The 43,867-nt window shown below is 70.9% G+C and carries 42 protein-coding genes and 4 pseudogenes; 23 read left to right on the top strand and 23 right to left on the bottom strand.

The window, feature by feature from the left end:
• On the top strand, positions 1–275 hold a 275-nt coding region (locus KS423_RS03885; protein ID WP_224274830.1), incomplete at its 5' end, for a hypothetical protein.
• 105 nt (positions 276–380) lie between these two features.
• A pseudogene (locus tag KS423_RS03880) lies at positions 381–502 on the top strand (IS5/IS1182 family transposase); the annotation flags it as partial.
• A 154-nt stretch (positions 503–656) separates the two neighbouring features.
• Here the strand turns inward: KS423_RS03880 and KS423_RS03875 are convergent.
• Positions 657–1,652, bottom strand: coding sequence for a helix-turn-helix transcriptional regulator (locus tag KS423_RS03875; RefSeq protein ID WP_224274829.1), 996 nt, complete (start codon positions 1,650–1,652; stop codon positions 657–659).
• Positions 1,653–1,740: 88 nt separating this feature from the next.
• On the opposite strand from KS423_RS03875, the gene KS423_RS03870 reads away from it, so the two are divergent.
• On the top strand, positions 1,741–3,012 hold the full coding sequence (locus tag KS423_RS03870; protein WP_224274827.1) for an MFS transporter: 1,272 nt from the start codon (positions 1,741–1,743) through the stop codon (positions 3,010–3,012).
• 52 nt (positions 3,013–3,064) lie between these two features.
• On the opposite strand, the gene KS423_RS03865 is transcribed toward KS423_RS03870, so the two are convergent.
• Positions 3,065–3,580: a DinB family protein gene (locus KS423_RS03865; protein WP_224274826.1), complete on the bottom strand. Its 516-nt coding sequence runs from the start codon at positions 3,578–3,580 to the stop codon at positions 3,065–3,067.
• Positions 3,581–4,661: 1,081 nt separating this feature from the next.
• Between KS423_RS03865 and KS423_RS03860 the strand changes: the two are divergent.
• Positions 4,662–5,117, top strand: a pseudogene (locus KS423_RS03860) (transposase).
• A gap of 94 nt (positions 5,118–5,211) precedes the next feature.
• On the top strand, positions 5,212–6,360 hold the full coding sequence (locus KS423_RS03855) for a hypothetical protein (RefSeq protein ID WP_224274824.1): 1,149 nt from the start codon (positions 5,212–5,214) through the stop codon (positions 6,358–6,360).
• A gap of 584 nt (positions 6,361–6,944) precedes the next feature.
• Here KS423_RS03855 and KS423_RS03850 read toward each other — a convergent pair.
• Complete coding sequence (locus KS423_RS03850; RefSeq protein ID WP_224274822.1) at positions 6,945–8,636, bottom strand: FAD-dependent monooxygenase; 1,692 nt, start codon at positions 8,634–8,636, stop codon at positions 6,945–6,947.
• 484 nt (positions 8,637–9,120) lie between these two features.
• On the opposite strand from KS423_RS03850, the gene KS423_RS03845 reads away from it, so the two are divergent.
• The 7 genes and pseudogenes from KS423_RS03845 to KS423_RS03815 all read left to right on the top strand — a co-directional run bounded on the left by KS423_RS03845 (position 9,121) and on the right by KS423_RS03815 (position 16,413).
• Complete coding sequence (locus KS423_RS03845) at positions 9,121–10,818, top strand: IS1634 family transposase (RefSeq protein ID WP_224274821.1); 1,698 nt, start codon at positions 9,121–9,123, stop codon at positions 10,816–10,818.
• Between the two features lie 203 nt (positions 10,819–11,021).
• Positions 11,022–12,257, top strand: coding sequence for an RNA-guided endonuclease TnpB family protein (locus KS423_RS03840; RefSeq protein WP_224274837.1), 1,236 nt, complete (start codon positions 11,022–11,024; stop codon positions 12,255–12,257).
• Positions 12,258–12,365: 108 nt separating this feature from the next.
• Positions 12,366–13,406: a S1 RNA-binding domain-containing protein gene (locus tag KS423_RS03835; protein ID WP_224274819.1), complete on the top strand. Its 1,041-nt coding sequence runs from the start codon at positions 12,366–12,368 to the stop codon at positions 13,404–13,406.
• 417 nt (positions 13,407–13,823) lie between these two features.
• The gene (locus KS423_RS03830) at positions 13,824–14,669 is read left to right on the top strand and encodes a hypothetical protein (protein ID WP_224274817.1); all 846 of its coding nucleotides are present in this window, start codon (positions 13,824–13,826) and stop codon (positions 14,667–14,669) included.
• A 279-nt stretch (positions 14,670–14,948) separates the two neighbouring features.
• Complete coding sequence (locus tag KS423_RS03825) at positions 14,949–15,248, top strand: hypothetical protein (RefSeq protein WP_224274816.1); 300 nt, start codon at positions 14,949–14,951, stop codon at positions 15,246–15,248.
• A gap of 394 nt (positions 15,249–15,642) precedes the next feature.
• Positions 15,643–15,936, top strand: a pseudogene (locus KS423_RS03820) (GNAT family N-acetyltransferase); the annotation flags it as partial.
• A gap of 198 nt (positions 15,937–16,134) precedes the next feature.
• Positions 16,135–16,413, top strand: a complete 279-nt coding sequence (locus tag KS423_RS03815) for a hypothetical protein (RefSeq protein WP_224274835.1) — start codon at positions 16,135–16,137, stop codon at positions 16,411–16,413.
• Between the two features lie 254 nt (positions 16,414–16,667).
• Here KS423_RS03815 and KS423_RS03810 read toward each other — a convergent pair whose 3' ends face one another.
• From KS423_RS03810 to KS423_RS03785, 6 genes and pseudogenes are all read right to left on the bottom strand, one after another.
• On the bottom strand, positions 16,668–17,672 hold the full coding sequence (locus tag KS423_RS03810; protein ID WP_224274814.1) for an alpha/beta hydrolase: 1,005 nt from the start codon (positions 17,670–17,672) through the stop codon (positions 16,668–16,670).
• 140 nt (positions 17,673–17,812) lie between these two features.
• Positions 17,813–17,950, bottom strand: a pseudogene (locus KS423_RS03805) (NAD(P)-binding protein); the annotation flags it as partial.
• 655 nt (positions 17,951–18,605) lie between these two features.
• Positions 18,606–19,649, bottom strand: coding sequence for a serine hydrolase (locus KS423_RS03800; RefSeq protein WP_224274812.1), 1,044 nt, complete (start codon positions 19,647–19,649; stop codon positions 18,606–18,608).
• Between the two features lie 2 nt (positions 19,650–19,651).
• Positions 19,652–19,792 (bottom strand): hypothetical protein, encoded by a 141-nt coding sequence (locus KS423_RS03795; RefSeq protein ID WP_224274811.1) that lies wholly within the window; start codon positions 19,790–19,792, stop codon positions 19,652–19,654.
• A gap of 37 nt (positions 19,793–19,829) precedes the next feature.
• Positions 19,830–21,344, bottom strand: a complete 1,515-nt coding sequence (locus KS423_RS03790) for a serine hydrolase (protein WP_224274809.1) — start codon at positions 21,342–21,344, stop codon at positions 19,830–19,832.
• Positions 21,345–21,445: 101 nt separating this feature from the next.
• Entirely contained in the window at positions 21,446–22,072 is a 627-nt protein-coding gene (locus KS423_RS03785) for a TetR/AcrR family transcriptional regulator (RefSeq protein ID WP_224274807.1), read from the bottom strand.
• A gap of 110 nt (positions 22,073–22,182) precedes the next feature.
• Between KS423_RS03785 and KS423_RS03780 the strand changes: the two genes are divergently transcribed.
• Positions 22,183–22,848, top strand: coding sequence for a hypothetical protein (locus KS423_RS03780; RefSeq protein WP_224274805.1), 666 nt, complete (start codon positions 22,183–22,185; stop codon positions 22,846–22,848).
• Between the two features lie 358 nt (positions 22,849–23,206).
• Here the strand turns inward: KS423_RS03780 and KS423_RS03775 are convergent, their stop codons facing one another.
• Positions 23,207–23,818, bottom strand: a complete 612-nt coding sequence (locus KS423_RS03775; RefSeq protein WP_224274804.1) for a LysE/ArgO family amino acid transporter — start codon at positions 23,816–23,818, stop codon at positions 23,207–23,209.
• A gap of 67 nt (positions 23,819–23,885) precedes the next feature.
• Between KS423_RS03775 and KS423_RS03770 the strand changes: the two genes are divergently transcribed.
• From KS423_RS03770 to KS423_RS03760, 3 genes are all read left to right on the top strand, one after another.
• Positions 23,886–24,800: a LysR family transcriptional regulator ArgP gene (locus KS423_RS03770; protein WP_224274802.1), complete on the top strand. Its 915-nt coding sequence runs from the start codon at positions 23,886–23,888 to the stop codon at positions 24,798–24,800.
• A gap of 298 nt (positions 24,801–25,098) precedes the next feature.
• Positions 25,099–25,425 (top strand): hypothetical protein, encoded by a 327-nt coding sequence (locus KS423_RS03765; protein ID WP_224274800.1) that lies wholly within the window; start codon positions 25,099–25,101, stop codon positions 25,423–25,425.
• Between the two features lie 427 nt (positions 25,426–25,852).
• A complete protein-coding gene (locus KS423_RS03760) occupies positions 25,853–26,680 on the top strand; it encodes a DUF817 domain-containing protein (RefSeq protein WP_224274799.1) in 828 nt (275 codons plus the stop codon).
• A gap of 472 nt (positions 26,681–27,152) precedes the next feature.
• Here the strand turns inward: KS423_RS03760 and KS423_RS03755 are convergent, their stop codons facing one another.
• Both KS423_RS03755 and KS423_RS03750 read right to left on the bottom strand, forming a co-directional pair.
• Positions 27,153–27,650, bottom strand: a complete 498-nt coding sequence (locus KS423_RS03755) for an RICIN domain-containing protein (protein WP_224274797.1) — start codon at positions 27,648–27,650, stop codon at positions 27,153–27,155.
• A 360-nt stretch (positions 27,651–28,010) separates the two neighbouring features.
• Positions 28,011–29,645: an MFS transporter gene (locus KS423_RS03750; protein ID WP_224274795.1), complete on the bottom strand. Its 1,635-nt coding sequence runs from the start codon at positions 29,643–29,645 to the stop codon at positions 28,011–28,013.
• A gap of 161 nt (positions 29,646–29,806) precedes the next feature.
• Between KS423_RS03750 and KS423_RS03745 the strand changes: the two genes are divergently transcribed.
• The 3 genes from KS423_RS03745 (at position 29,807) to KS423_RS03735 (ending at position 33,465) form a co-directional block, all read left to right on the top strand.
• Positions 29,807–30,826 (top strand): YafY family protein, encoded by a 1,020-nt coding sequence (locus tag KS423_RS03745; protein WP_224274794.1) that lies wholly within the window; start codon positions 29,807–29,809, stop codon positions 30,824–30,826.
• Positions 30,827–31,029: 203 nt separating this feature from the next.
• Positions 31,030–31,908 carry an MFS transporter gene (locus KS423_RS03740; RefSeq protein ID WP_374119897.1) on the top strand — a complete coding sequence of 293 codons (879 nt, stop codon included), beginning with the start codon at positions 31,030–31,032 and terminating at the stop codon, positions 31,906–31,908.
• A 384-nt stretch (positions 31,909–32,292) separates the two neighbouring features.
• Positions 32,293–33,465 (top strand): HEAT repeat domain-containing protein, encoded by a 1,173-nt coding sequence (locus KS423_RS03735; RefSeq protein WP_224274792.1) that lies wholly within the window; start codon positions 32,293–32,295, stop codon positions 33,463–33,465.
• An 852-nt stretch (positions 33,466–34,317) separates the two neighbouring features.
• Here the strand turns inward: KS423_RS03735 and KS423_RS03725 are convergent.
• Positions 34,318–34,755, bottom strand: coding sequence for a DUF6228 family protein (locus KS423_RS03725; protein ID WP_224274790.1), 438 nt, complete (start codon positions 34,753–34,755; stop codon positions 34,318–34,320).
• Positions 34,756–34,976: 221 nt separating this feature from the next.
• On the opposite strand from KS423_RS03725, the gene KS423_RS03720 reads away from it, so the two are divergent.
• Both KS423_RS03720 and KS423_RS03715 read left to right on the top strand, forming a co-directional pair.
• Positions 34,977–35,834: a MerR family transcriptional regulator gene (locus tag KS423_RS03720; RefSeq protein ID WP_224274788.1), complete on the top strand. Its 858-nt coding sequence runs from the start codon at positions 34,977–34,979 to the stop codon at positions 35,832–35,834.
• Positions 35,831–36,844, top strand: coding sequence for a BtrH N-terminal domain-containing protein (locus KS423_RS03715; protein ID WP_224274786.1), 1,014 nt, complete (start codon positions 35,831–35,833; stop codon positions 36,842–36,844). The genes KS423_RS03720 and KS423_RS03715 overlap by 4 nt, the downstream gene beginning before the upstream one ends.
• A 103-nt stretch (positions 36,845–36,947) precedes the next feature.
• Here KS423_RS03715 and KS423_RS03710 read toward each other — a convergent pair whose 3' ends face one another.
• From KS423_RS03710 to KS423_RS03700, 4 genes are all read right to left on the bottom strand, one after another.
• Positions 36,948–37,445 (bottom strand): hypothetical protein, encoded by a 498-nt coding sequence (locus tag KS423_RS03710; protein WP_224274784.1) that lies wholly within the window; start codon positions 37,443–37,445, stop codon positions 36,948–36,950.
• Positions 37,446–37,521: 76 nt separating this feature from the next.
• Entirely contained in the window at positions 37,522–37,647 is a 126-nt protein-coding gene (locus tag KS423_RS47170) for a hypothetical protein (RefSeq protein ID WP_263454446.1), read from the bottom strand.
• Between the two features lie 4 nt (positions 37,648–37,651).
• On the bottom strand, positions 37,652–38,293 hold the full coding sequence (locus KS423_RS03705) for a dihydrofolate reductase family protein (protein WP_224274783.1): 642 nt from the start codon (positions 38,291–38,293) through the stop codon (positions 37,652–37,654).
• Between the two features lie 222 nt (positions 38,294–38,515).
• The gene (locus tag KS423_RS03700; RefSeq protein ID WP_224274834.1) at positions 38,516–39,328 is read right to left on the bottom strand and encodes a class I SAM-dependent methyltransferase; all 813 of its coding nucleotides are present in this window, start codon (positions 39,326–39,328) and stop codon (positions 38,516–38,518) included.
• Between the two features lie 348 nt (positions 39,329–39,676).
• Between KS423_RS03700 and KS423_RS03695 the strand changes: the two genes are divergently transcribed.
• Both KS423_RS03695 and KS423_RS03690 read left to right on the top strand, forming a co-directional pair.
• Entirely contained in the window at positions 39,677–40,192 is a 516-nt protein-coding gene (locus tag KS423_RS03695) for a hypothetical protein (RefSeq protein ID WP_224274781.1), read from the top strand.
• Positions 40,114–40,587 carry a hypothetical protein gene (locus tag KS423_RS03690; protein WP_224274779.1) on the top strand — a complete coding sequence of 158 codons (474 nt, stop codon included), beginning with the start codon at positions 40,114–40,116 and terminating at the stop codon, positions 40,585–40,587. Before KS423_RS03695 ends, KS423_RS03690 begins: the two co-directional genes overlap by 79 nt.
• 167 nt (positions 40,588–40,754) lie before the next feature.
• Here the strand turns inward: KS423_RS03690 and KS423_RS03685 are convergent, their stop codons facing one another.
• The 6 genes from KS423_RS03685 to KS423_RS03660 form a co-directional block, all read right to left on the bottom strand.
• On the bottom strand, positions 40,755–40,973 hold the full coding sequence (locus KS423_RS03685) for a hypothetical protein (protein ID WP_224274777.1): 219 nt from the start codon (positions 40,971–40,973) through the stop codon (positions 40,755–40,757).
• On the bottom strand, positions 40,949–41,212 hold the full coding sequence (locus KS423_RS03680; protein WP_224274776.1) for a hypothetical protein: 264 nt from the start codon (positions 41,210–41,212) through the stop codon (positions 40,949–40,951). Before KS423_RS03680 ends, KS423_RS03685 begins: the two co-directional genes overlap by 25 nt.
• A 132-nt stretch (positions 41,213–41,344) precedes the next feature.
• Positions 41,345–41,668, bottom strand: coding sequence for a hypothetical protein (locus KS423_RS03675; protein WP_224274774.1), 324 nt, complete (start codon positions 41,666–41,668; stop codon positions 41,345–41,347).
• 147 nt (positions 41,669–41,815) lie between these two features.
• A complete protein-coding gene (locus tag KS423_RS03670) occupies positions 41,816–42,388 on the bottom strand; it encodes a PH domain-containing protein (protein WP_224274772.1) in 573 nt (190 codons plus the stop codon).
• 186 nt (positions 42,389–42,574) lie between these two features.
• Complete coding sequence (locus tag KS423_RS03665; RefSeq protein WP_308020130.1) at positions 42,575–43,012, bottom strand: NAD-dependent epimerase/dehydratase family protein; 438 nt, start codon at positions 43,010–43,012, stop codon at positions 42,575–42,577.
• Between the two features lie 162 nt (positions 43,013–43,174).
• The gene (locus KS423_RS03660; protein WP_224274770.1) at positions 43,175–43,801 is read right to left on the bottom strand and encodes a hypothetical protein; all 627 of its coding nucleotides are present in this window, start codon (positions 43,799–43,801) and stop codon (positions 43,175–43,177) included.
• Between the last annotated feature and the right edge of the window lie 66 nt (positions 43,802–43,867).

The following is a 43,867-nucleotide window of genomic DNA, read 5'->3' as shown; positions in this document are numbered from 1 at the left end:
CGGCGGCAGCCGCGCTCACCGCGCTGACGCTCCTGCGCGAGCACGCCTCGGGCCCACTGCCGCCGCCCGGGACACTCGACGCGCTGGCGCGGACCGCCCGCCGCAACGGCGACACCGGCCCGGCCGCCGGACTGTTCGCAACAGCGCTGACAGAGGCGTTCGGGGATCGCCTCGGCTGGCCCCAGGAGTGGCAGGCCCTGCTGCGCGAGCTGCGCCACCACCCCTCGCCGGACGTCCGCGAGCGCGCCCTCGCGGCCGTCATCCATCGGGAGTGATCCGCGGCCGGGCCGTCCGATGCACGGCGCCCGAACATCACGTGGCTGCCCGCCCTGCTCGCGCAGGGCCGTGAAGACCCGCTCCCATGTGCCGTCGATCGCCACTCCGCGATCGTGCGTGCCCACCGGAACGCGGCCGGGGCCCGTCAAAAGGGGCCCCGGCCGACGAACCCGGCCATCACGCCATCGGACGCTCTCGCGGCGGGCTGACCACCAAGATCCACCTCGCCGGGCACCTCGCCGGGCATTGCCGCGGCCGGCGCGACCCGCTCGCCCACCGCCGGCCCGGGCAGCGCCTCGGCGAACGGGCTGCCCGTGACGACACCGGCGCCGAGGTCGTACGCCGGCCCCTCGTCCGGCTGCCCCTCGCCACCCGGGACGTCACATCTCCTCCGTCGCACCCTCGACCAGCGCGTCACCGAGCGCGGTGCGGCGATACAGCACCGCGCGGCCGGAGCGCGCCCGGGCCAGCAAGCCGGACGCCCGCAGGACGGCAAGGTGGTCGCCGACCGCGCCGGGAGCCATGCCGAGGCTGCGGGCGAGCTGACTGGTGCTGGCGGGCGTCCCCAACTCCGCCAGCAGTCGCGCCCGGGAGCGCCCGAGCAGGGCGGCCAGCGCGGCCTGCGCGTCCGGGCCGGGCGCGGCCCGCTCCCAGAGCGTCGAGGTGCCGCGCGCCAGATAGACCAGCGCCTTCGGCCAGGGCTCGTCGTAGAACGCCGCCACGCCCGGCCAGACCAGCACCGAGGGGACCATCAGCAATCCCTCCCCCGAGAGGTCGACCACCGCGTTCTCGGAGTGCAACGGCACCTGGAGGCTGAGCCCGCTCCACACCAGTCCCCGGTCCAGGCCCTCGATCGCCTCCCGCCAGCCGCGCTCGCCGATCACGCCGACGCGGTGCACCACGTCGCGCTCGCAGATCGCCCGCAGCTGCGACCAGTCGGGCGCCATCAGGTCGTTCCAGGCGCGATCGAGGGCGTCGCCGATCAGGTCGACCACCTCGTCCGAATCCAGCAGCGCGCGCACCCGCGGGTCGCGGACCGGCGCCCGGCGTCCCAGCCGGTCGATCTCGTCCCGCGCGACGGAGAGCGGAGTGGCCCGGATGGCCGCCAGGTCGTCGGCCCAGGTCTGAGCGAGCCCGCGAGGCGGCGGGGCAACGAAGTTGGCGCCCGAAGAGCTGGTCTGCAGGGCCAGCACGGCGTCCAGCGCAGTCTCGCGGCGAAGGCGCGCGAAGCCGGGCGCGAGACGCGCGGCCCACCCGCCCGGCAGCGGTGCGCCCATGCCGCACAGGCGGCGTAGCAGGCCACAGAGCTCAAAGGCCGGCGAGAGCGCGAAGCGGCTGCGCAGCAGATCCTCGGCGGTGGCGGTGTAGCGGAGCACGCCTCAAAGGTAGACCGCGCCCGCAAGACCTTACGTGCTGGGGCGAATCATTCGCGGCGCACCGGCCCTTGGCACGACGCTGCTTCGCATGACGACCGCTCCCCCCTGTTCCCCGGCGCAGTCGGCCGCCGCGCGACGTACGACCTACCGCGAGGTGCTGGCCGAGCCGCGCTTCCGGCTGCTCTTCGTGACCCGCGTGGTCGGCGTGACGGCCGGCTCGTTGCGGATCACCACCTTCTCCGTGCTGGTCTTCACGGGTACCGGCTCCGCGTTGCTCAGTGCCCTCGCCTTCGGAGCGGGTTTCCTCCCGCAGCTGTTCGGCTCGCTGCTCTTCGGCTCGCTGGCCGACCGTCTGCCGCCCCGGGCGCTGATCGTCGGCGGCTTCCTGGTGGAGGGTGCGGCGGCGGCGCTGCTCGCCCTCGTCCGGTTGCCGACGGCGGCCGGCCTGGCTCTGGTCGCCCTCGTCGCGCTCGCCACGCCGGTGTTCAGCGGCGCCTCGGCCCGGCTGGTGGCCCGCTGGCTGAGTGGTGACGCATACGTGCTCGGACGCTCCCTCAACAACCTGGCCTCCAGTGGCGCGCAGCTGTTCGGCCTGGCGCTCGGCGGCGCGGTCGTCGAGGCCCTGGGCCCGCGGCAGGCGCTGGCGATCGGCGCGGCGCTGAACCTGGTGTGCGCGGCGGCCGTCCGGCTGCGGATGCCACGTGTCCCTGTCGAGCGGGAGGAAAAAGGCGATGCGAGCGGCCACACGGGTGGCGGCGCCGTGCGGAACAGTCTGCGCGGCGGCACCACCCTGCTGCGCGACCGCGCGGTACGCCGGCTGCTGCTCGCCCAGTGGCTGCCGAGCGCGTTCGTCGCGGGCGCGGAGGGACTGATCGTCGCTTACACGGGCGCACACGGCTTCCCCGCCGGCTCCTACGCCATACTGCTGGCCGGCCTGCCGGTCGGCATGCTCCTGGGCGACCTGCTGGTCGGCCGCCTGCTCCGGCCGTCGACGCGGGAGCGCTTGGTGGTGCCGCTGATCGCGCTGATGGGCGCGCCACTGATCGGCTTCGCCGCGGAACCGGGCCGCTTGCTCGCGGCAGTACTGCTGCTCTGCAGCGGCTGCGGCTTCGCCTATGGCCTGGGCCTGCAACGGGAGTTCCTGGCGGCCCTCCCCGAGCGCGGCCAAGGCCAGGCCTTCGGCCTGCTCGGCTCAGGCCACATGACACTGCAGGGCGTCGGCCCCGTCTGCTTCGGTGCGATCACCGCGGCGAGCGGCACGGGCGGCGCGATGGCCCTGGCAGGCGTCGGCTCGCTGCTCACCGCCGCCTGGGTCCTCACCTGGCGGCGCGCCAGACCCACAGCGGGCCCGACCGCATGAAGCCCGCGTTCGACGGCGGCGAGGTCCGAAGCCTCGTCGTAGCCGATGACCATCAGCCAGTGACGCCGTCGGTGAGCTCGCGAACGATGTCCAGGTGGCCTGCGTGACGGGCGTACTCCTGGAGGACATGGAACAGGATCCAACCCAGGGTGGGCCGCGGGGTGCCGTCGTCAGGGAAGCGGCCTCCGGGCTCGGCGACGGTGGACAGGGGCGTACCCGACACGATGGCTCGGGTGTGCTTGCCGCCCGCGTGCAGTGCGGCGAGAAGTTCGGCGGCTGTTTCCTGGGGTCCGACGTACCAGCGGTCCGCCGGACCACGGTCGCCCCAGGGCGCTGAGACCTGTTCGGCCCGGAAGCCCCAGCGCAGCCAGCGCTGCTCCATGTGGACAAGGTGCTTCAGCAATTCGAGCATGGTCCATCCGGAAGGGAGCCGGCTGACGCGCAGCTCCGTGTCGGACATTCCCTCGGTCTTGGCGCTGATCACGGATCGGTAGTAGTCGAGGTAGTCCAGCAACAGCGTGCTGGGGTCGGAGAGTTGCTGGTCGGGCTCGGGGAGGGAGAGAGTCATGGGCCAAGTCTGCCACTCTGAACTCGAGATGCAGGCCGCCGTCACGACAGCAGCCATGGCTGTGATCATCCCATCTCGGTGCGGGGGCGACCGCAGGTCTCTTCACCCCCACTCCGACCTGTCAGCCAGGCGGCGATACCACCAGAACTCCGTGCGCCACTGGCGCCGGTGCGCGAACGGGTCAGGGAGGGTACGGCGCAAGAACACCGTATCCAGAGGCCTCACAAGCCGACCGAGCTCGGCACGCGTCTGTTCCGGCAGTCTCTCCAGGACTTCCTCCAGCACGTCACGCGCGTGCCTGACGTCGTCGAAGGAACACCCCGAGCACGAGCAATGCGATTCCTGCGGGTACAGCGGACGCCTTCCCGGCGGGTGCAGGAATTCGCGGTATCGCCGCAATGCCCGGTCAGTGGCACCCAGGTGTAGCTAGAAGCTGACGCTCAGGTACTCGACCGGTGCACAGCCAGGCTCGTCCCGGCGGAGAGTCCGTGAATCCGGAGCGGCGGGGTCGGCCCCCAGACGCGGGAGACCGGTCGTTCGGCGCGCAGCGCGCGTGGCCGCCTACGCGGCATCGGCCTTTCGACACGTGATCACGGGAGCCATGGTGCCAGGCAGGGCTGCTCTGCCGCATCCGGTTTCCCTCCGGGACCGCCCACGCAGGGGGAGGTCTCAAACCACCGCAGGCTGCTCCGGTGAATGGGCCGGGGCGGTGGCCGCGATGTATCCGGAGCGGTGGGTACAACAGCCACTCAAGCCTGACGGCTGGACGATGGGAGCCGTGTGAGCCGAGAGGCTCCCGCACGGTTCTGTGAGCGGCGGCGGGTGCGATTCCCGCCGCCGACTCACCTCGTCGTCCTGGTCGGAGGGGCCAGGCAGGACACCGAGGCACTGCGCGAGGGGATCGCCCAGGTCCTCGCACCGATGGGGTTGCGGCTCTCGGAAACCAAGACCCAACCGGTGCACCTGAGCGAGGGGTTCGACTTCCTGGGGTTCCACATCCAGTGGCGCCGCAAGCGCGGAACGGACAAGTGGTACGTCCACACCTTCATCGGTCCGCGTCCGAGGGCGCTCCCGCCGCCGAATCCCAGTGACCGCACCGTGCTGCTACAAGCCCGGCGAGAGAAGCCGAATGATCTACCGGCCCCTTCCACCACCCGCTCAAAGGAGCCCGCAAGAGCTTCGCCTGGACCGACTACCGCGACCTCGCCGTCCGCGCGCACATCCAGCTCGGCGGCCCGATCGTCCTGGTAGGGGACAACCTCAACACTCACCTCACGGCTGGCATGAAGCAGTACACCGCCGAGCACGACTGGCTCACCGTCTTCCAACTACCCTCCTGCGCACCGGACCTCAACCCGGTCGAAGGCCTCTGGTCGCTCCTGCGACGCGGCCCGATGGCGGACACCGCCTTCACCGACTCCGACCACCTCACCTGCACCCTTTGCCGAGGCCTACGACACATCCAGCTCCGGCCCGCCCTCATCGAGGAATGCCTGGCGGCACCAGCCTGTCACTCACTCCACCGACCCCGCCCTGAATACCTCAGTAACTCACTGCTGTTGTCGGCTAGCTCACGAAATACCCGTCGCTGCCCGATCTGCGGCACCTTCTCCATGTCGAACATCCACGCCGTGATCATCCACCACGGCAACACCGACGCGAAATCCACCACCGCACCTGACCGTTTTCCTCCTCACGCAAGTTGCTTCACCTGGCACAGCGCTCCCTGCCAGGGTGAGCAGCCAGAAGTGCATTCCTTACGAAGAAGGGCGGACCCCTTGTTCAACCGACGAAAAGGATCCGTGCTCGCCGTGGCGGCGGTCACGGCGGCACTCGGTCTCGTACCGGTCGGCACCGCTCAAGCGGCGGCCTGCAATTGGCAGCAGACGGCCTGGGAGCTGCCGGCCGGCACGACCAAGGGCTCGCTGTCCGCGACCGACGGCGGCCGGTACGGGGTCGGCATCACCGCAACGCGCTCCACCACCTGGCCTTACGGTTACAAGGACAAGCGCGGGACGCTGTGGGACAACGGGAAGGTCGTGCTGCGGCTCCCCGTGGACGGGCCCAACGTGTCGGACGTCAACGCGTCCGGCCTGATCGTGGGCAACACCTTCACCAACAACAAGTCCACGGCCGTGACCATCAGCCGCACCGGGACGACGACCACGCTGCCGTCCAACCCGGCCTGGGGCGGCGCGAGGGCCAGCGTGATCAACAACGCCGGTGACATCGCCGGGACCGCCCAGGTCGGCACGAAGAACATCCTGGTGGTATGGCCCGCGAGCGCACCGGGGACGTACCGCGAACTGCCTCTCCCCGCATCCGTCTTCCTGACTCCCCGCGACATCGACGAGCAGGGCCGGATCATCGGGACCAACGACTCGGGTGGCTTCGTCACGGACCTCAACGGTGTGTGGCACACGCTGGCCACGAAAGGCCCCAACACCGACGTCACTCCGTGGGCGATCCGGGACGGGCGCATCGTCGGCGGCGTGATCAACGACACGAGCTACGCCGCAGTCGAATGGAACACCCAGGGTTCGGTGGTCCGGACCATCACCGATGGCGCCCTGGAGGGCAGGGCCATCGGCGGCAACGGAACCGTGGGCGGCATCGCGTACGTCGGGTCGACCACACACCCTGTCCTGTGGCGCGACGGCGTGGTCTCGGACTCGTTGTCCGCGGTCTCGAACCTGTTCTCGATCGTTGCGATCAGCGCCGACGAGAAGACCCTCATCGGGAGCGACCCCGACCAGCCCGTGCAGTACACCTGCTCCTGACACCGCGTGGGCTCGCCCGCCACGACCCCCGGGTCCACCCCGGCCCCTCCCCGGAGTGGAACACGCGGGTGACGCGGCCGACGGGCGCCGGTGAACCCAGCAGTACCGGAAGCAGCCCCGGGTCCTCACCCGGGGCTGCTTTCCGTCGCTCCGCGTCCAGCAATCGGCACGACAGCGCACGACCGAACGCGGCGCCGCCGAGGGCGGCCTCGATAGGAGCACGCACTCGAATCCGGAATTCCGGTCCCGTCGCCGACGCAACAACGAGCACTAACTCGCTGCTGTTGTCAGCTACCTCACGAAATACCCGCTGCTGCCCGATCTGCGACACCTTCTCCATGCCGCACATCCATGTCTTGATGATCCACAACAGCAATACCAGCCCGAACTCCGCCACCGCACCCGACCGTCTTCCTCCTCACACAAGTTGCTTCACCCTGGCACGGCGCTCCCTGCCAGGGTGAGCACCGGTGAGGGGCGCGCATCGAGGGTCTGGCCCACGCCGGTGGCCTCCATCTGGCGCAGGACACCGGCGACGGTTTCGCCGCACTCCACCGGCGGCGCTCCGCCCGCGGCAGTGGGAGTCAGGCGAAGGTTCGGCGCAGATGCGCCGTCAGGCGTTCCGGTACGGCCGGGTGGAAGCGTCCGGAGAGATAGCCGTCCGGGCGGATCAGGAGGGCCTCGCCGTCACGCGGCGCATAGGCGTCGCGGAACTCGCCCGCCGCGTCGCGCACCCGCGGCGGGCGCAGGCCGACCGGGCGGGCGTCCTGCGGTACCTCTGCGGCGGTGACCAGATAGGCGTCGAGAAGGCCGTGGGCGGCGTGCTGCGCCGCGGCGGCGCAGGCCTCGAGCCGGGCGGCGCCGCTGCCGGAGGCGTGCTCCGAGCCCGCGAACAGCAGCAGCACGTGCCGCGGGGTGCGCAGCAGGTCGAACAGCCGTCGCGGGTAGGTGGCGAGGTCGCTCAGCAGGCCGCGGCAGTCCGGTGCCCGGTCGCCGGGGGCCGGACCGGCCGCGGGTGTGCCGTCCGCCGCCTGCGGCTGGATCAACGGGCTGTCCGGGTAGGCGACGAGCAACTGGGCTTGGCGCCGCAGCAGCATCTCGGCGTCGTCCCCGTTGCTGCTGAGGCCGGAGCGGGCATGGCTGACGGTTCGGGCCTGGCTGACGGTGCGGGCATGGCGGACGGTGCGGTCGACCACCTCCTGCGCGACCGGGTGGCGTTCGGCGTGATAGCTCTCCAGCACGTCGTCCGTGGCCAGACCGCGGACGGCCAGGGCCAGCTTCCAGGCGAGGTTGTGGGCGTCCTGCACGCCGGTGTTCAGACCCTGCCCGCCGATCGGCGGGTGGATGTGCGCGGCGTCCCCGGCGACGAAGAGGCGGCCGTTCCGGTAGCGGTCCACCAGGCGGTGGTTGGTCCGGTAGGTGGAGGACCAGCGCAGCGTGGAGGCGGTCGTCGGCTCCGGGGACAGCCGGTCGAGGACGGCCTGGATGTGGCGGAGGTCCGGTCCGTGACCGTCCTCCAGGCCGAGGACGGTCCCGTCCGGCACGGTCGAGCCGTCTTCGCCCCAGGCTTGGGCGCGGGGGCGCAGCATCGACAGCCAGTACCGCCGAACGCCCGGCATCGGAATGCAGACGAGCATGTCGTCCATCGCACCGTTCGTGTCCAGGTTCACGGCCCGCATGCTGTAGCCGGCGGGCAGTTCCCAGTCGAGCTCGACGTCGCCGATCATGTACTGCTCGGGGAAGGCGTCGCCTTCGAAGGTCAGCCCGGCCGCCTTGCGGACCAGGCTGTGCGCGCCGTCGCAGCCCACGACGTAGCGGGCGTGCAGACGTTCGATCCGGCCGTCGGCGTGCGCGAGGACGGCCTCGACCTCGTCCGGGCGCATCTCCACCGAGCGGAGCTCGGTCTGCCGCTCCACCTCCGTGCCGAAGCGCGCGAGATGCTCGGCGAGTAGCCGCTCGGTCGTGCACTGGGGCAGCGTGGCGAAGGGATAGGGGATCTCGGGCGGCAGTGTCAGCTCGACCGGGGGGCCCGACTTGCCGTCGATGAAGACCAGCTGGCCCAGGTGCGGCACCGCGTCGTCCAGCACCCCGTGGACCAGGCCCATGGCGTCCCACACCTCCAGCGTGCGGGGCAGGACGCCGATGGCCTTGGCATAGGGTTGCGGGACGGCCAGCCGATCGACGATGCGGCAGTCCACGCCGTGCCGCCGCAGCTCGGCCGCCGCCGTCAGGCCCACCGGGCCCGCTCCCACCACGAGTACGTCGACATCGGCCATGATCAGGCTCCTTCGTCGTCCGGATTGGTTGCCGAGCCAGTGTGCTTCACCAGGGTGCGCCGACCCGGCAGGGTTGAGGTTGCCCCGTTGTGCGGTGGTTGCTGATTTGCTGGTCAGGGCAGGTTGACGTGGTTTCAGGTTCACTGATTCGGCCGTTGCCGGGTTGGCGTAGTGCTTTTCCTCGAACTCGATGGGGCCGGGGGTAGCCACGGCATCACACCCTCCACGTGATGGTCGGCGTGTGATCTTCAGCGGTTCGGCATTGTTGTCCACTGCGGCCAGGGTGGTCCGGCTTTCGGGGCCATGGACGGTGGCTTCCCGGGGCGTCGAATATCGGGAGCGTCGGACTGGTCGGCTGCGGCAGGATGGTGCGGTGAGCCTCTTGCGTCGATGTCAGCAGCCCGTCCCACACCGCGACGCGGGCGCGGACGTCCTGAGGTGTCACCAGGCAGCGGCGCCCTTCCCGCCCGTCGGGGGGCAGTGAATGCTGCCCTACGTCTACCGGGTCACGAAGTACGATCCCGCTGACCGCGACGAGCACGGACGCTATGTCGGGGCGGAGGAATCGGTCAGCGACCACGGACCGGTTGAGACCGCCTACCTTCAGGCAGCCGCCGCCTTTGCCGAGGACACCGGGGTCCAGCTCCTGTCCGTCCGCGAGCCTCAGATCGCGCCCGGTTTCACGCAATTCGGCCTGGAACCGGCAGTCGAGGGTCACGGTCTTGCGGGACTCTTCCCGCCCGACCTCGGCGGTTACCACGACGGGCAGGTCGGGCAGCCCAAACGGGGCCGGCGCCGGGACATGTCGGTGACCGAGCGGGTGCTGTTCTCTCTGGTTGCGAAACGGGCCCTGGCTCCGTCGTCGAAGCTGGCCGCCGCGGACTGGGTCACGTACGACGTGCATGTCGAGGGCCTGCCGGCCACCGACGACGACGCCTGCTACCGGGCGATGGACTGGCTCCACGAGGTGACCGACGACCTGGAGAAGCGGGTGTTCGACGAGGTCGCGAACCTCCTCAACCTCGAGGTCGACCTGCTGTTCTTCGACACCACCAGCACCTACTTCGAGCTGGAGGAGGCCGACGAACCCGCTGCCCGCGACGGCAGGGGCCGCCTCCTGGCGGACGACCGCCCAACCGCCGAAGAGGACGGCGAGTGCGCGGAGCAGGCCGGGTTCCGTACCTTCGGCAAGTCGAAGGACTCCCGCGACGACCTGCCGCAGATCGTGATCGGGATGGCCGTCACGAGGGACGGGATCCCGGTCCGTGTCTGGTCCTGGCCCGGTAACACCGGTGACCAGAAGCTGATCCGGCAGGTCAAGGACGACATGCGGGACTGGACCCTGAGCAAGATCGTGTGGGTCACCGGCCGGGGATTCTCCAGCGAACGCAACCGCCGCTACCTCCGCCAGGGCGACCACGCCTACATCGTCGGCGAGAAACTCCGCTCCGGCAGCCCGGAGGTGAAGGCCGCCCTGTCCCGCCAGGGCCGCTACAGCGAGATCGCCGGGAACATGCGGGTCAAGGAGGTGCGGATCTCCGACACCGAACGGTTCGTGATCTGCCACAACCCCGAAGCCGCCACCCGTGACCAGCACATACGCGAACAGCTCGTCTCCCAGCTCACGATCCTGATAGAAGGCACCGACAAGCTCAGCGACTTCAAGCGCGGCGAGCTCCGCGGCAAGCTCGCCGACAAGCCCGGCCTCAACCGCTACCTCCGCACCACCCCGGCCGGCAAGCTCCGCATCGACACCGCGAAGATCAAGACCGAGGAGAACCTCGACGGCAAGTACCTGCTGCGATGCTCCGACCCGCATCTGTCGGCCGAGGACATCGCCCTCGGTTACAAGCAACTCCTCGAAGTCGAGCGGGGCTGGCGGGACATGAAACAGATCATCGACCTGCGGCCCGTCTATCACCGGCTCGAGGAGCGCATACGCGCACACGTCGTCCTCTGCTGGCTCGCCCTGCTGCTGATCCGCATCATCGAGACCACCACGGACGAGACCTGGACGACCATCCGCCGCGAGCTCGACCGGCTCCAGCTCGGCACATTCACCGGCCCTACCGGCCTGTTCCGACAGGTCACCACCCTCACCAAGCCCCAGACCGACCTCCTGGCCAAGCTCGGCATCCCCACACCGAAGCAGATCACCGCCCTCGAACCCGCACCCCGCTGACCAGCACGAACACCAGCGCCTAGAGAAACGACTCTCAGGCGCCCTCACCCATGTCCGCCCAGGTCAGACCCCGGATTCGTGACTCTAGGCCGCTGAATTACGCGGAACGCAGGTGCAGGTTGTAGATGACGTGACGGCCGGTGCGCACGTCTGGGTTCGGATTCCAGCGTGGTGACATGAACCAGGATGCTACGGTGGCCGTCATGCAGCTTCGGTACAGCTTCCGCGTGTACCCGAGCGTCAGTCAGCGCGCCTTTCTGGCGAGGTCGTTCGGGTGTGCCCGGGTGGTCTTCAATGACGCGCTTCGCGTCCGTGACGACGCCCGTGCTGCTGGGCTGCCGTTCGTCACGTCGGCGGAGCTGTCCAGGCGGCTGACGGCTTCGAAGAAGACTCCTGAGCGTGCTTGGCTCGGTGAGGTGTCGTCGGTGATCCTGCAACAGTCGTTGCGGGACCTGGACACCGCGTACCGGAACTTCTTCGACGGCATCAAGGGCAAGCGGCCGAAGACGGGAGCGCCCCGGTTTAAGTCCCGCAGGGACAGCCGGCAGGCGATCCGCTTCACGGCCAATGCCGGGTGGAGAATCACCGGTGGCGGGAAGCTGCGTCTGCCGAAGATCGGCGATGTACGGGTGAAGTGGTCGCGGTCGCTGCCGTCGGTGCCGTCCACGGTGACTGTGGTCAAGGACGCCGCCGGGCGGTACTTCGCCTCCTTCGTGGTCGAGACCGACCCGGCCGCCGACCTTGAGCGGATGCCCGAGGCCGACGCCACCGTGGGGATCGACCTCGGGCTCACGCACTTCGCGGTCATGTCCGACGGCCGGAAGATCGACTCCCCGAAGTTCCTGCGCCGCGCGGAGAAGAAACTCAAGAAGGCGCAGCAGGCCCTCGGCCGAAAGGTGAAGGGATCGAAGAACCGGGACAAGGCCCGGGTCAAGGTCGCCCGCGCTCATGGCCGGGTGGTCGACGCGCGGCGCGAGTTCCACCACCGGCTCTCCACCGAGTTGATCCGCGAGAACCAAGCGGTCGCGGTGGAGGACCTGGCGGTGAAGGGGCTCGCCCGCACGCGCCTGGCCAAGTCCGTGCACGACGCCGGATGGTCGGCGTTCGTGACCATGTTGGAGTACAAGGCCGCCCGTTACGGGCGTGCCTTCCACCGGATAGGCCGCTTCGAGCCGACCTCACAGGTGTGCTCGAACTGCGGCGCCAAGGACGGCCCCAAACCCCTCAACGTCCGCGAGTGGATGTGCGGGGCGTGCGGGACCGTCCTGGACCGGGATGTCAACGCGGCGGTCAACGTCGCCAAGGCCGCCGGACTGGCGGTATCAGCCTGTGGAGCGCAGGTAAGACCGGTACTCGTACCGGCACAGCGCGGTGAAGCAGGAACCCACCCGGAGCCCCGCCCGACAACGGCGGGTCAGACGGGAATCGCCCTCCTTTAGGACTCCGTTGGGAGTCCTAAAGGAGGGCGAGGATGTCAAATCGGCAGCAACGTCCCCTGCGAAAGGGCCGTGGCTCGCACTTGCGCACAGGGGCTCTTCCCGGAACCTGTGGATGCCTCCCCCTACGATGCGGAGTTCGACGAGCCGGGCGAACAGCGCCCCGCCGACGACCTCTTCTGGGCGCGGCTGCGCTGGTGCGTGGCGATGCGCCACGCAGCGATCCTGGAGGAGAACCACGTCGACAACGCCTCCCGCTGGCACCGGCTCGATGAGGGCTCCCTGGACACGGTGCGTGCCCGCCTCGCTCCGCGCGCGAAGCTGACTGTCTGGCCGGACCTCTCCGCCGACGTAGCCGCGGTCCTGGCCGATCTCCCCGACGAGGGCCTGGTCGAGTTCGTGTGGGAGACCGAAGACGGGCAGATCACCAGCACGGTCGCCGACGAGACCCAGTTCGCGGAACTCGCCGCGCAGATCGCCGGCGCACGTGCCGCAGCTCTCCTGCCCGTGTACATCGACGAGCGCCACCCCTTGTTCACCGCGGTCCTGCCCGACAGCGACGGCGTCCTACGAGCCCGGTGGAGAACAGAACCGACCCCGAGCGACCGCGACTGGGCCTTCCTCAAGACTCTGCGCCGTGGCCGGACCTGCACGGGAACCGTCACCGAGATCGCCGGCTTCGGCGTGACCTTCGTGGACATCGGCGGCTTCACCGCGGTGATCAACATCCCCGAGATCTCCTGGCGCCACATCGACCATCCGGCCGACATCCTCACGGTCGGTCAGGAGATCACCGCCGAGATCCTCGACGTCGACATGGCCCGGGAACGGGTATCGCTTTCGCTCAAGGCGCTGCAGGAGGACCCGATGCTGCAGGTCGCGCGGCAGGTCGGGCAGATCGTCACCGGGCCGGTCACCAAACTCGTGCCGCTCGGCGCCTTCGTCCGTATCGAGGACCGGGAGGACGGCTTCGAGGGGCTGGTGCACAACACCGAGCTCTCCGAACCGCCTGCAGAACGGCCCGAGGACGTTGCTCAGGTCGGGGACCTGCTCACTGTGAAGATCATCGATGTCGATCCCACACGGCGCCGGATAGCGCTGTCCCACACGCAGGCTCGCGCGGTGAGCTGTGAGGAAAGCCGACATGTCTGACGGTGAACTCGACCTGCCCTAGCCAGAGTTGGAGCAGGCTCGGACCATGCGACACCGCTCGGCGTGAGTGGGCCGACGGGCACCCAAAGCGCCGTTCTCGGCTACGTGTCGGTTGGTTCGCCGTCCGTCGACGGCGCCCCTGGCAGACGTGGTCGAGCTCGGCACCGTCACCTGGTCGGCCTGATCCCGCGAGGTCTCACCATCCCCGGGCCTCGAAACTGGTGTCCGGGCGTGGATTGGCGTTCCGGCCGACGGCGACGCAGGACAGGGCACTGCGTCTCACCTTGGCTCAATCCTCCGACACCGCTGCATTCCCCGCGTAGGGGAATTGGACAAGGGGAGCCACTCATGAAAGAGAAATTACTGCACGAACCGCCTCCTGCCCCGGATGTCGATTCCCCGCAGGAGAATTCGACGGTGACCGATCCGCGGCAGCCGGTCACTGGCAGAGCCTATTCCCCGGCTCAGGGGGTCACCCTCTCGGAGGGGATCTACCTGGGCGATGCTTCGCTCTCCGGCAACGGTGCCTGGACCTGGACGCCGACGAAGGACTGGACGGGAGGCTCCCACACCGTCGCCGCCACCGCTTGGTATCGAGTCCCGCTCGATGACGGCTGGGGCTTCGTTGATTCGTCACCACGTTATGTGACCTTCGACGTGGCCCTACCACTGCGGTCGGCTCCGGTGATCTCTGCTCCGGTGGAGGGCGCGACGGTGACCGACGAGCGGCAGGCGGTCGTCGGCACGACCGATCCCGGGGTGGAGAAGGTCACCCTCGCCGACGGAAACACCCCACTGCCGGGCCAGGCCGTCGTGACCGGTACCACCTGGACCTACACTCCCACCACCGACTGGACCCCGGGCCTGCACACCATGACCGCCACCGCCCACAGAAGCGGTTTGGACTCACCAGCCTCCGCCCCCCGCCACTTCACCATGAAGACGACGGGCGACACGGGCGACAACCTGTCCTTCGACGCCGATCCCGCCGACACGCTGCACATCGAACACGCCGGTATGGCCCCGGTGACGATCCCAGGCGGCAGGTCGGGCCGCCTGGACAACATCACCACGGACTGGTCCTACGGCGTCTTCGTCACCCCGACGCAGAGCCAGGACTCCTCCGGCTGGATCGTGTTCACCCGGACAGGCGAATGCCTCGACGTCGACACCGGACGCACACTACTGCCGAAGGATCTGACCGTCACCCGTGACCCAGGTGACGCCAACACGTTCACCTTCCGATTCCGGCCTACTACCTGACCGGCCGACGGCCCGCACCGACCGCACGCCCGGGAACGACGCGAGGAACCCGGCCCACGGCCGCCGACCCCACGGTCGACGCGTGACGGCGGGACACAACACCGGCCCGTGCCGCCGACGCGACCACCGGGGCGACGGCGGTCGGCACGCCCGGGTGGACGACGCGGCCGGGCGCGCCGGTTGCGGTTGCCGCGCCCCGCACGCGTGCCTACGTTCGACCACGAGTGCCTTTCGAGGCATTCGGGAAAACAAGCCCACTTCGATCGGAGATGGTGCCGTATGAGCACGCCTCAAATCCAGACCCCGACCGTCGACGACGGCAAATTCGCCCCCGGCGACGACATCGTGCTGGCAGGCACGAACCTCGAAATGGTGACCAACGCGACCTTCTACAAGCAGGACGGGAAGACCGAGCTCTACACGGTCTCCGCCAATGCGAACGGCAAGGGCACCGAGGTCTCTACCAACCGCAGGAATCCCGACAATCTCGGACCCCAGAGGGTCAAGCTCGCCGTTTTCACGAACGACAGCCCGCCGGTATACAGCAACAAGGTCGACGTCACGTTCGTGAACGCCTGAACCAACCCGCCCCACCACCGACTGCCCCTGGCTCTTCCCCGGCGGCCAGCCCGGCCGCCCGATCAGCGCCTGGGCGACCGGTGAACGACTCCGCAAGCTCGGCTCCGGCTCGCGGCAACCCGCTCCACCGCGCTGTTCCAGCTCGCCACCGAACCGCCCGCCGCGGGGCAATTCCGCGAGTTCCAATACCCGAGTGCACGATTACTGTACGTTCGCCGGCTTGATGTCCCGGTGGACGATGCCGCGTTCGTGGGCGAAGGCCGAGGGCGGCGCAGCCCTGTCGGGCCCAGTTCACGGCGCGGGCCGGGCCTCGCGCTGCAGCCGGGCCGCCGCCTCGGCCGCGACCCCGTCCCCGTTCCGGTACCTGTTCCCGAGCCCGGGCCAAGCGGCGATGGTGGACCGGTGCGACGCGGAGCGTCCGGGTCACGTCCGTCCGGATGCCGGGGAGGCCGAGCTCAGCTACATGTTCCTACCGGAGGCGTGGGGATGCGGGTACGCCGCCGAGGCGTGCGCGGCGGCGCTCGACTGGTTCGCTGGCGCGCTTCCCGGCGAGCCGGTGGTGCTCTGCACCCAGACCGCCAACTCCGCCTCGATGCGCGTCGCGGCGAAGCTGGGGTTCACCGAGGTGGAGCGGTTCGAGGAGTACGGCGCCGAGCAGTGGTTCGGCGTGTGGTCCTCGGTCGCGCCGTCCGCAGGTCCAGACAACCCGGCACCCGACCCGAAAAGCGCCCCACAACGACAACAGGTCACGCCCTCGGGCGCTCGGATGGGTGAAGGGCGCCCGCCACGCGCCGATCGCATCAGCGCCACCGGTGGAAGAGCGATGGGATGGGGGCAGCGCTCCGACCACTCCGGCTGGAGCCCCACTCACAGATGGGAGACCACCGTGATCGTGCGCATCATGGGCGAGGGCCAGGTAAGGCTGGACGACTCGCACTTCCCCGAGCTGAATGCTCTCGACGACGAGTTGCTGGCAGAGATGGAGAGCGGTGACGAGGAAGGGTTCAGGAGGTCCCTGGGAGCCCTCCTGGACGGTGTGCGCCGCCTCGGTACCGCCCTGCCCGACGACGCCCTGGAACCCTCCGAACTGATCCTGCCCTCGCCCGACGCGTCCCTGGAGGAGGTTCGCGAGATGCTCGGCGACGAAGGCCTCATCCCCGGATAGCCCGACTGCCGGCTCACACCGGAAGCTTCCACAGCGGGCAGAGTCTTTCGTGGAGCAGGCACACCTCCCACGACACCACGGTTCGTCGAGCGCGTCGGTAACGCCGAGCGTGCCAAGGACATCGGCACGCAGCACGGTGGTCGAGCCGTTCGGGTTGGCAGCGCCGACGGTGTCGTCCCCGACCGCCGTCGTGGGTGCCGCGGACCTGCTCGTCCGCGGCTGACGGCGGCGGCGATGGAAGCCGTGGCACGCGCTCAGCGGCACAGCCCTGCGACGAGCTCCAGCTCGTGCGCCAGTAGCCCCGGGTCACGCGGGCCGGCATGCGGCGCGCTCAACGACCGCACGCGGAAGCGATTGTGCGGTGTGACGTCGTCCGCCTCACGGATCATGAGGTCCTGGAGCGGCAGCGGGATGGTGCGGTCCTGCGTGTAGCGCACGAACGTACGCGGCACCCGGCCCCACGTCGCCGGCAGCCCGCGGGCGTCCTCACTCACGCCTACTGCCGCCGACTCGTCCGGCTCCAGGACGTTCATCAGCGCCCGGACCTCGGCGTCCGACCGGTCGGCGGCGATCGCCTCCTTGACGATCGCGAAGAACGCAGGGTCGCCCGAGCGCCAGTTGACCCGGCTGACGCCCAGCTCCGGCGGCGTCTGGACTGCGGGGATCTTGTACATGGAGCTGGTGGCCGCCTCGGGAGTCATCATCAGCTGTAGCACCGAGGGGTGCTCGGTCGGGCAGAACGCGGAGGCGTACACCAGGTGCGCGACCAGCTCGGGCACCTGGTTGGCGGCCGCGTTCAGGGTCGCACCGCCGAGGCTTCCGCCGACCAGCACTACCGGGCCGTTGCGGCGCACCCGCCGCACCACGTCGATGACGTGCGCGGCGAAGTCGCCCAGCGTCACCTTGGATATCGGGGACGGCTCGGTGTGCAGCCGCTCAAGGTCCTGCGGGGACTGGTAGGACTCGGGGAGGTACGCGCCGAGCCCGTGCCCGGGCAGGTCGACCGCGATCGCACGGTGTCCGCGCAGACCCAGCTCGCGCAACAAGGGCTGCCAGTAGAAGGAGTTGCTCCCCGAGCCGTGGACGAGGACAAAGGTGGGTGCGCCGCGCCTGGGCCCGTCCGCGTGCGCGATGGGGGCGGCCGCGCCCATCGCGGTGACCGCCGCCGCCCCGGCCACGGCCGCCTTCAGCGCGCTGCGCCGCGACGTCCCACCGGCCTTCGCGTCGCCACTCTTGGTGCTGTGCTGTTCCTTGGCCATTGACGGCCTCCTCCTTGGGTGTTGAGTGAAGCTTTTCGTTCATGGGCCGCGACGGGGTCCGGCTCCGCAACCGGCATCGAACCCGGAACCGGCCGCGGCCCTGCGCCAGCTCGCCCGGCAGGTACCTACGATTCATGGCCGAGCGGCCCGTTCTGCGCGCGCGCCGACGGGGAGGGCTCGGCCTCATGGACCGTGACAGGGATTCCGTGGAGGTGCAGGACCCGGGCCAGCGTGAGACCGCCGAGCCCGGCGCCGCTGATCGTGAGGGGTGTGCGCATGTGACTCCTTCGGGATCGGACCGCCCGATTGGCTCCGGCCGGCCGCCTTGCACGGTGTCAGGCGCCGCCTTCATGCCACCGTCATCCGGCCGTCTGCCCCGCCGAACGACCGATAGGCCACCGGTAGTCGACTGTCAGACGACTGACACCGCAGGTCACCCGCGGTTCGCCGGCCGGGCGCAGATCGATGTGCGTGGACGGCCGCCACCCACCGACGGTGGGACCGCAACTCAGGGCTCGATGAGAAGCGACATGCTGTTCTTTGGTTGGGCGCCGTCGAGGCAGGCGGCCACGTCCGTGGGCGTGCGGAAGCGGGCGGTTGCGGCAGGGATGCATCGGTCGAGCTGGGCCAGGAGCGGGCGGACCTCGGCATATCGCGTTGGTGATCGCGCTGCGGTTCACTCCGAAGAGCTGGGCGAAGCGGTGGGGCGTCGGTGGCCCAGGCGAAGTGTCGGCGCTCGCCGTCGTCGTGGCGGCTGACGGCGGTGCGCAGGGTTACGGTCTCGGCCGTCGTGGAGGTTTTGGTGCCCACGGGACTCCTTGTGCCCAAGCGCCGACCAGCGTCGGGGTCGGCGACCTGCAGGACGTCGCTGGCCGGGCCGCCGAGCCGCAGGGTGGTGAGGGACCCGAGCGTGGGGCGGGGCACGGGGGCCTCCTAGGGTTCGTCGGTGAGCGCCTTGAGGGCGAGGGCCCGCAGCGGGGCGAGGCGGGTGCGGTTGTCCCGGTGGTGGTAGACGGCGTTGGTGCAGATGGCCAGGTAGCGGCCGGTGGCCGGGGCGAGGTAGAGGCTGGTCCCGGTGAAACCGTGGTGGTAGGCGACCCTGCCCTCGTCGGCGAGGATCCAGGCCAGGCCCCGGTCGAGGCCCGGCTCGATCTCGGCCTGCGGCCGCATGCTGTAGGTGAGCCAGCGGCCCAGGGGCCCGCCGGTGGCGTGCGAGGACAGCAGGTGGACGGCGAAGGCGGCGAGGTCGGCCGGGGCGGTGAACACCCCGGCGTGGCCGGCGACTCCGCCGAGCAGGGCGGCGTTGTCGTCGTGCGGCATCCCCCACAGCCGGGGCCCGCCGGTCAGCCGCTGCTCGGTCGGGGCGACCTGAGCGGAGCGGGGCACCGGTCCGTAGGTCGTGCTGGTCATGCCGAGGTCCTGCCAGAACTCGGCCGCCAGCTCGTCCAGGCGCCGGCAGCGGTAATGGGCCAGGGCCAGGCCGAGGAGAATGAAGCCGCGGTTGATGTAGCGGTGACCGGCTCCGGGGCCGGCGATCAGAGGCTCTCCGCAGATCAGCTCGGCCAGCGGCTCGGCGCGGTGCCGGTACTGGTCGAGGCGGGTGTCGGCCCGCAGGCCGGAGGTGTGGGCCAGGACCTGGCGAACCGTCACCTGGCCGCCGGGCGCCTCGGGCGGGATGCCGGTCAGCAGTTCGCGGATCGGGGTGTCCAGGGTGAAGCCATCCATGAGGGAGGTGCCGACCAGCGGCCAGGTGGCCAGGACCTTGGTGAGCGAGGCCACGTCGTACATCGTGTCCGGCCCCGGCCGGGCGTCGCCGCAATCGGGGGCGACGACGCCGGAGGCCAGGTAGCCGGGCTCGGTGTCGAAGGTGCCGTGGGCGATGATACCACCGGGGACCGTGCCGTCTGCGGTCATCAGGTCCAGGCACTCGCGCAGGTCGGCGAGCGCGTTCTGCTTCCACGGCACGGTGTTGGTCACGGCTACTCCTGGTCGATCGTCAGGTGGGCACCGAGCGCGGCCGACTTCGGCAGCAGGCTGCCGTATCCGCGCCGCAGGTGGTACATCCCTCGGATCGTAGAGGTGCCCTCGGGGGCCACGGCGGCGATCACGAGGGCGGTCATCGCCCGGATGTCCTCCCCGGCCACGCGGGTGGTGGGATCAGGCGGACTTGGCGGTGGCGCGGACGCCGAAGTGGACGTACCGGGTGCTGTCGGGGAGCGCGTAGAAGACGACGGGGATCCAGGCGTCCTTGGTGTTGCGGCGGCCCGCGAAGACGGTCCTGGTGGGGGAGTCGGAAACCGGAGTGAGGTGCCAGACGATCGGGTCGAAGGTGCCGGCCAGGCCTCCCCGGCCTTCGTAGCGCAGATCCAGCACGCCCTCGCCGTCGCCCTTGCGGGCGGTGATGGTCATGAGGAAGCCCTCGCGCTCGTAGCGGCCCGTGAACGGCTCGGTGTCGACCGCCGGGGGGTTGTCGGACGGGCCGAACGCCGGCATCGCGACCCCGGCGAACTTCGCGCTCAGTTCGCGGCACAGGGCCTCGTGGACCTTCGGTGCGGCTCCTCCGCCGTTGGTGAGCAGGGCGATGGCGAGGCCCTTGTCCGGGATGGCCCGCAGGTAGGCGAGCTGGCCGAAGGTGCTGCCGTCGTGGCCGAAGCCGCGAGCGCCGTCCCATTCGAACAGGCCCCAGCCGAGGCCCCAGTGGGCGCCGAGGAACCACTGGTCGGGCATCTCCACCTCGCGGGTCAGCATCGCCTCCACGGCCGCGGCGGAGAGCACCCGGGTGCCGTCCGGCGCGGTGCCGCCGTCGATGAACAGCCGGGCGAAGCGGACGACGTCGGCCGCGGTGGCGCTGATGCCGCCGTACGGTCCGGCAGAGCGGGGCAGCATGTTCCACAGCGGGGTGGGCGTCGGGTCCTCGCCGGGCTCGCCCATGTGCCCCATCGCTGCGCGGAAGCGCAGGACCTCCTCGGGCAGCGTCATGGTGTGCCGGAGCCCGAGCGGCTCGCAGATGAGCTCCTTGAGCGCCTCGTCCCAGGTCAGGCCGGTGATCACCTCGACGATCCGGCCGAGGACGTTGTAGCCGGTGCTGGAGTACGACATGGTGGTGCCGGGCGGGTTCGTGAGGCCGACGTCGCGCGTGCTGTCGACGTAGCGGGCCAGGCAGTCGTCGCCGCGGCCCGTGTCGTTGACGTGGTCGCCCTCGATCCCGCTGGTGTGGTTGAGGAGCTGGCGCGGCGTGACGATGCGGGCCGCGTCGGCGTCGGCGAGGGCGAAGTCCGGCAGGACCGCCGCGACCGGTGCGTCCAGGTCGAGCTTGCCGGCGTCGGCGAGACTCAGGACCAGGGCGGCGGTGTAGCCCTTGGTGACCGAGCCGATCTGGAACACCGAGTCGGTGGTGGTCTCGACACCGGTGCCGGTGTGCAGGATGCCACTGGCCAGTTCATGGATCTCACCGCCGGTGAGCACCGCCAACACGGCGCCGGGGATGCGGTGGGCGGAGAGCAACTCGTCGAGCCGACGCTGCCAGTGGGCGGTGTCGAACGCCCCCGCGGCACCCGTCCTGCCCAGTGCCCCGTCGACGGCCTGCGCGGCCTTGCGGGTGGTCCGGTCCACGAGCTTCGCGACCTCGCGGTCGACGTTGTCCGAGAACTCCTTGTACATGTCCTTCGACACGGTTTCCCTCCCCGGTGTCGGGTGGCGCGATGGCGCCCCACTCATTCGAATCATTCGAACATCGTTTGAAACGATCTCGGCGTGAACCTGGTTCCCGCCGCCTAGGAGAGCGCCGCGAAGCCGGTGCAGAGCAGGCGGATGCTCCGCGTGAACTTCTCGTCCTGGCTCAGCCGCGGGATCAACTCGCCTATGACCAGAGGGAACTGCTCGCGCAGTTCGGTGTAGAGCTCGGCGGTGACGGTCGGCGGGGCGGCCGGCTGGTTCTGTTCCTGAAGGACGAAGCCGGTGACGTGGCTGAGCAGGGTGTCGGCGGCGATGCCGCATTGGTCGGCGGGCAGGCCGGCGTCGAGGAGGGTGCGCAGCAGGCGTTCCATCAAAGAGAGGGCGCCGACGCTGAGCATGCCGGGGCTCTCGGCGAGGAGTTGGGCGCCGCCGGGGTGCTGTTTGATGCCCAGGCGCAGGGTGGTGGCCTGGGCCTCGATGCGGTCCTGCCAGGTGGCGGTGGGCGGGAGGGCGTCGAGGGCTTCGGTGCCGGCGTCGTAGGCCCGGCGGCAGATCCGGTCGGCCATCAGGGCGAGCAACTCGTCCTTGCCGCGCACGTGGTAGTAGAGGCTGCCCGCGTGGGCGTCGAGCCGGTCGGCGACCTGGCGCATGGACAGGTTCTGGTAGCCGACCTCGGCGAAGACGGCCATGCCCGCATCGACGATGCGCTCCTTGGTGAGCTTCATGCTTTCACCGTACAACGTTTTCCAACACTGTTCGAAAACTGTGCTAGCTTTGCCCCATCAGATTTTCGAACGGTGTTGGAAAACGCCGGAACCGGGGGGAGGAGTCGGACATGGGGGCGATCGTCTTCAACGTGACCACGGCCGCACTGATGGTCATGATGGTCAACTGCGGGCTCGGCGTGGTGGGCCGCGACACCCTGCGCGGACGGCCGCTCCCGTGGGCGGCGATCGCTCTGACCGCGCTCGCCGTCGGCGGCGTCCTGCTCCAGCTGGCCTGGTCCGGCGCCATGGACGCGCTGGACGCGGACCCCGCCAAGTCCGGCTGGTGGCGCGAGCTCACCTCAGTGTTCATGCAGAACGGCGGCCTGCTCGGCGGCCTGTGGAACCTGGTCACCCTCGCCGCCGTCGCCGCGCTCGCCCAGTGGTACTGGGGCGGTCCGCTCACCCTCGGCTTCTTCCTCGCCGGCATCCTGCTGCCCGGCCGGATCGACACCCTGCTCGGCCTCGGCGGCGGCCCCAGCACCGATCCGCGCAACTTCGCCGGCAGCTCCGGCGCCACCTACTTCCTCGGCGCCACCCTCGCCCTCGCCTTCCTCACCCGCACCCGCCTCCCCAAGGAGATCGCCCTGGCGGCCGGCGTCCCCGCGCTCGGCCTCGCGATGTGGATCGCGCAGGAGAACGGCCACGGGCTGGTGTCCGTCTACGGGTTCGCCCTCGCGGCGGCGGCGTGGGCCATCCGCCGCCAGGTCCGCCCGGCACCCAGCCGGACGGCCTGACCCGCGGTCGTCCGATGGCCGCTCGCGGAACGACCGCAGGCGGGGCGGCGACTGCGACCAGAGCCGAAACCACGAGACGACGAAGGCCCGGGCCGCGTGATGCGGTCCGGGCCTTCGTGAAGGCGGAGGATACGGGATTCGAACTCGTGAGGGGTTGCCCCCAACACGCTTTCCGATTCTCCTGGGCGCTGTTCGCCGGGGTTCAGGCCCGTTCTGACCCACGGCGGAGCGAATCGCTGGGCGGTGGCTGAACCCGCCCGGACGAGGGTGAACGAGACCGGAACTGAGACCAGCCGACCGGTGTGACCAGAGCCGGGCGAGTCCTGCGCGGGCATGGTGACGCGCAGCAGAGGTCCAGTCAGGCCCCCGCGGCCAGGGAGAGGCCGGTGACCAGCATCGTCGTTGCGACCAGGGCGTCCAGGACGCGCCAGGAGGAGGCGCGGCGGAAGAAGCCGGTGAGCAGGCGGGCGCCGAAGCCCAAGGCGGCGAACCAGCACAGGCTGGCCAGTGCGGCGCCGAGCGCGAACTGCCAGCGCAGCGTGCCGTGGGTGGCCGCGACGGCGCCGAGCAGGAGCACCGTGTCGAGGTAGACGTGCGGGTTGAGCCAGGTCATCGCGAGACAGCTGAGTACCGCGCGGCGGCCGGAGCGGACGGCGGGTCCGCTGCCCTCCAGGCGGGAGGCCCGGAAGGCACGCCGAGCTGCGATCACGGCGTAGCAGAGGAGGAAGGCCGCACCGACCGCACGCACCGCGGTCAGTGCCGCCGGCCACGCCGTGATCAGGGCGCCGAGCCCGCCCACGCCGCAGGCGATCAGTACCGCGTCGGAGGCCGCGCAGATCGCGACCACCGGCAGGACCGCCTCTCGGCGGACGCCTTGGCGCAGGACGAAGGCGTTCTGCGCCCCGATGGCGACGATGAGTGACAGGCCGGTTCCGAATCCGGCCACGGCGGCGGTGAGCGTGCTTCCCATGAGTGCCACCGTAGGCAGCCGACGCGACACAAGACCAGCTAAAGATTTTTACGTATCATTAGCACCCATGAAGGCTGAGCTGCCCCACGACCTCGTCCGGACTCTGCTCGCGGTGATCGACGAGGGCACCTTCGACGCGGCGGCGGCCGCCTTGCACGTGACGCCCTCGGCGGTGAGCCAGCGGATCAAGGCGCTGGAACAGCGGACCGGGCGGGTACTGCTGACACGTTCCCGGCCGGTGAGGCCGACCGAGTCGGGCCAGGTCGTGGTGCGCTTCGCCCGTCAGCTCGCCCGCTTGGAGGACGACGCGCGTGACGCGCTGGGGATGCCCGAGAGCGGGGAGGGCGCCGGGCCGTCGGGTCCCTCCTGGCTGCCGATCGCGGTCAATGCGGACTCGCTGGCGACCTGGTTCGTGCCTGCGCTGGCCTCGCTCGCGCGGGACGCGCGGATCCACGTCGACCTGCGGCGGGAGGACGAGGCGCACACGACCACGCTGCTGCGCGCGGGTGAGGTGATGGCGGCGGTCACCTCCTCGCTCCATCCGGTGGCGGGCTGCTCGGTGCACCGGCTGGGCGCGATGGTCTACCTCCCGGTGGCTACGCCGCAGTTCGCTGCCCGTTGGCTCGACGGTGACCCGGCCCGGCTGCTTCCGGAGGCGCCGGTCGTCTGCTTCGACCGCCGTGACGAGCTGCAGGACGCCTTCGTCGGTGAACTGACCGGTGGTCGGGGAGCGAGCCTGCCGCGGCGGCACTACGTCCCCTCCAGTGAAGGCTTCGCCGATGCCGTGACTGCCGGTCTCGGCTGGGGCCTCGTCCCGCGTATCCAGGCCGAGCCCCGGCTGCACAGCGGCGTGCTGGTCCAGTTCCTCCCGGGCAGCACGGTCGAGGTTCCCCTCTACTGGCAGCAGTGGCGCCTCGACTCGCCCGCACTGGCAGCCGTCGCCACGGCGGTGGCGGCGGAAGCGGAGCGGGCCCTGCGGTAGGTGTGCCGGGCGCAACCGAAACGGCAACCACGAGACGGCGAAGGCCCGGATCGCTGAGGCGGCCGGGACTTCTTCTATGACCGACCGAGCGAAATTCACCGGAGGAAATCCGCGCAACCCCGCAACGACGGAGAGCAGCAGTTCCGGCTGCCGGTGCGCCGCGGCCAGGACGGGGCGCTGGTGGGGCGGTTGCCCGGGCCCGCAGCCCGGGTACCCGGAAGGCTCAGCCGAGGACCGCAGACGAGATCCTCGGACGCCTCGTCGGCAGCAGCCCCCCGCGCCGATCCTGATCGAGACCGTGCGCGCCTTCGACGCCGTCAGCTCCGACCCCGACCCGACCGAGCCGGTGTCGGTGGTCATCCAGGACCGCAGGATCAAAGCGATCGGCAGGGTGAACCCGCCGGTGGGGACCGTCATCGAGGGCGGCGGGCGGGTGCTCATGCCGGGCCTGACCGACGCGCACGCCCACCTCTTCGCGGTCGAGTTCGGCTGCGTCAGTTCCGACGGCCGCACGGTCCCCGTGGTGATCCCCTCGTACGTCAACCCGGTGCTGGCCGTGCTCGTGGTCTGCGCCGTAACGCTCACCGTAGTCGCGGTCGTCCGAAGCAAGGAGAAATCCACGTGACGGCGAACACTCCGTGGCGCACCGTACCGCGTCGTGCCGTCGGCATTGCCGCAGGTGCCGCGATCGGGTCACAGCCGCTCGCCACCGCCTGCTGGCCAGGGACTGTCAGATCGACCCAGCAGGGTGCGCCGGGCGGGTAGTGCGAAGCGGTCACAGCCACCAAGGAGTCTCAAGGCCTAGGCGGGAGCCTTCCCGGTCACCCGGGCCTCTGGCAAGCTGCTGATCACCGGACCGGTCACCAGCGTCTTCGACTTCCAGCCCGTTGCCGCGGCCGGACGGCTGTTCCTCCTCACCATCCCGATTCGGCTCGCCGACGGCCCCTGAGCGCGGGCCTGAAGCACGGGCCGGGGGTGCCGGGCGGCGGGGATGGGCGAGCCGGGCCGGGTGCGCGGACAACCGTTCGGGGCCGGTGTGCGTCCTCATCGGCATGCACGATGCGACCACCTCGACCGGCGCCGCCACCCGGGCCGCTCGCTGGGCGCTTCACGCCCTCCGCCAGCTCGTCGGCTTCGGCCTGCGACAGGCCGCGAGCTGCGCGTTCGCCGTGGCGCTGCTCGCCGGGGTCGGGCTGTCCAACCTGCTGCCCGTGCTGCCGGTGGCCCGCTACGACCTGCTGTTCGCGTACGGGGTGGTGCTCAGCGTGGTCTTCCACCTGATCGGCTGGGAGCGCGGCCGGGACCTCGCCGTGATCGCCGGCTGCCACCTGCTGGGCCTGGTCTTCGAGTACGTGAAGGTGGCGCTCGGCTCCTGGTCCTACCCGGAGCCCGCGCTGCTGAAGTTCGGTGGCGTCCCGCTCTACGGCGGGTTCCTGTACGCGGCGGTGGGCAGCTACATCTGCGCCGTCTGGCGGCTGCTCAAGCTGGAACTCACCGGTTACCGCCCGGCCGCGACGGCGGTGGTGGCGGGCGCGCTGTACGTGAACTTCATCAGCCACCACTGGGTGCCCGACCTGCGCTGGCCGCTGGCCGCGCTGCTGGTCGCGGTGACGGCGGGGGCCCGGGTGCACTACACGGTCGGTCGGCACACCTACTGGATGCCGATGCCGTTGAGCTTCGTGCTGACCGGCTTCTTCCTCTGGCTGGCGGAGAACATCGCCACCTACGCCGATGCCTGGCGGTACCCGTACCAGATGCACGGTTGGGAGCCGGTGTCGGTCGAGAAGTTCGGTGCCTGGGTGCTGCTGATCAGCGTGCTGTGCGTGATCGGGGCCGCTGCCCACCACCCGGGCCGCCGCGCGCCGGTGGCCGCGGCCTGAACCGGACCGGCTGACTGCACGGCGCGGAGAGCCTGGGAGAGGCCTGGGTGCTGCTGGCGTCGGACTTCGCCGCGGACCTGGTTGTGGCTGCTCGCGGTAGTTGCCGTTTGACGGTTCTTCTGGGGCGGCTTTCGGGTTGGTCCTGCTGGAAGCGCGCGAGTTCGCTGACTCCCGGACTTTCGACAGCAGGAACCCGCGCGCTGGTTGGCCCTCGTGGGGTCTCGGCGCGCGGGTTCGGTGGTGCCTTGGGCAGGGTTCCTCGGCGGGGCGGGGTTGGTCAGTGCTCCGCTGCTTGGCGAGAAGGGGTGCCGGCTTCCCGGGTGGCGGCTCAGGTGGCCAGCGGGCGCAGGCCTTCCTCGTCGGGGGAGCCGGGCTCGGCGGTCCTCAACGATCCCGAGCTGGACGCGCGGGTCGGCCCGGATTCGGACGAGTAGTGCCCCGGGGCTGGTGACGCCACTGGATCGTGAGGCGGTTACGCGTTCATCAGCTGCCACTGCTGGCGGTTGCTGGAGGTGCAGGTCCAGGTGTAGGTGTTGTGTTCGGAGTTGCTGCCCATGCACCTGGTGTTGCTGCCGTCGGACACCGACCACTTGACCGTGGCGCCGGGTGCGGGGGAGTAGTCGGGGGACCATCTGGTTCCCGCGCCGCCGCATCGGATCGCCGTCAGTTTCTGGCCTTCGCTGTAGGGGGAGCCGGACAGGCAGGTGCCGTAGTCGAGGTTCCGGAGCTGGTAGATGCCGCCTCCCAGCGGCTCGACGTTCCATCTCTGGTCCGTGTACGAGTTGCCGCAGGTGGCTGTCTTCACCGTGTTGCCGTCGTAGTACAGGCACCAGCCGGTGGACTTGTTCATGAGTCTGACGACATTGTTCCGGGGGGTGAGTGTGGTCGCCGCGCTTGCCGCGGGGCCGGCGAGTGCCATGCCGAGGAGGGCCGCGGTGGCAAGCGCCGAGGCCCGTGCTGCAGTACGCATCGAGGTTCTCCTTGAAGGTGCGGTGGAACCCGGTGGCGTTCCTGAGTGCATGGTTGTTGCCTGGGCAGTCGTTTCCCCGGCTTGGGCCAGGAGACCCGGTCTGCTTGCAGTACCACGGTCGCCGCGTCACCCCTCTGGCGCACACGGGCTGCGGCAATCGGGTGACTGGTGCGCGGCTGCCGGCCTGCTCGTGATGATGCCGGCCGACTCGGCGGGGACACGCTCCACGCCGTGCCCTGGCGGTGGCGGGGTCCTTTCGCAGCCTGAGACACTGCCGGCGGTGGATGCGGTGATCACGCTGGCGTGCGTGAACACCGCATCCGTCTCGATCGGGATGGCTCTCCGATTCAGGGTTGCTCTTCAGCGCTTGGCACGTTCGGATTCGGTGTCCCGGCCCTCTCCCCACTGCTGGGCGCCCTGCTTGGGCCGGGGGATGAGGAAGGTCGCCAGCATGCCGAGGGCGAGCAGCGCGGCACAGGTGTAGCCGTTGATCTGGATCGCGTGGGACATGGCGTCGCGGGCGGCGTCGGCGGCGGACGCCGTCTGCGGGTTGTCGCCCAGCCCGGAGATCATCGCGCCTGCGCTGTCGGAGACCGCCGAGGACAACTGGTCGGCGCCGGCCTCGGGTGTTCCCTGCTTGACGAGCCGGTCCGACAGGTCGGAGGCCAGTGCCGTGAAGAACGTCGAGGTCAGGACCGCAATACCGAGTGCGGAGCCGAGCTGGCGCGCGGCGCTCTGGATTCCGGAGCCCTGGCCGGCCTGCCGCGGCGGCACGTCCGCCAGGACCACGTTGGTGACCTGGGCGGTGGCGAAGCCGACCCCCATGCCGTACAGGAACAGGGCGGTGGCGATGACCCACCACTGGGAGTCGCTGCCGGCCAGCAGGCCGAACATCAGCAGGCCGGCGGCCTCCAGGACCAGGCCGATCCGGACCAGGCCGACCGGCCCGGTCTTCTCGGCCATGCCGAAGCTCGCGCCGCTCGCGAAGAAGCTGCCGAGCGCGACGACGAAGACCAGCAGCCCGGTCTGGACCGGGGAGTAGTCCAGGGCGTACTGGAGCCACAGCGGCAGCACGGCGAGCATGCCGAACTCGGCCAGGGCGATGATGAGTGTCGCGATGTTGCCCGTGCTGAAGGACTTGATGCCGAACAGCGAGGTGTCCATCAGCGGCGCCGTGCCGTTGCTCCGGGTGAGCCGCATCTGGAGGAACAGGAAGAGGGCGAGACACGCCACCGCGACGACCAGGGCGACCGGGATGACCGACAGGCCCGTGCCGTCCCCGAAGGGACCGAAGTCCTTGCGCGGTTCCCACCACCCGTAGTTGCGTCCCTCGATCAGCGCGAACGCGAGAAGTCCGAGGCCCAGCACCGACAGCACCGCGCCGACGGCGTCGATCCGTCCCGGCTGGCGGGGGGAGGGCTGGAGGAACTTCATGACGCCGACGAGGATCAGCGCGACGACCGCGATGTTGATGCCGAAGGCCCATCGCCAGGAGTAGTCGGCGAGCCAGCCGCCCAGCAGCGGTCCGACCGCGGCGGCCGCCCCGATCGTCGATCCCCAGATGGCGAACGCCTTGCCGCGGTCCGGACCCCGGAAGGTCAGATTGAGCAGTGCCAGTGACGTCGGCATGATGATCGCGCCACCGACACCCTGCGCGAACCGGCCGGCGATCAGCAGCTCCCCGGTGGGCGACACCGCCGCGGCGATGCTGGCCAGCCCGAAGATCACGGTCCCGACCATGAACAGCCTGCGCGCTCCCAGGATGTCCGAGAAGCGGCCCATCACCAGCAGCAGGGCGGCCAGGATGATCGCGTAGGACTCCTGGATCCACTGAGCGCCGAAGGCCGAGATCTCCAGGTCGTCGATGATCGGCGGCATCACCACATTGACGATGGTGAAGTCCACGACCACCAGCGAGACACCGAGGGAAATGGCGACCAGGCCCAACCAGGCGTCCCGGTCGGTGGGTGAGGGCCGAGCCGGATTCTCGGACACAGCGTTCCTCCGTTCTGTTCGATGGGGGTGCACCCGGTTCGGTCGCCGAGGGCGAGGTACTGGGGGTGCCGGGGAGGCGTCCGGCCTCCGAGCCAATGGCACCCTGCCAAAAGAAGAGGACGTATTCTGACCGCTACTGACACCAATCCGGAGGGCAATCGGTGATCGCCAACCGAACGTTGGAGCTGCTCAGCCTGCTTCAGGCCCAGAAGGAGTGGACCGGCGACGGTCTGGCCGAGCGGCTGGGGGTGTCCCCGCGGACGGTCCGGCGCGACATCAACCGACTGCGCGAACTGGGCTATCCCGTCACGGCGCGCAAAGGCCCCTCCGGCTTCTACCGGCTGTCCCGTGGAGCGCGGCTGCCCCCGCTGATAGTCGACGACGAGCAGGCCATCGCCATCGCGCTGGCCCTGCAGACGGCTCCGGCCTCGGTGACCGGCATGGGGGACGCCACGAAGCGGGCGCTGAACTCCATCAAGGAGCTCCTGCCTCCCCACCTGGCCCACAGGCTGGCGACCTTCTCGATCGAGCAGATAGAGAACGCCTGGGAGCTGGCCCCGCCCCAGGTCGGTCCCGCGCTGCTGGCGCAGCTGAGCGCCGCCGCGCAGCAGCGCGAGCTGGTGCGGTTCGCCTACCGGTCCATCGACCGCGACCCGGGGGAGGACGACGAGGTCCTGGCCGAACCCCATCGGCTCGTCGTCTGGTCCGGGCGCTGGTATCTGGTGGCGTACGACCAGCGCAGGAACTCCTGGCACACCTATCGGCTCGACCGCATCGGGCAACTGACCTCCACCGCCTGGCGGTTCGGTCCTCGGGAAGCGCCGGAGGCGGACATCACCCGCTTCGTCCAGAGCCAGCCCGACCGGGGGGACACCGCGGACACCTGGCCGTGCTGGGGCACCGTCCTGATGGAGTGCCCCGCGACGCTGGTGGCGAAGTGGGCTCCGGGCGCGGCGAGCTTCGAAGCGATCGACGAGCGGATCACCCGGATCCGAATGGGGGCGTGGTCCTGGTCGGCGCTCATCGGCTTCCTCGTCACCTTCGACTGTCGTTTCACCGTCGAAGGCCCGCCCGAACTCGCCGAAGCGGCCCGCCAGGTGATCGGCCGTCTCGACGTCGGGGTGCCCCTGCCCGACGAGCGCGCGCCGGAGCCGGTCAGTTCGGTCCGAGCCGGTACCTGAGATCGGAACGGACGGCCGCATTCCCTCCTCGACGTTCAGGAACGGGGACGATGCCAGATCCGTCCACACCCGTGAGGTGACCGAGAGATCGACGTTCGGGCACCGTCTTGGTGTTCGGCCTTCGTGGGGTTCAGGGTCCGGTCGCCCTGCCCGTCAGTGGGCTTCGGGTTCGGATGGTTGCGCGTCGACGAGGACTCGGCCTCGTGGGGTCGGTCAGCGGCGGGGTGCGGTACGGCTTGCTCAACGAGGTCCTGACCCGGGACGGCTACCTGCTCGGACGCTCCGTCCTCAACATGTCGGCCGGGGTCATCCAGATCGGCGGCTTCGCCCTCGGCGGCGCGCTGGTGACGGTCCTCTCGGCGCGCGGCACGCTGCTGCTCGCCGTCGGCCTGTACCTGCTGGCCGCGGTGGTGGCGCGGTGCGGGCTGAGCAGCCGGCCCCCTCGGGGCGTGAGGAGGGCGTCGGTCGCGCGGACCTGGCGGACCAACGCGCGGCTGTGGTCCTGCGTGCCGCGCCGGTACGTCTACCTGGCGTTGTGGGTGCCGAACGGCCTGATCGTCGGGGTGGAGTCGCTCTACGTCCCCTACTCACCCGGCGACGCGGGCCTGCTGTTCGCCTTCGGGGCGGTCGGAATGCTGGTCGGGGACGCCGTCGTGGGCCGCTTCCTGCCCGCCCGGTGGCGGAACCGGTCGGCTGTGCCGCTGTGCGTCCTGCTCGCCGCCCCGTACCTGCTCTTCGCGTTCGACCCGGGACTGCCCGTCGCCCTGGTCCTGGTCACGGCAGCCACCGTCGGGTACGGGTCGGGGCTGCCGCTGCAGGACCGGCTGATGGCGTTGACACCGGACGAGCTGAGCGGGCAGGCACTGGGCCTGCACAGCTCCGGGATGCTCGCCATGCAGGGTGTCGGCGCGGTGGCGGCCGGCTCGGCGGCCGAGCTGACCTCGCCGGCCATCGGCATGGTGGCGACCGCGGCGGCCTCGCTGGCCGCGACCCTGCTGCTGGCGCCGGGGCTGCGGGCAGGTCCGGCGGCGGGAGGCGCGGCGGACGCGCAGAAGGAAGAGGCCCTCCCCACGCCGAAGTAGCTCCCGTGGTGAAGCCCTGCAGTCGCAGGCCGCTGCCGGGCCGAGTCCTGTCGGATGCCACCGGATCCAAAAACTGACGTCTCGTCATGTCATCTGCGGTTCATGGTGCTTCGTCGGCCGGGCATCGACCTCCGACCCGCCGGCGCTATCAGCTCGGGGCATACCCTGCCGGGCCGACAGGGCCCGGCGGCTTGCCCGTTCGGGAGGAACCGATGTCCCTGAGGCACCGCACCACATCCCTGACCGCCGCGGCCCCGGGGGACGCCGCCGCCGGCCACCCGGATGACACCCACAGCCTGCTCATCCCCGAAGGGAGCGGGGGCCGGGGGCCGCTGGGCGGAAAACCGTTCGCCCCGGCGTTCGGGCGGCGGGCATGATCGGCCGGTGGATCTGCCTTCCCTGCTGGCCGCCATCGAGCGCGGCGACGACACCACGGTCTTCGAGTTCCTGGAGGACGCGGCGAACGACGAACTCACCGGCGACGACGGCATCACCCTGCTGGCCGCCGCCGCGCACGCCGGGCGCCACGAAGTCGTCGACCGCCTCGTCGTGTGGGACGTCGACCCGACCCGCCCCTGGGCCGGCGGCGTCGACCCGGTCACCTGGGCCGCCGAGAACGGCGCCTACTGGGTCCTGAACGCACTGCTGTCCCCCGACCGCGACCCGCTGCGCACCGACAGCCCGCACCGCCGCGCGCTACGGGTGGCGCGGGCGGCCCTGGAATCCGGGGCCGGTGCCGGATCCGTGCCGCCCCCGGCCCACCGCGCGGTCATCACCGACCTGGAGGCGAAGCTCGGCGTCCACCGCACGCCGGACGAGCTGATGGCCCGCGCCCTGGTCCATGCCGACCCCGAGCACGACGACTGGTTCGCGTCGCTGTTCCGGATCGCCGAGCCGGAGAGCCAGGAGAGGTTCGACTGGGCCCGCGCCGTGGCCGAGGGCGCCGGGGACGCCGGCTCGCTCGACCGTCGGCGCTTCGCGCTCGACGCGATCAACTTCCTCGGCTTCGGCTTCAACCCCGACAACGGCAACGACGAGCCGCCGTTCACCCTGGAGGCCGCCGAGTTCCTCCGGCCCCGGCTGCACACCGAGCAGGACCCGCACGCCCTGCGCACCGTCGTCGCGGCCTTCACCGGCTACTGCACCCGCGAGGAGCTCCCGGCCGTCCTGACCCACGCAGACCACCCCGACCCGGGCGTCCGCCACCGCGTCACCCTGGCGTTCCCCACCCTCCTGACCGACCACCCCGACGCCCTCGCCGTGCTCCTGCGCCTGGCCGGCGACCCCGCCCCCGTCACCCGGACCAGCGCACTCCACGCCCTCACCCGCCACCCCGTCGACACCCCTGTCCTGCGCGGCGTGCTGACCGCCCGCCTCACCGACCCCCACTTCGACGTCCGCCTCGAAGCCGCCGCCGCCTTGGCTCTGCGCGGCGACCAACGCGCCACGCCGGTACTCCACGAGATCCGCCGCGGCATCAAGAACCGCAGCAGCCGCGGCGCGGGCCGCCTCGACGACCTCCACCACCAGCTCCGCGCCCGCACACCCGGCAGGTGATCCCACAGCCCGGGGCGCGGATACAGGCGGGGAGGGCAGCAAGCGGACCCCGTCCGTCCGAGCGACCTTCGACTTCACCGGGCGGCGGCGACCGGCCGGGTCCGGATCCTCGATGTCGGCACACAGGATTTCCCCGAACCGGGCGCCGGCCGCTGTCCCGCCGGCACGACGCTCGTGGCCCGGCCCGTCAGCTGTCGCGGCCCGTCGCCCGGGAGAGCGTCGCGGCTGGAGACCGCCCACCCCCGTACTGCTGCAAACACTCCAGATCGGTCAGAGCTTCGAGGCGACGCACGATGCACGCCGCGACGCTGACGGCGACCACACCGGCCGGGGGTTCCCCGTCGGCCGGGCGCGCCCGCGAGGCGGAGTCCGGGGCTCGCAGGGCCCTGCTCAGGTCGCGCAGCTTCCCGGCCAGCTCGCGGACTCCGGTGTTGTTGACCAGGATGTCGACGTCGGGCAGCTGCCGGATCAGCTCGGCGGTTCCCGAGGCCGTGCCGACGTCGGCCGTGATACCGCGGCCGCCGCGCCGATTCCCGCCGTCGACCCGGTGACCAGCGCGGTACGTCCACTGAGATCGATCTGCATCGGAGGGGCACCCCTCCTTGGTGAGCGGCGGCCCGCCGGCGACGGGCCGCCGCCGATCGGCTTCCCCCGGCCCTGCCGGGAAGGTCGGTGGCCCTGGCGTGGAGGCTTTGGAACGCGGCCGGGATGCCGTTGACCGCTTCTCGGGCCTTCTCGAATTCCTCGCGCAGGTCGGGAGCTCCGCAGAGCCCGACAGCTCCCCGACAACGTCCACCAACTGCCCACGAGCAGCAAGCCGCGCTGAAGGAAGCCAGAATGGCCGCCCCCGGCCTACCCCTGGCCCAGGAATGCCCACACATCCGCAGCAAGCGCGCTCATCTCTTCGCCGCCCTCGACAACCGTCGACACCGTGCACTCCCACCCGTTGTTGAAGACGTCGGCCCGCAGCGTCCAACTCAAGCGCACATGACCACCGCGACCGAAGCTCGCGGCCACAACCAGATGGTTGTTCGTCCAGACCCTCTCGCCTTCCCAACCACGGAAGTCCTGCGCGAGGCCGTCGAAGAAGTCGTCCAGCCGGTCCCAGACGGTCACCCCCACAGCCTCGATCCGAGCCTGCACCCCGTCATCACGCGCCTCGACACCGAAGACAACGTGGTACTCGTCCTCCCTCGCCCAATCGAACAACCGCACGCGAGCGTCCGGCGAACCCGCCGCCCCGCGGACGACGAGCTCAACCTGCCCAGGACCAACCTCTATCGGCGTCACGCCCCGAAGGATACGGACTCAGCGTCAGCCTGCCGACGACTACAACAGCTCCGAACGAGGGACAGAGGTACGGGCGTGGAGACCTCCGGCTTCATCGACGACGGCAGCACTTCGGTCGATACCGACGACGACACGCGCGGCAGCGCTCTCCCGTCCCGCCGGCAGTCCGGCCGGGCGCGGGGGATGGACCCTCCCACAGCGGGAGGGTCCACGATGGGCCCGTGCGAGACCAGGACGACTTCCTCACCATCGGGCGCTTCGCCCGCCTCTGCCGGCTGAGCGTGAAACAGCTCCGCCACTACGACGACACCGGCCTGCTGCCCCCGGCCAGGGTCGACCCCGCCACCGGGTACCGCTACTACGCCCCCGGGCAGGCCCGCGACGCGCTCACCGTCGCGCTGCTGCGCGACCTCGACGTGCCGCTCGCGGTGATCGCCGCGACCCTGGCGGCCGCCGAGCCGGAGCGGGCCGGCCTGCTGCGCGCCGAACGCGACCGGGTCGCCGAGCGGATCACCCGCGACCGGGCCCGCCTGGAGCTGCTGGAACGCCTCGCGGCTGGCGGCGGACTGCCCGGGTACGAGATCGCCCTCGGGCGGGAGCCGGAGCGGCAGCTCGTCGTCGTACGGGCGGTGGCCGGGCCGGGCGAGCTGGCAGAGCGGATCGGCGCGTGCGTCGGCCGGCTGCTGGCAGGACTGCACGGCACGCCCTGGCGGCCCCCGCTGTGGGGGCTGTTCCCGCTGGACCTCGCCGAGGGCATGCGCATCGCGGTCGGCGCCGAGCCGGACAAGGTGGAGGAGGCAGCCGAGGCGGGCGAGGCGGGCGGGCCCCGCAGGCTGCCCGGCGGCCTGGAACGCGAGCTGCTGCCCGGCGGCCCGGTGGTGGAGACGGTCCACCACGGCCCGTACTCCCAACTGCCGTTCGCCTACCATGCGTTGCTGGCCGCCGTGCACGAGCGCGGACTGCGGCCGCTGGCGCCGGTGCGGGAGGCGTACCTGGTCGGACCGGGGGAGGCCCCGGAGCAGGAGTGGGCGACCCGCCTGGTGGTCCGGGTCGAGGAGCGGACGGAGGAAGCGGCATGACGCAGCCGCGCGGCGGGAAGCACTGCGAGACGACGGCGCTGGACGTGCTGCTGCGCCACGAGGGCGTCGTGCTGTCCGAGCCGATGCTGTTCGGGCTCGGGGCCGGGCTGTCGTTCGTCTACTGGGACGGCAAGGGGCTGGACTTCCCGTTCCTCGGCGGCCGGGTCAAGCCCTTCGAGCTGACCCGCGCCCTGGCCGCCCGGCTCGGTCTGGAGCTGGACGTCCGGGAGACCGCCTCCGCCGGCCGGGCCTGGCGCAACGTGGCCGCCGAGCTGGACACCGGACGCCCGGTCGGACTCCAACTGGACAGCTACCACCTGGAGTACTTCACCTCCCGGGTGCACTTCGGCGGGCACGTGGTCGCGATGCGCGGCTACGACGCGACCGACGCCCACCTGGTGGACACCGCGCAACAGGGCGGCGCGGTCACCACCAGCCTGGCCTCGCTCGCGGCGGCGCGCGCCGAACGCGGCCCGATGACCGCCCGCCACCGCTCCTTCACGCTCGCCCTGCACGGCGAACTGCCGGACGTACGTGACCTGCTGGCTCCGGCGATGGCCGACTGCGCGGCGGCCTTCCTGCACCCGCCGATCGCCAACCTCGGCCACCGCGGCATCGCCAAGGCCGCTGCCCTGGTGCCGGGCTGGCTGGCCAGGGCCGACCAGCCGGCGCTCCGACTGCCGCAGGCCGCACGGATGATGGAGCTGGCCGGGACGGGCGGCGCACTGTTCCGCAACCTCTACCGGGACTTCCTCGCCGAGTGCGCCGAACTGCTCGACGACCCCCGGGTGCGCACCGCCCGCGACCGGTACGCCGAGGCCGCGGCGGGCTGGAGCGAGGTGGCCCGACTGGTCGGCGCGGCCGGGGAGTCGGGGGACCAGGAGCCGCTGGAGCGGGCCGGCGGGCTGCTGGGCGAGCTGGCACGGATCGAGCGCGAGGCGATGGAGGAACTGGCCCGGCTGCCGGCCGGGAGCGACGTGCCGGTCACGGACGGCCGGCCCCGGCGGTGAGCTGCCGCCGGGCCGGGAGGGGAAGGGAGCGCCGAAGGCCGTGTCGGCACACCCGCCGCCGGCTGCCGGCCGCCGGTCCGGTGTCCGACTGTGCGAGGGGCTGTCAAGCGATGACCCGCAGGCCGGACTCACGCTCGGCGGTGTTGATCAAGTCGATCACCTGGACCTGGCGGAGAGACAGCGCATCGTCGGAGATCCGCCCGATGTCCACGGGATGGGTCTTCTGGCCGAGGGGGTGGGTGAAACCGGTGACCACCCAGCGCCCGCCGAGCGGTGACGTGTCGTCGAGCAGCCACGCCCAGTGGGCGCCGTGCGCGTTGAGCAGGAACTCGCCGGTGACGGCCATGAGCATGCCCCGGAACCGGTGCCGGTCGTCCTCGTCCATGACTGTCGGGTCGAAGTCCTCGGCGATTCCCCGGTCGACCAGGGCGATCGCCCAGTCGGGGTTGGTGCGCAGCCATTGCGGGTCGCCGCCCAGACTGCTCACGATCCGCTCGGCGAAGCCCCGGAGCTCAGCGGCCCATTCGTCCACGTTGGGGTTCGGGTAGTCGATCACCGGCGGGGTCTCCTCGTGCGGGTCGTGCCGGATGACACCGCGCATGCCACCCTCCTGGCCTCGGGTACGGGGCACACCGTATGCGCCGTCACTGACACCGCCTCACCGCCGGTACCCGTCGTCACCGGTCCGCCGATCCAGCCGCGACTGACGGAACCTCAGGGGCCTCCGGCAGGACCGGCGGCGCGTCGGCGTCACCGAACGACTCGACGCCCAGGGCGACCCCGTCGGCGGTGACGGCGGTCATCGGATCAGCGGACGTCGTCGCGCCCGAGGCCGCGGCCGGGCGCGCTCATGTCGCCCGTTCGGGGCGTGCCGTCGGCGAGCCCGTAGCGCAGGAACACGGTGCCCTGCGGGCCGGCCACCGGCGGTTCGAGGAGCGTGAGGTTCGTGGGCACCGCGCCGCCGTCGAACACCTTCTTCCCGACGCCGAGCACGATCGGGTGCACCCACAGGTCGAGACGGTCGAAGAGCTTCTCCCGCAGGAGGGTCTGCACCAGGTCCAGGCTCCCGACGACCTTCACGTGCTCGTGCCGGTCGCGGACCTCGCGCACCGCGTCCGCCAGGTCCGGGCCCAGCAGCGTGGATCCCGCCCACGGGAGGTCGGGGGTGCCGCGGGAGGCCACGTACTTCGGGACGCGGTTGAAGAGCTCGGCGATCTCGCCGTCCTTCTGGTGCGGCCAGTAGGCGGCGAAGATGTCGTACGTCCGCCGGCCGAGCAGCAGGGCGTCCGTGCCCTCGTACGCGGCAAGGATCTGCGCCCCGGTGACCGCGCTCAGCAGGGGCGCCTGCCAGCCGCCGAAGGGAAACCCCGCCGGGTCCTCGTCGGGTCCGCCGGGCGCCTGCCCGACGAGGTCGAGGGTCGCGAACAGTTCGATGTGGATGAGGCCCATGTCTCTCTCCCGATGAGTTGGTCGTTCCCGTCGAGATGTAGACCTGCCGGGGCCGAAAAACTCATCGCCGCGCCGGTACCCGACTTCCGCACCCGCCGCCCGCCCTGCCCGACACGCCCCCGTCCGGGCCGTCCTGTCGTCCGGGCCGGACCACCGGTTTCACGATCCGGCGGCGGGCCTGCCCCGGCGGCAGCGCGATCATCCAGGGAACCGGGAGGCGCTTTACCGGCGGACCGCTGAGATCAGCCCGCCGGGCCGCTCCTCGCGCTGCGGCGGGGTGCTGATCGGGCGGCCGTAGGCGGCAGCGCGCTCGCGCAGGGTGTGGCTCTCGGCCTCCCAGCCGTGCCCGGCCAGCCAGCCCACCGGGTCGTCGGGCATCTCCGAGACCCACATGGACGCCGCCGATCCCGGCGCGGCGTCCGCGCCGAAGCGCTCGATCACGCCGGGCGAGCCCAATGTCAGCCCCATCCGACTGCCTGCCGCCGACTGTGTGCTGATCCGGGCCAGCAGTAGCTCCACCGCGTCCTCGGGCAGGTAGATCAGGAGTCCTTCAGCGATCCACACGGTCGGCACGGCCGGGTCGTGCCCTGCGGCGGCCAGCGCGCCTGGCCAGTCCTCGCGTAGATCCACCGCGACGGTGATCCGCTCGCAGCGTGCGACGGCCCGCTCCTGGCGCAGCACCGAAGCCTTGAAGTCCAGTGGCGCGGCGGTGTCGACCTCGAACAGCCGGGTGCCCTCGGGCCAGTCCATCCGGAAGGCCCGGCTGTCCATGCCGGCGCCGAGCAGCACGACCTGTCGGACCCCGGACGCGGAGGCCTGCTGCAACAGGTCGTCGAGGAACTTCGTCCTGATGACGATGGAGAACGACACGGCCAGCCGGCGGCGTCGCGCGGCCTCGTCATCGGGTGGCGGCGATGAGGGCCACAGGCCGCCGGCGGTGGCGAAGGCCTGCGCCAGTGGGTCGTGGAACAGCGCGTTCTCCCGCTCGGTCTCCAGCGCCCGCACCCTGGCCACCCCCACTGCCGTGGCCCACACTCCCGACGGCTGCACCTGCTCTTGCTCATCAGTCACCACGCCAGCCTATAGATGATCGATTCGAAGGGGGGCCTGATGAGGGGAGCCAGGTTCATTCGCGGCTGATCCCGTCGTACCTGCAGGTCAGCGAGATGTTCCCGGTGACTTCCCCGGCGTGGGCAGGACCGCCAGGCGCCGCCGGGCCTGGCGGTCCTGCTGCTGTTGCAGCGCAGGGGGCAGGGCAGGTCTCCGTCGCAGTCGGAGATCCAGGGCCGGCGCAAGCCCCCAGGTCGTGGGCGATCGTACGACCACCGCCCGATCGGACGCCGAACCGCAGGACACACTCCGGGTGTGCCAGGATCTGCTGCTGTGACCAACGGTCCTCTCGCCGGCCTCGACGATGTGCCCTGGGCCCGACTGCGGCACTCCTACGGCAAGGCCGAGGACGTCCCCGGACACCTCCGGGCGATGCAGGCGGGGGACCGGGAGGGCCACTACCCGCCGAGTGCTCAGCTCGCGAACCACATCGTGCACCAGGGCACGCGATCGCAGGCCGCGGCGTACACCGTTCCGTTTCTCGTGCGGATGGCGCTCGACCCGAGACTGGTCAACAGGCACCGGTTCGTCGGTCTGCTGGTCGCCATCGCGATCGGGCTGGACAACAACCATCTGCCGAACGGCTACGACCCCCGGGAAGACCGCGAGTACCTGGCACGGATGCGAGGTGAAGCCGACGACTGGGCTCGGTGGATCGCCGAAGCCGCGGACGACGAGCACGCAAGCAGCGTGAGGAGAGCTGCGAGCAGGTGCTCATCGACGCCGAAGCGGTCGTGTCCTCCTACGACGCCGTCCGGGAAGCACTTCCCGCGCTCGCCGTCCTGCTGACTTCGGACAGCCCTGAACTGCGCGCCGAGACGGCGAACCTGTTCGCGTGGTTCCCCGAGTCCGTGATGGCCCTGGCCGAGACACCCGAGGCCACGACGCTGCGAGCGGTGGAGGCCATGCTCGTCGGTCTGGCCGACTGTACGGGCGTCGAGAGGTACTACGACAGGTACTACACGGCGCACAGGCTGTTCACGCTGGTCTTTCCGGGCAAACCCGCCGAAGCGCCGCAGTCCTTCGGAGACCTGAGCGACGTGCAGCAGCGGGTCGTGCGGTTCATCGCCGACCAGGACGCCGATGGCTGGCCCGCCGGCGGAATGGACGCTCTGCGCCGGTGGAAGGTGCCGACCGGGCACTCTGACCTGCGTGCCTACGTCGGTGGTGTCCAGGCCGGCTGACAGGCCGACAACCGGCGCCGGGTCCGGGCCGGGCAGCAGGGTGTCCTTGCCGCGGTCCCGAGGGCCGTCCCCTTGCCGAGCAGGTCGGCGTTGTTGCCGCCCCGATCCCCGCGGGTAGAGCCGGACGTCCCCGCGCCCGCCATGGCGAACGCCCGTCCCGGCCGGCGTCAGTGCGACTCCTCCAACAGCACTGCCGCGACGGCGACTTCGGTGCCGGCCAGGCCGACCGAGCAGAAGGCGGTGATGTCGTCCCGGCCGGTGCGTCCGACCTCGGCGCCGGCCAGGACGGCACCGAGGTCGACCATGCGCTCGACGGGCAGGATGTGCGGTTCGGGCGTAGCCGGCCGTCCGAGCGAGTCCGTCAGGAGGACGTGTGCGTGGTCCACCGGGGCGGCGGGGACTTCGTGGCGTGAGAGCGACTTGAGTCGAGCGTCGTCACGTGCGTGCCCGGTGCGATCCAGCCGGCGTCCAGGACGGGCACCGGGCTGTTCGTCGCGACGACCACGACGTCGCGCTCCCGCACCGCCTCCTCGACCGTGCCCACCGCCCGCACCTCGACCTCCGACTCCTCGGCGGCGCGCCGGGCGAACGCCTGCGCGCGCTCCGGCCTGCGGGACACCACCACGGCCTCCGGCTCCGTTCCACGGCTACGCCGACCGGTACCTCGGGACGGGCTTTCCGAAGGTCGAGCAGCACCGGGAGGCCGCGATCCGGCGGCGCAGGTCCAGTGGGTGGCCCGGGAGTCGTGCGTCTCGACTCAGATGAAGGTGATGACCAGCACGGCGGCCGCCACCAGGAGGAGAACCGTCAACGCCGGCGCGCCGGGGCGCCCGCCGGGCTCGGAGGTGACGGCGACGAACGAGACGGCGGGGACCGCCAGCGAGAGGGCGATCGCCAACCACCCCACGACATCGGTGGGAACCCCGGCGACCATGGCCCCCCAGACGGTCGTGAACATCACCGCCAGCCAGGCAGTCGCGGTCAGCACCGCCCAGGCCGCGCGCGCAGTCCACCGTTCGACCGGGTCGGCCGCGTGGAAGTTGGCGCGGGTCATCGTCCAGATCCGGGTCAGGTTCGCCACTGGAACATCCTCTCGAACAACACCGTCAGGCACCAGGGACGGGCGCGCATCGGGCGCGGCTGGACGACCACCAGGTCCGCCGCCACCGAAGGCCGACACCGGCACACGCCCGTCGGGGGTCGGGCCGACGCGTTCGGGTGGCCACCGCTACAGCACCACGGTGGCGACGAAGAGGATGACGGCGAAGACGACGGTGCCCACCACCCCGATCCTCGTGGGTGTGATCCGGTCCCGGAACTGCCTCTCCGGCCGGACACGCTGGCTCGGACCGGTGCTGTGCTTCCACCAGTCGACGACCCGCCGGAAGTCGGCGTCGAAGTCCTCCAACGGATTGAAGCCGCTGGTCACCAGGGTCGACAGCCAGTGGCGCCGACCGTCGGTGGTGTGGATCCGCGCCACGCGTGTGGTCGTGCCGCGGCCCTGGATCTCCGACACGTCGATCCAGCAGATCTGTTGCCAGGAGTAGGTGCGGCCACGGCCGAGCCCCCAGCTGACGGTGACTCCGTCGGCGTTGACCCGGACCCAGTACCGCATGGGGATGAGGCGGCTCCCAGCAACCAGCAGCACCGTCCCGCCGACGAGCAGGATCATGAGGCCGGGGCCGAAGTGGAACTTCATTCGGCCGGCGAGGACTTCGGCCGTGATGACCATGAGCAGTAGCGCGAGATCGGCCAAGTCGGGGCTGAATCTGTCTTTCCCCCGGAAGATCAGTTCGTTCACATGGCGCACCCTACGCCTCACTGGCACCGGCCTCACAGAGGGTCGGATTGACAGATCGTCATGATGGCGGTGCAGTGACGGATCCGCCCTGCTCGGAGGCTGCGGCAGTCGGGAAATGGGTACGGCCAGGCCCGGCGGCCCAGGCGGTCGGCCGAGAGTCTCAGGTGGGGGCATCTGTAGCCGGGTTCAGTCAGGCCAGCGCTGACTCAATGCCGCACGCATCAGCAGCAACGCCAACTGACCAACGATCAAAAGGCGCTTGCACTCGAAAGCTCGACAGACATGGCTCCGGTGCAATGGCAAGTTCATGAGGGGGATCGACAGTGACGTCGGCGAGCATGTCCGGGATCGGCCAGGTTCATCGGGCTTTCGAGGAACAGGCGAGACGGACTCCGGACGACATCGCCGTGGTGGCGCAGTCGGTCCGGACCACGTACTCGGAGCTCGACCGCCGGGCCGCTGCCGTGGCCCGAGCCGCAGCGCCACCGCGGTGACCACCGACGAGGCCTTGCCCGCGTGGGCGAGGCACAGCTGCTCGCCGGCCAGTTTGCTGACCGCGTACGGCGACTCCGGCGTCGGCATCCGCTTCTCGCCGGACGCGCCTTCGAGGATGGCGCCGTACACGCTGGACGACGAGGCGTAGACCAGTCGCGAAACGCGGATCGGTCGGCAGGGGATACGGCCGTCGCCGAACTCGGCCCGGGCCTTTGGCGTGATCGTCCAGCACCACCGGGGCGCTCCCCCGGTATGGCCGGACTGCTCGGCTCGGCGACCGGGGCCGGCGGCTCAGGCCCGGTGGCGCCGGCGGAGCCAGATCCCGGTGCCGACCAGCAGCACGGCCGCGACGGCGGTGCCGGCGGCGGCCCAGGTGGTGGAGTCGGAGGTGTCGCGTGCGGAGGCGGAGCCGGAGGCTGCGGTCGGTGCGGAACCGGCGGGAGCGGGCTCGGACACCGGCCCGCCGATGGGCACCGGGACGGGCCCGGCGCTCGTCCCCGTCGACGGCAACGCGGCCGCCGTGCCGGCGGGCACCGGGTCGTCGATGACGGCGTCCGCCACGTCCAGTTCGCGCTGGGCGTGGCCGAGCGACGGGAAGGCGCAGTCCACGGTCACCTGCCAGTGCCCGGCGGGCAGGATCTCCCGGGTGGTGTACGTCCCCGGGCGGCCCGGGACGCCGACCAGCCGCCAGGGGCCCACCGCCCGGCCGTCCGCGGCGGTGGCGGAGAGCGTGCCGGCGAAGTCCTCGGTGACCGGGTCGTGGTCGTTCTCCCATGTGGCGACGGTGCTGACGTGACCGTTCTGCTGGCCGGTGACGTCCAGGTGGACGCTGTCGCCGTGGGCACCGGCCGGTGCGGCGGTGGGCAGGACGGCGGCCGCCGCGAGGGCGCAGGCGGCGAGGAGCGGGCGGGTTCGCATGGCGGGTGTTCCTCGGAGCGGTGTGGGAGGACGGGTGAGGGAACGGGGGCGCCGGGCGCGGCCACC

Source organism: Streptomyces sp. LS1784 (assembly GCF_020103755.1).
In the GTDB taxonomy this organism is placed as follows: Bacteria; Actinomycetota; Actinomycetes; order Streptomycetales; family Streptomycetaceae; genus Kitasatospora.
This window is presented reverse-complemented; position numbering and strand designations above follow the sequence as displayed.

What these genes read in the sequence shown, in the direction of transcription:
- KS423_RS03760 (WP_224274799.1), top strand. Translation starts at nt 25,853, where the DNA reads ATGCACGATGCGACCACCTCGACCGGCGCCGCCACCCGGGCCGCTCGC.
- KS423_RS03775 (WP_224274804.1), bottom strand. Translation starts at nt 23,818, where the DNA reads ATGGGAAGCACGCTCACCGCCGCCGTGGCCGGATTCGGAACCGGCCTG.
- KS423_RS03845 (WP_224274821.1), top strand. Translation starts at nt 9,121, where the DNA reads ATGCTGCCCTACGTCTACCGGGTCACGAAGTACGATCCCGCTGACCGC.
- KS423_RS03780 (WP_224274805.1), top strand. Translation starts at nt 22,183, where the DNA reads ATGGGGGCGATCGTCTTCAACGTGACCACGGCCGCACTGATGGTCATG.
- KS423_RS03850 (WP_224274822.1), bottom strand. Translation starts at nt 8,636, where the DNA reads ATGGCCGATGTCGACGTACTCGTGGTGGGAGCGGGCCCGGTGGGCCTG.
- KS423_RS03825 (WP_224274816.1), top strand. Translation starts at nt 14,949, where the DNA reads ATGAGCACGCCTCAAATCCAGACCCCGACCGTCGACGACGGCAAATTC.
- KS423_RS03795 (WP_224274811.1), bottom strand. Translation starts at nt 19,792, where the DNA reads ATGACCGCCCTCGTGATCGCCGCCGTGGCCCCCGAGGGCACCTCTACG.
- KS423_RS03840 (WP_224274837.1), top strand. Translation starts at nt 11,022, where the DNA reads ATGCAGCTTCGGTACAGCTTCCGCGTGTACCCGAGCGTCAGTCAGCGC.
- KS423_RS03660 (WP_224274770.1), bottom strand. Translation starts at nt 43,801, where the DNA reads ATGCGAACCCGCCCGCTCCTCGCCGCCTGCGCCCTCGCGGCGGCCGCC.
- KS423_RS03865 (WP_224274826.1), bottom strand. Translation starts at nt 3,580, where the DNA reads ATGACTCTCTCCCTCCCCGAGCCCGACCAGCAACTCTCCGACCCCAGC.
- KS423_RS03705 (WP_224274783.1), bottom strand. Translation starts at nt 38,293, where the DNA reads ATGGGCCTCATCCACATCGAACTGTTCGCGACCCTCGACCTCGTCGGG.
- KS423_RS03810 (WP_224274814.1), bottom strand. Translation starts at nt 17,672, where the DNA reads ATGGCCAAGGAACAGCACAGCACCAAGAGTGGCGACGCGAAGGCCGGT.
- KS423_RS03785 (WP_224274807.1), bottom strand. Translation starts at nt 22,072, where the DNA reads ATGAAGCTCACCAAGGAGCGCATCGTCGATGCGGGCATGGCCGTCTTC.
- KS423_RS03770 (WP_224274802.1), top strand. Translation starts at nt 23,886, where the DNA reads ATGAAGGCTGAGCTGCCCCACGACCTCGTCCGGACTCTGCTCGCGGTG.
- KS423_RS03715 (WP_224274786.1), top strand. Translation starts at nt 35,831, where the DNA reads ATGACGCAGCCGCGCGGCGGGAAGCACTGCGAGACGACGGCGCTGGAC.
- KS423_RS03755 (WP_224274797.1), bottom strand. Translation starts at nt 27,650, where the DNA reads ATGCGTACTGCAGCACGGGCCTCGGCGCTTGCCACCGCGGCCCTCCTC.
- KS423_RS47170 (WP_263454446.1), bottom strand. Translation starts at nt 37,647, where the DNA reads ATGACCGCCGTCACCGCCGACGGGGTCGCCCTGGGCGTCGAGTCGTTC.
- KS423_RS03870 (WP_224274827.1), top strand. Translation starts at nt 1,741, where the DNA reads ATGACGACCGCTCCCCCCTGTTCCCCGGCGCAGTCGGCCGCCGCGCGA.
- KS423_RS03710 (WP_224274784.1), bottom strand. Translation starts at nt 37,445, where the DNA reads ATGCGCGGTGTCATCCGGCACGACCCGCACGAGGAGACCCCGCCGGTG.